The organism is Pseudomonas sp. TH08 (genome assembly GCF_016651275.1).
GTDB lineage: Bacteria > Pseudomonadota > Gammaproteobacteria > Pseudomonadales > Pseudomonadaceae > Aquipseudomonas.
The window spans coordinates 115,343-173,013 of sequence record NZ_JAEKEE010000004.1; the positions used below are offsets into that span (position 1 = coordinate 115,343).

Genomic DNA, 57,671 nt, shown 5'->3' on the forward strand with positions numbered 1-57,671 from the left:
CGGCCTGCAATTGCGGCACGCTGGCTTCGACCGAAGCCAGGCGTGCATCGGCACGTTCGACGTCGAGCTGATCACCGACGCCGGCGTCACGCAGGCTGATGGTGATCTTGCGTGACTCGACCTGATTGTTCAGGTTGGCCAAGGCGATCTTTTCGCGCAGTTGCGCACCACGCAGTTGACCGTAAGCGTCCACCAGTTCGGCAATCATGGTGACTTGCAGTTGGTACAGATCAGCTTCGACCGCTTGCTGCTCGGCGTCGGCCGACTCCAGATTGCGCTGGATACGCCCGAACAGGTCCAGCTCCCAGGCCATGTCCAAGCCCAGGTCATAGCGTTCGCTGTTGACCCGTTTGGTGGTCTGGCCAGGGATTTGCCCCTTGGCCAGATCACTGCTGGCGCGGCTGGTGATGGTCGGCATCGCGTCGTTGCTGACGTCGTCACGAATCGCCCGGGCGGCTTTCCAGCGAGCGAACGCTACGCGCAGTTCACGGTTGCCTTGCAGCGATTGCGTGACCAACTGGTTGAGGGTCGGATCATCGAACTGCTGCCACCAGATGCCTTCGAATTTCGAACGGTCGAAGTTCTTTTGCCCGGCGGCGCCGTCGGTGGCGGTGGTGATGGTGGCCGCCTCCGTGGCTGGGGTCTTGTAGTCGGGGCCGACGGCGCAGGCGCTGAGGGCCAGTACCAGCAGACTCGGCAGGAAGACTTTCAGACTCATTGTTGCGCCTCCAATTTCAGGGCCTTGGCCGCTTTGCGCTGCTCGCCGCGTTCAACAAAGTTACGGATCAGTACGTAGAACACTGGCGTCAGCAACAGACCGAAGAAGGTCACCCCGAGCATCCCGGAGAACACCGCCACACCCATGGCGTGACGCATCTCGGCACCGGCACCGCTGGAGAACACCAGTGGCACCACACCCATGATGAACGCGAAGGAGGTCATCAGGATCGGCCGCAGACGCAGACGGCAGGCTTCCAGTACCGCAGCGAGCGGGTTGAGACCTTCTTCCTGTTTGTCCTTGGCAAACTCGACGATCAGAATCGCGTTCTTGCAGGCAAGTCCCACCAGTACGATCAAACCAATCTGGGTGAAGATGTTGTTGTCACCGCCCGAGACGATCACACCGGTGATGGCCGACAGCAGGGTCATCGGTACGATCAGGATCACCGCCAGTGGCAGGCTCCAGCTTTCGTATTGAGCGGCGAGCACCAGGAACGCCAGCAGTACGCAGAGCGGGAACACGAACAGCGCGGTGTTGCCGGACAGAATCTGCTGGTAGGTCAGGTCGGTCCATTCGTAGGTCATGCCGTTCGGAAGTTCTTCCTTGAGCAGTTTCTCGATGGCTTTTTCCGCTTGGCCAGAGCTGTAGCCTGGAGCTGCGGCACCGTTGATTTCAGCAGTGATGAAGCCGTTGTAGTGCATCACGCGATCCGGGCCCGAGGTGTCGCTGACCTTGATGAAGGTCGCCAGCGGGATCATTTCGCCTTTGTTGTTACGCACTTTCAGCTGACCGATCTGATCGGATTCGAGGCGGAACTGTTGCTCGGCCTGAACGTTGACCTGATAGGTGCGGCCAAAGCGGTTGAAGTCGTTGGCATACAGCGAACCCAGGTAGATCTGCAGGGTGTCGAAGATGTCGCTGACGGCGACGCCGTGGGTCTTGGCTTTTTCACGGTCGATGGCGGCATCGACCTGCGGCACGTTCACTGTGTAGCTGGTGAACAGGCCGGCCAGTTCCGGCACGTTGTGGCTTTTGTTGATGATGTTCATGGTTTCTTTGTACAGCTCGTCGTAGCCCAGGTTGCCCCGGTCTTCGATTTGCAGACGGAAACCACCAATGGTGCCCAGACCTTGTACCGGCGGTGGCGGGAAGATCGCCATGTACGCTTCCTGAATATTCGCGAACTGGCCGTTCAAGGCACCGGCAATCGCACCGGCGGACATGCTCGGGTCTTTACGCTCGTCGAAGGGTTTCAGGGTCACGAACACGATGCCAGCGTTCGGGCTATTGGTGAAACCGTTGATCGACAGGCCCGGGAACGCTACGGCACTTTCCACGCCTGGCTGTTTAAGGGCCAGGTCGGACATGCGCTTGATCACGTCTTCGGTGCGATCCAGGCTGGACGCGTCCGGCAATTGGGCGAAAGCCACCAGGTACTGCTTGTCCTGGCCAGGCACGAAACCGGTCGGGGTGTTGGCGAAGCCGAAGAAAGTCAGCACCATCAGGCCTGCATACAGCAGCAGAGCGATGCCGCTGCTGCGGATAACCCGGCCAACCGTGCCGACGTAGCCATGACTGGCGCGGTCGAAGAAGCGGTTGAACGGACGGAACAACCAGCCACCGAAGATCTTGTCGAGTACTTTGGAGAAGCGGTCTTTCGGTGCATCGTGGCTTTTCAGCAACACAGCGGCCAGTGCTGGCGACAGGGTCAGCGAGTTGAACGCCGAGATCACGGTCGAGATCGCGATGGTCAGTGCGAACTGCTTGTAGAACTGACCCGTGAGGCCGGAGATGAAGGCCGCCGGGATAAACACCGCACACAGCACCAGTGCCGTGGCAATGATCGGGCCGGTCACTTCACGCATCGCCCGTTTGGTCGCTTCGACCGGTGTCAGTCCGAGCTCGATGTTCCTTTCGACGTTCTCCACCACCACGATCGCGTCGTCGACCACGATACCGATCGCCAGTACCAGACCGAACAGCGACAGTGCGTTGAGCGAGAAGCCGAACAGGTGCATCACCGCAAACGTACCGATCAACGATACCGGCACCGCCACCAATGGAATGATCGAGGCGCGCCAGGTTTGCAGGAACAGAATCACCACCAGCACCACGAGGATCAGTGCTTCGAAGAGGGTATGAACCACCGCTTCGATCGAGCCGCGCACGAAGATCGTCGGGTCATAGACGATGCTGTAGTCCATGCCTTGCGGGAAGCCTTTTCTCAGCTCGTCCATCTTCGCCCGAACTTCGTTCGAGATATCGATGGCGTTGGAACCTGGGCGCTGAAAGATCGGGATCGCCACGGCGGGCTGGTTGTTCAACAACGACCGCAGGGCGTATTGGCTGGAACCCAGTTCGACGCGAGCGATGTCTTTGAGCCGAGTGATTTCACCGTTGTCGCCTGCGCGAATGATGATGTTCTCGAACTCTTCTTCAGTCACCAGACGGCCCTGAGTGTTGACCGACAGCTGGAAGCTCTGGGCATTCGGGGCAGGGGGGGAGCCCAATTGACCGGCCGCCACCTGACGGTTCTGCTCACGAATCGCGGTGACCACATCGGTCGCGGTCAGATTGCGCGAAGCGGTCTTGTTCGGGTCGAGCCACACGCGCAGCGAGTAGTCACCCATACCGAATAACTGCACATCACCCACACCACCCAGACGAGCCAGCTCATCCTTGATGTTGAGGATCGCGTAGTTGGACAGGTAGAGCATGTCGTAGCGCTTGTCCGGGGAGGTCAAGTGCACAACCATGGTCAGGTCGGGCGAAGCCTTGTCGACAGTGATACCGATGCGCGTCACTTCCTCGGGAAGTTTCGGCTCGGTGCGCGTCACCCGGTTTTGCACCTGCACCTGCGCATTGTCCAGGTCAGTGCCCAGGGCGAAAGTGATGGTCAGGGTGATCTTGCCGTCAGCGGTCGACTGCGAGGACATGTACAGCATGTTCTCGACGCCGGTGATGGCTTGCTCCAGGGGAGCGGCCACGGTTTCACCGATGACTTTAGGGTTGGCGCCCGGGAAGTTGGCACGTACCACCACGGTTGGCGGCACGACTTCCGGGTATTCACTGATCGGTAACTGGAACAGCGAGATCGCACCGGCGATCAGGATCAACAGCGACAGCACCGCTGCGAAGATCGGCCGTGAAATGAAGAATTGGGAAAAATTCATCGGAGTTGTCGTCCCTTAACCGCGTGGGGTCGTAGCAGCCAGCTTCACAACCGCACCGGACGCACCTTTGGCAGGGGCGATTTTGGGCAGGTTGCTGGCTTCCAGCGCTTGACGTTGTTGAGCGAGTGCCGCGATGGTTTGCTCGCTGGCCATCGGGATCACTTCAGGAGTGACCGGTGAGCCAGGACGTACCCGTTGCAGGCCCTTGACGATGATCGTGTCGTCCTTGTTCAGGCCGGTACGGACGACGCGCAGGCCTTCGATTTTCGGACCGAGTTCGACGGCGCGGTAGGTGGTTTTATTATCGCCATCCATTACCAGCACAAATTTCTTGCCGAGGTCGGTGCCGACGGCTTCGTCGTTGATCAGCATGGCGTTGTAGGTGCCGCTGCCGACCAGTTTCAGCCGTGCGTACAGACCCGGGGTGTAGGTGCCGTCGCTGTTGTCGAACACCGCGCGACCACGAATGGTGCCGGTTTTCGGATTGACCTGGTTGTCGACGAAGTTCATTTGGCCGAGGTGCGGGTTGCCGTCTTCATTGGACAGGCCCATGTACACCGGCGTCGTTGCCCCGCGCTGACCGTTGCGGGCGAGTTGGGTGTATTTGAGGAACACACGCTCGTCGGCGTCGAAGTAGGCGTAAACCTTGTCGGTGGAAACCACGCTGGTCAGGGCCGTGGTGTCGGCGGTCACCAGGTTGCCGGCGGTGATCTCGGCACGGCTGACGCGACCGCTGATTGGCGAAGTGACGCGGGTGAAGCTCAGGTTAAGTTTGGCCAGATCCAGTTGCGCTTGCAGGGCACCGACGGCGGCGCGGGCTTCTTGAGCGGCGCTGGTGCGCGAGTCGGCGAGTTCGGCGGAGATGGCGTTGCTGGCACGCAGACGCTCACCTCGTCCTGCTTCGTTTTCACTGCGAGTGGCATTGGCGCGAGATTGCGCGACGAGGGCTTCGAGGCGGCGAACCTCGGCCTGGAACGGACGCGGGTCGATCTGGAACAGCAGGTCACCTTTCTTGACCAATGCGCCTTCAGTGAAGGCGACGTCGTCGATCTGGCCGGAGACCCGTGGACGGATTTCAACGGTTTCCGGCGCTTCGAGGCGGCCGGTGAATTCGTCCCATTCGTTGACCGGTTGTTCCAGCACCTTGGCCACGCTGACTTTGGCAGCTGGTTGGGTGGCGGCAGTCTCCGGAGTCTTGCCGCAAGCGCTCATCACCAGTACGGCCAACAAGGCCAACGGGAAGCGCAAATGTTTAAGTGACTGTTCCATGGATGCATCCGCCAATGTATTGAAGATGGGCGGATGATGCTCGGCGGGGTGTGATGGCACGAATCGAATGAAGCAAAGGTAACTATCATTCGGAATGATATAAGACCAAACCGAGCCCTCTAGCATGCACCTTTCGTTAGGGTGCTATCAATCTCTTTGAGGGCAATTCTGTGTTGCTCCGCGTGCAAAAGTCAGGAGCGAGGCTGAGCGGCGGGGATTATGTGACGATTAAAAAACTGTGGCGAGGGAGCAAGCTCCCTCGCCACAGAGGTCTTAGAGTTTCGGCAGTTGCCCGATGCGGCCCATCATTTCGGTGACGATTTGCAGATCGAGCAAGAACTGGTCAACAGTCTTGAACTCGCCGTCAGTGTGCCCGGTGTATTTCACCTCCGGACGCGCCAGGCCAAATTGCACGCCGTTCGGCAGTTCATGAACCGATGTCGCGCCGGCGGATGTGCCGAACTCGTGCTTCATACCGAGGTTTTCCGTAGACACCGCCAGCAATGCCTTGACCCATTCACCTTCCGGGTTGCGGTACATCGGTTCGGCCACCGAGTAGTCGAAGTCTACCGCTACGTGAGTTTTCTTCGTCCAGGCACTGAGTTTGTCAGCGATTTCAGCCTTGAGTTTTTCTGGCGACTTGCCCTTTGGCACGCGCAGGTTCACCGCCAGTTTGAAGGCTTTGTCATCCTCACCGACATACGTCAGCGAAGTGGTCAGCGGCCCCATGAATGAATCGGAAAAACCAACGCCGAGTTTTTTGCCCAGGTAATCCAGGCCCCAGTTGTCGGCGGCGTAACGGGCGGCATCGGTGAACTGGTTGTGCTTGAGCGCTACCTTGCCGTTCAGGCTATTGATCAACACCAGCATGCGCGCCACTGGGTTAACGCCTGATTCTGGCTCGGAGGAGTGCGCGGAAACGCCGGTCACCGTCAGCTTGACGTCTTTACCGTCAACCTTGGCAGCCACTTCGAAGTTGCCGCCATTGTGTTTGGCAAACTCGTTGCCAGCCTCTTGCAGACTGGCGGCCAGTTCGGCAGGTTTGTCGGTCACCAGTGTGACGACGGACGCCGATGGAATCTGGTTGGTTGCCAGGCCGCCAGTCATCGATGTGATTTCCGCGCCTTTACCTTCAGCTGTGCGTTTGGCAAATTTGGCCATCACGGTGCCGTAGCCTTTTTCGGCAATCACGACTGGATAACCACCATCCAGCGCCATGTTGTAGGCCGGCGTCGGGTTGTGTTCGAAGTAGTAAGGAATCGCGTCGCCACTGGTTTCTTCGGTGGTGTCGACCAGCAACTTGAAGTTACGTGCCAGCGGCAGCTTCTCTTCCTTGATGACTTTCATCGCGTACATCGCGACGACGATGCCGTTCTTGTCATCCTCGGTGCCGCGACCGTACATGCGATCACCAATCAGGGTGACCTTGAACGGATCAAGCTTGGTGCCATCCTTCAGCACCCAGTTTTCCGGGGTCACCGGTACCACGTCGGCGTGGGCGTGAATGCCGACAACTTCATCGCCTTTGCCTTCGAGGGAAATCTCGTAAACGCGGTTGTCGACGTTACGGAACTTCAGGTTGAAAGACTCCGCCAGGCTCTGGATCTTGCCGGCAATTTTGATGAACTCAGGATTGTCGTGTTGTGCCACACCTTCCTTCTGGAAAGTCGGGATCTCGACCAGTTCGCGCAGGGTTTCCAGCGCGGCTTTGCCGTATTTCACGCGGGTGTAGATACCGAGCAGGCGGTGAACTTCGTTCAGCTGTTCGGCGGTCAGGGTCTTGTTGTTGAGGAAGGCGCTGATGGCCGGACTGAGATTTTCGCTTTTGGCGATATCGCTCTTGGCCAGGCTTCCCAGAAACTCGCGAAAATCCGTCACGCTTTTGTCGTCGAAGGATTTCAGGATGACCGCGCTCTGCTGTGGGGTAATGTTTGCTTGAGCGGCGCTGGTGAATGACGCGAGGCTGGCCAGCATCAGGGTAGCGACGGCCAGTTGCTTGAGGGAGAAATCCATTACGGAGGCTTTCCTTTGCAGGACAGTGAGTAAAGCGTGTCTCAACGCTGAGACACATGCATTTACAAACTAACACCGTGCCAGAGCATTGCGGGAGCCCTGAAAGGGGAACTGTCGCACAGAAATGCAAAAGCGGCGCAGAAACGAAAAAGCCCGAAGCGTAGGCCCGGGCTCTTTATTGGCGAATCTTCCGTCGATCGACGGCGCAGAATTCAGTCAGAGACTGTCAGGGTTACCCAAAAACATTTTGACTAGGCTCTAGGACGGTAGTTTCACAACAAAAAGCGCATTTTGCCTCCAATCGCGGCGAGTGTGCAGAGCGACTGCTAATTACGATTATATGAAAGCTACTATACGGCGCTTGCTGGCCTTTAGTGTGTCCTCCCACTATGAGGGGGAGCGGCGGCTACGTTCTTGCGATGAGCTGGCACCCCTAATTCCCAAAGCTACAAAACGGCATGCTCACTATACCGGTGGGAAAGTGAGCGTAACCCAGATGTGATAACGTCTCGTGCCTCAGCAAGCCGCGAAGACAAAGGAGTTCGTGTGGATAGGGATTGGGTAAAAGATCTGATTGAGAATTTTTCTTCGGCCACGATCGGTGAAATGGACATCCCGAAGCTAATCAACGACAAGCACCTGAACACGCCCAATCGGCTGTTCAAAATCAGAGCCTGCGGCGAGTTCGCGCTGAAGAACCTGGCTGAGAAAACCCTCTATCTGAGCGTAGCCAATGAATTTAACGATCCCTACGACACGGCATTCTGGGTTGATTACCGGAAGCTCGCTGCTTGGGAAAAACTCGATGAACTTGGCTTTAGCGATGATCAAGTCGCCACTGCGCTTGAATCCGAGGATCCGATCTCAGCTGTAGTAGCACTGGCTTCGGCTCAAGAGCCCCCATCATGAACGTTGCTCACTGGCTCCATGAAGTCGGAGTCTTAGCGCCAAATCACCAGGCCGGGCAGCTCCCATGGCTAATTGAACAGCTCAAAAGCAGCTACAAAATCTGCAGCCTAAGCGAGCGTGTGGATTCGGTGTTGATGTGGAGCCACTATGGCTACAACCACACTGGCTTTGCCATGGAATACGACTTCGCAGGGCTTCATCGGAATAAGCTTCCTACCCTTACGCTATGGCCCATCGCATACACAAATCAACTGTTCGACGCCACTCACATTCTCAGAGCCCAACGCCGGGAGAATAACTACAACGAGCTTTATGGAATTGCCGCCTCGTTGTTCAAGGCTGTCGATTGGCAGTACGAACGAGAGTGGCGTTTAGTGGTTCCAGACAACGATAGTGAGATCAAAGGCTTCAATGTTGCTGCGCCCCTGAAGGCCGTCCATCTTGGGGCTAGGATCTCGGATCCTGACGCACTCCAGATTTTGAAGATCTGCAGTGAAATCGACATACCGGTTTACAAGGTCACGCTTGCGCCTAACGAGTACCGGATGATCTCCGAGCTTACTAACCTGGACGCTTGGTGTTCCTTTCGTAAAATCAGCGTATTTTCTTAAGCAGTCCTTCTCCCGTCGATACCCACTTCACAGCTTGAGATGAAGGCACGAAGCTTTTTGACAAACAGGCATTTTGAAGTTTGGATTAACGAAGATGCGCCTGCTGCGGATAGCATGCAGAACGGTTGGGATGCCTGTTGCAGGCGGTCAGGAATTGCGATGTGCTGCTTCTGCTTTCTAATGGCAATATCGGGTGGACTAGCCGCATTCAGTGCAGTGACGCCAATGCTGAGCATCGTGATCAACAATCTTTTTGCATTATCTTGCCAAATCTATCGATAAGCCCCATGAAAAACTGAACTAATCATGGAACAATAAAGACCTGGAGGTCATGTGGGTATCCTGGATTTTCGTGAAATTCCTTCCGCCAGCCCTAAGCTGCGAAAGGCTAGAAAAGAAGCGTTGATGAAGGAGGAGCTGGATGCGTTTGAAAAATTTGCGGAAGAATATTTTGAAAAGGTGTTGGGCGGCGTTGTACAGGCTGGCACCACAAGAGGCCCCGATAATGATATGGACCTTAAGGTCCAATTGAATGGTGAAACTCTGCTAGTCAGTTGCAAGCATTATGTCGATGGTGATAACGCCGTGGGTGCCGATCAAGAATACGATCCGGTGTCAGCCATCTATTCCAATGGCTGCACGAAATTCATCGGCTTCTACTCCACGGTTCCCAGTGCCCCTTTAATCACAAAGCTGGAAGGCTTGAAGAGCAACAAACGCATACCTTTTGACTACGAGATCCTTAAAAACTCGGATATCGAGTCACGCCTTCTAGATAAAGACAGCGTCGTAGGTTGGTTATTTGCCGCCCGATATTTTCCCGTCAGTTACGCCAACCTGTTCAGGCGATTTGTCGTTCCTCTTGAGCACTACAAAGAGAAAGATTTGAAAAAATCGCCCCAAGCAGCTGGAGTCTGGATGGCCCCTTTGGTGGGATCTTCTCCGGTGCAGGCGTTGATAAGGCTCAAATTATCCATGAGGCAAACGATGCATTAACCAATAATGTCCACTCCAGTTTTTTCACTGAAGCATTAAAAGACGCCATCGATTGTTTCCCAGAGTACTTCAGATACCGTGCGGATGCGGATCTGCAAGCGTTGGAAAATAGTGATATCTCACCTGATTGGGATAGGGCTCTGACATATGAGGGTGGGATGGATTGTAATTTACCTATTATGGTATGCGGCCTCTGGTCTTTTTGGTGCCCCAGACGAGCGCTTGAAAAATACCTGATTTTTACGCAAGCCTCAGAACTGTTGAATGATCCGCCTGACAGCAAAGCATTAATTATTGCCCGCGCGCAACAAAGCCTAGCTTATTCCTCATTTTTGTCCGTCGGCAGCATCGCGCTTAAGTCCTCAGGTAAATATCGAGATATATTTTCCAGGCTGACTGCTTTTTGTCAGCTTTCACTTCCAGAATACGGGGGCGCGAACAGTACAAGTTTTAGGCGGAAGACTGGCGAGCGGGTCCTCTGGAAGTTCAAGGCAGGCGAGGGGTTGAGCTTTCTATTTGACAGGATTTTGGACAACTCGAAACAAACATAACTTGGGCCAGCAAAAGGCACAGATCAGTGAGGGAGAGCTCGATCATGTAAGGTTGTCCGTCGGTGAATGTTTTTGACGGACGTAAGGCTTGCAGATATGGCTGCCGAACGCCGCTTCCTTGGCGGTCAAAGTGGAGCTGCCCCAGATGTCCACCGGCTCTAACATCTGTGGCACTCCTTGGCTTAGCTTGTCACCATTTGCTAGCCAGATACGGCCTGAGATCCTCCAGGTCGTGTGGGAGCTTCTGATGACAGACCATGCCGAGGTAAGTCGCCGCCCGGGTGGCGCCCACATATAGGAACCGCTCGAACAGCGTCGGTTTTGCTTCGACGAGCTCGTCCAGCCCGATGAAGAACACTGCTTCGAACTCGAGCCCCTTAATGTGTTGAACATCGAAAACCCGGATATCGGATTGGTTACCCAATGACTGGCCATCGACACAGGGGACTGCGAGCAGACTTCTGCTCGCTAGCTTCTCGGTAAGGGCTTCGGAGATGGGTTTCACGTGCGACTCGGAAGCGACCAGGATGGCAATCGTAGGCACCGGTTCATTTTTGGAGCGGATGTGATCCTCAATCTCGAAGATTCTCTCTGCTACCCAGGTGACGACGCTTTCGCCCTGGAGGTTTTCCCCGAGCACCGGCTGAACCCCTTCGTGAGAGGAATGCTCTGGCAGGCTGCCTACAGCTTTGGCGTCTCCATCCATATGCTGCAGTAGCTTGATGGCAAAGCTGTTCAGAAGACGACTCTGTCGATAAACCGTGTTGATCCGCTGAGACGTGAGGCGAGGGGAGATCCACTCGAGCTGATCCAAATGCTTGAGGCCATTCCCTGTGATCCGTTGGTTGAAGTCTCCGCAGGCGAAGAACGACTCAATGGTAGGGTCAGTCAGGCTCTCCATGCATGCAAGCTGGAGGAGCGAGAAGTCCGTGGCTTCGTCCACTAGGACTTGCTGCAGGAACTGGCTCGAAATCCTGGCCAACTCGGTGAAGCGAGGTTCGTTGATATGCCGCTTCACGAAATCTTGGCGGATGAGTTCGCGAGCGGATCGAAGCATGAGGAGGAGAATTGCGTCGAGTTCTGTCTCATCAATGTGGGAAGCGTGCTCTGGCCGCTGATAGCTATACCGATCAAGCGTCATGGTGTCGCGACGGAATGCTCTGTAGCTCGTAGGGACATCAAGTACGTAGCGTCTCCATGCATTCCTGAAGCGCCGTAGCGCGTTTTGGAAGCACATCTCTCGCCCAAGCGTTTTAAGCCATTCATCTGAGGGGACTCGATCCCCAAGCCAGTCTCGTATCTGAGCCGCACGGCTTGCCTTACCTAGATTGCCATTACGATAGCGAGTACGGGCATAGGTCTGGAGAAACTTTTGGTAAGCTGCGAATGCTTTGAGCTCTGCGGTGTGCGTGGGTGTGCCTGTTCCTTCCTCTCCGTTATCATCATCAAATTCGGCACCATCCTCGTCTTCATCATCGTTTTGGCCGAGGCCTTCGAGAAAGGTGGCCATCTCCCCGAAGACAGCATTGTTCCGGTTATGGAGAAGGTTACCTTGCTGTTGTATCAGCTTATCTGAGGTTGCACGACTAGCTTTGAGCATAGGGTCAATCCGCGCCTCGAGATTGTTCCACTCGGCATAGGCGCTCAGCAGCCCTTCTGGCTGAAGCCCATCGACCGTGGCAAACAGCTTGTGCACAACTGCGTCTACTAGGTTAGGAGCCGAATCTTTCAGCAGAATTGCTCCTTCCTTCAGGGAGGAGAGGAGGCGGCTTTGGTGTAGTGACTTGAAATCGGCGAACCACTGGCGCGGATCATCGTTGATGTCCATCGGGGCGAATTGGCGATCCTCTTTGAGGATGCATGTGCCACCGCTGCCCGTCTTGAGGATGCCAAATGTCGACCTTGCCAGCTCATGTCGGCGCTTGCTCCAGGTCTTGATGTTCTCGTCAGAAGCCGTGACATTCTCACGGCTGAAGGCCTCTTTGACGTAATGCTTTAAGAGGTCTGAAGGCGTGAACATCATCCAGCGCGAGCGCTTAGACTGAGGGCCCAGCAGAAGGCGTTCGTCTTGGCTAAGGGCTTCCCAGTCCAGCTTCTGGCCGAGACGTTTGATCAAGGTGGTTGTCTTGCCTGTCCCGGGAGGGCCCAGGATGATTAGCTGGTGGTCTACTGAGAGGCGAAAGATTTCGTCCTGGAATTTGTCGAGAATCGCTTGGTCTCGAAGGGCCATAGCCTTTCGGATTTCGTGACGCACACCTTCCCGGACCTTCTCGGTTTCGGACTTGCCGCCAAGCATGGCGAAGAAGGCATTGCTGTCGTCCGGTTGGATAACTTTACGAAGAGAAGGAATCGTCTGAGGTGCTAAACGTTCTTGCCTCCAAATGCTGTCGATTGAGTCCCAGAGCTCAGCGCTCTTCTGAGGCTTCAGATCGAGTTTGTCCAAGACCCGGTAGCTGACTTTTTTACCCGCGATTTCTAGATCAACGTCCTCACCAGCATCATGAGCAGCCAAGCGACCGAACGGTGAACGGTAGCCTGCTAGCTTGCCGTGATTAAGGACAAATCCTCCAGTCGTACGGCAGATGTAGTAGGTCTCAACTTGGCCTTTGTCGTTCTCAACTACTATCCGTGAGACAGCTGGCTCTCGAACGAGGCTCGCAAGCGATTTGGTCACGTCGTCAGAGATGGATGCAATCTGATCTACGGCCGCCGCGCCAGTGAAGGTATTGACGACTGCCAAGGCTTCAGAGGCCTCGCGACTTCCGGTGGCGAGCTGCTTGGAAGCAATTTGTTCGATTTGGTGGAACGAATCTAATGCGTCGTTGGCAATTTCCAAGGCATCACTGGAACTCATTGAAGCTCTCCCTGTTTCGAATGGGCGTGACCTGAGTGGTAAGGAGTGCGAGTGAGCAGCTTCTTGTGCTCAAGATTACGATGTCTGTCGGTTAACCCATATCCTAAATCCTCGCGGCATTGGTTGCTAGCAGATTGCCATGAATGGGTGCATCCATGTAGTGAGCGTCATCCAATGAAGTGGTGGCAACCTTCGCTGGGGTTGACTGCTTGGTATCATCGGTCGATGCGCTGTTGGAATGCGTGATGGTTGTGAAGCGGGCCCCAAGCTCCCGAGGAGCATCTTTTTTGACTTTGCAGTGTGCGGCGCTAGTAGCTCGGCCAGGTCTCTAAGTTGGTATTCGTTATGCTTCATCGTCATTGGCGAGCACGCCGGCAAGGGATCGGTTCATTTTCGATCAGGTTTTGGGGGCAGAACGCAGCATAATCACAACGGGGCTGTCGAGGCCCGAAGTGCCCCAGAAGGCTGGATAAACAGCTTCTTGGCGTCCGCTGTCACGGGACAGGCCCATGGTTACCCCTACTGTTTCTTTCCAACGACCACTGTGGTTGGCGTTTTCCTGGAAGGATTGTCAGGATTTCAGAGGCGCGTCTACAAACTGAGGTGATTGGATAGCGCTGGACGGCGGTTTGGGAGCAGCAGCGTATGACTTTTCGAGAAGGGGGCTGTTCGATCTCAGGCTTGGGGCATCCTTTTAAACCATCCCAAGTATGCCCTCAGAAGTGCCCCCAATATAGATAGCAATCCACTGGAAATGAATGGATCTCCCATGGTTTGTGAAAAGCAAAAAATGATCAGATGAACAGCCTTCCCGACGATCCCTAAAGACTATCCGGATCCCCAAAAAACATCTGAATCCGCGACCGTAACCAACGCTCCCCCGGATCATTATCCTGCGACCCACGCCAAGCCATGTGCAGCTCGAACGTGCGCGTCGGCAACGGCGGATCTTCCGCCCGCACACCGCCAGCGGCCGTCAGCGCATCCGCCGTGTAATCCGGCACGGTGGCAACAATGTCGGTTCCCGCCAGCAACGTACTCAAGCCATTGAACTGCGGCACCGCCAGCACCACGTGCCGCTTGCGCCCGAGTTTCTCCAATTCTTCATCGATAAAACCACTGAGGTCGCCAGCGAACGACACCAGTGCGTGGGGACGAGCGCAGTAGTCGTCCAGGCTCAGTGGCCCCGGCACGGTATCGGCTCGCAGCAGCTTCGGCTGGCTGCGGCGCAAGACTTTGCGTTTGGCGTTGGCTGGCAGGTCGGTGGTGTAGCTGACGCCGATCGAAATCTCGCCGGAAGCCAACAGGCCCGGCATCAAGATGTAGTTGACGCGGCGAATCACCAGGACGATGCCGGGCGCCTCGGCGCGCAGGCGTTTGAGCAGCATCGGCAGCAGGGCGAATTCGACGTCGTCGGACAAGCCGATACGAAACACCGAGGTACTGGTGGCCGGGTCGAATTCGGCCGCGCGGCTGACAGCGGTCGAAATCGAGTCGAGGGCCGGCGAGAGCAGGGCGAAGATTTCCACCGCGCGGGCAGACGGTTCCATGCTGCGCCCGGTGCGCACGAATAATGGGTCATCGAACAGGCTGCGCAAGCGCGAAAGCGCCGCACTGATCGCCGGTTGACCGAGAAACAGCTTTTCCGCCGCCCGGGTCACGCTGCGTTCGTGCATCAGTGTTTCGAATACGATCAACAGGTTCAGGTCGACACGACGCAGGTCATTACGATTCATCTGGGGTCCTGGCAGAGTCATCAAGCTTGACGAGAGCGGCCATATGAGAACAATGGCCGGCATGAATATTACGGGGAAAGGCTGGTACTCTGCACCGCTAAATTCAGCTTTACTGAGACGGTGACAGCAGTTTTTCATGGATTTTGCCAATGCCGCCCATACTGCGGAATCAATGACAGGCATGTCGACTATTAATAGCCACTGATAGTCTTGGGTCAAAAGCCCAGATAGAGTTCAGGGCATTAGAGGTTACTTTGACGAGGTTTGCGATGTCCCGCACGATCCGTTTTCACAAGTTTGGTCCGGCCGAGGTGCTCAAATGCGAAGAGCATGCGGCCGCTCAGCCAGGTCCTGGCGAAGTGCAGGTGCGTGTCGAAGCGATCGGCATCAGCTGGTATGACACGCTCTGGCGTCAGAACCTGGCCTCGTCTCAGGCACGTTTGCCTGCAGGCCTTGGTCACGAGATGGCCGGTGTGGTCACCGCCGTCGGCGACGGTGTAGATGATCTTTCGGTGGGCGACAAGGTTGCCAGTTTCCCGGCCGAGAGCGCGAACGATTACCCGGTTTACGGCGAGCAGATATTGCTGCCACGTACCGCGCTGACCCGCTATCCAGACGTACTCAGCCCAATCGAAGCCAGCGTGCACTACACGCCGCTGCTGATTGCCTACTTTGCCTACGCTGATCTGGCACGGGTAAAACCGGGGCAGTTCGCCTTGGTGACTGACGCCAGCCATTGCGCCGGGCCGTCCTTTGTACAACTGGGCAAAGCCTTGGGTGTGCGGGTGATTGCGGCGACCAAAACGGCGGAGGAGCGTGAGTACCTGCTGTCGCTGGGCGCCGAGAAAGTCATCGTCACCGAGGAAGAAGATCTGCTGATGCGGATCAACAAGATCACCGACAATCGTGGCGTCGACGTAGTATTCGATGGTCTCGGTGGCCCGCAGATGTCGTTGTTGGGTGACGTCCTTGCACCGCGTGGCAGCCTGGTTTTGTACGGTCTGCAAGGCGGCAACCAGACGCCTTTCCCGGCCTGCGCAGCGTTCCAGAAGAACATCCAGTTCTTTGTGCACTGCATCGGTAACTTCACCGGTAAGCCAGAGCTGGGCATCACTCAGGATCACGTCGCATTGCAACGGGCCTTGCGTGATATCAACCAGTTGACCGCCGATCGTGTACTGCTGCCGCTCAAGACTCGGGTTTTCCCGTTCAACGAGTTTGTCGAGGCACATCGCTATATGGACGAATGCCCATGTCGCGAACGAGTCGCCTTGCAGGTCGAGTCGGCTTAATAGCTCAGATCAGAGTCCGTGGCCCCACGGACTCTTTGTTTTTCACTCCCCCCAACGAGACACCCAGCGCGACAAGCGCGCAGGGCCGTTCAGCAACTGAACTGGTTTTTGCTCTCGATCTGTATCTTCTAATCGCCATATAAGCCCTGATAATTGAATGATTACTTTCATCTCAAGGAATGAGCCATGTCTGTGCATTCAATTCGTCCTGTGCGATATCAAACGGCTACTTCTGCCCGTTATGTCAATTTCTGTTTAATTGTTGTAGGGCGTTTCCGAAATCGCGTCTTTTTTTCTTGTACTCAATTGTCGTGGGACCTTGTCGGAAGTTTCCTAGGCTATTTTTCAGGAAATAAAAAACCTGCAATAACAAGGTGTTGGCAGGCCAACGCAAAGAATCGCAGACCTTTAACGACTCAAGTGTTGCAAATAACTACGATTGCGTAAGTGTTAGCATTCGAGCGTCTATTACTTATTGATGAATTGTCATGCGGCCGCGTTTTCGGTCTGCGTGGCATGAAACTATTGATACCGGGTAAATACCGATGAGCACGATCCATGATCAGGCAATGAACTACGTCTATCAGCAAGTCTTGCAACGTTTGCTGAGCTTCTTTTCGCGTGCAGAGCGCACAGCCCTGCAATTGCTGATCCAGCGATTGGCAGTCGCGGCGGGCGGCATGGATAACATCGGTAATTTCAAGGTGATGGTGGTTCAGTCCGGCTCACGCGACAGCTGTTACACGCTGGCGTTATTGCGCGCGGCACAACTCACTATCGCCGGGCGAACGCCGGGCACCTTTCAGTTGCGTGTCGCCACGTTACGCTGGAACGGCACGGGGCAAACGGCCCTGCAAAACATGCATCGCAGCTTCAGTGCGCTGTTTCTCTACGATGATCCAAGGGTGGAACTGCTGATGGTGGATCATCGAGAGGTGCTGCCTTTCGATCACCAAGCGCTTATTAGCGAGGAGGGCCGCGACGCTCACCGCATCAATTTGCTGATGATCGGCCATCGCCGCACCTGGAATCAATCTCTCGATCTGTGGGACGACGCCTACCTGGCGACTGCCGAGTTCTACGGGCAGGTCGCCCGCTGGAATAACGGCGTGGACGCGCTGATTGGCAGTGAATGCGCGAGCCGCCAGATTCATTTCCTTGATGGCTTGAGTCGCGCCGTACAAAAAGCGGCCATTGCCGATCCGTTAGTGACTGCCGCAGGCTACGAAGCGCTGTTTCCACTGCTTGACGGGCTTGGGGGGATTACTACCGCGAATTCTATACGGACGAAGAGCGGGTAGCGTGGCGTCCAGAGGGACAATTCGAGGCCTGTCGTCGCACCAGTTTCATCAAAATCAACGACATGATTGTCGGCAAGCTGGAGGAACGCTGGCCTTTGCTCAGCGAGTTTCTCGGCGTTCAGGCAGATGAACTCACGCTTTATCAAGGTGACGACGAGTTCGCAGATCCTTTGGTGGTCGCCCATTTACGAGGCTTGCAGGCGCGCTTCATCGAGGGTCGAACCTATGAGGCCGGAATCAGCGATTACCTGCAAAGCTGCTTGCTGACGATGCGCCGCAAGCAGGTGCCAGAGCCGGTTTGCGAACAATTGCTCGCCAGTTTCGGCAATCTGCAGGACCCCGATCAACTGCGCCAGCACGCGGAAGGCTGCCTGTTGGAAAACTTTGATCTCAACGAGATCCAGTTGGTGTGCCTGATGTTTGCACCGTTTATCGATGCCGGTGCCGGACTTGAAAGATTTCTGCGCAATTGCCATCCGGGCATGTTGGTGGCAATGCCGGACCTGCATCGGGCGATGCAGGGGCTGCATGCGTCGGATCAGGTACTGAAATGGATGACGGATGTCAGTGGCTTGCCGGTCAAATTGATTGTGCGTCTTTACGCCATGGGGCCGATCCGCATACCCGCCCCCGGCGAGCCAGTGTCGCAGGCAGCAAGTCCAGGCGAGGCGGGTACTGGCGCGCCAGTCGATCGATCGGCGGAAGGCTGAGCGTGAGCCATTTGCCAGAGCATGAATCCATGCCCACGGGTGCGGACTTGTGAAAGCGTCGCGGGAAAACGACTTCGTTTATCAGGCGGTGTATCGCTATCTGACACTGCTGATCGACGAATCGGGGGCCGGCCCGGCAGTGCGCTTACCTTCTTTACGGCAACTGGCGGATCGCTTGAATGTATCGATCTCGACCATCCAGTATGCGTACTCGTTGCTGGAAAAGGAGGGGCGTGTCTACTCGGTGGCCAAATCTGGATATTACGCGCAATCAGCGCCAACCCTGATGTCGCCTGGCAGCGCCAGTGATCTGCTTGAAGCCGTTTATGTCAACGCCAGACGCATCGGCATGTGTGTACTGAGCGCCGACGACCCGACTTCGCTGCAACCGCTGGACAGTCCATTGCTGATGCTCGAGCGCGAGCTATTGCGCCAATATCCGCGCCAACCGCCGCTTCAGGTACAACCCAGTGGTGAACTTGAGCTGCGTACCGCCCTTGCGGCGCGCTACACCACCTCGGCATTGAATAGCTGGCAGGCAGAGGACGTGTACATCGGGGCGGATCTGCGCGGCGTGCTGGAGATACTGATCTTCGGTACTTGAGCTGCGACGGGCCACCGTGGTGGTCGAATCTCCGTGTGACTGGGTGATCCTGCGTTTGCTGGACGCTGCCGAAGTGCGTGTTATCGAGCTGCCGCTGTTGGCGGGGGCGTGATTGATCCCCAGCAGTTGGAGTCATTGCTCAAGAGTGAGCCGGTGCGCTTGATCCTGTTGTCTTCGGCGCTGAGCATGCCTCAGGGCAGCCCGCTGTCCCGGACCAATCGACAGGCGATCGCGCATCTGCTCGGATGCCATGGCACCTGGGTGCTGGAGAACGACTGTTATAGCGAACTCGATGAAGGCAACGACTCCCATCGCTTGCGCGACTGGCTTGATCCTGATCGCTTGCTGGTGTTTTCCACCTTTGAGAAGTACGTCGGTACGGAAGCGCCTTTCGGTTTTGTGCTGTCGCACCATTGGCGGAGTGAGTTGCAACGCCATTTCCTGCTGCGCGCGTTCCGCTTGTCGCCGATTCGCCAGAAGGCGATTGCCAGGCTGCTGGGCGGCGGTCGGCTGGATCAGCACTTGTCCGTGCTGCGCCGAATGCTCAAGGAGCGGCGCACGCAATTGATCCAGTTATTGCGCGAGCGGCTGGGCGATGCGTTGGCGATTGAGGAGTCGCAGGGTGGGGCGACTGTCTGGGTGCGGTCGTTGCGACCGGTGAACATGGGCAGCGTGTTTCAGCGCCTGCTCCAGCAGCAGATCGTTATTGCGCCTGGGGAGTTGTTCAGTCTGCAGGGCCTGCATGAGCACCATCTGCGACTGAGCTCGCTGACCCATGGTGAGCACGATCTGGCCGATGTCGTCGGGTTGTTGGGCGATGCGTTGCGCCTTGCGCCCGACGGCTGATGTTAAAAAACTTCCGGGATGTCTCGGATACATCCCATCGCACTGCGGTCAAACTGCCAGTAAACTGCGCTGTATTTCCTGAACCACTCTATTTCAGAGGTTTTGCATGACACTCAGTCCTTTTGCGGGCAAACCGGCACCGGCAGAATTGTTGGTCGACATCCCGCGACTGGTAACGGCTTATTACACCGGCCAGCCTGATGCATCGGTTTCGACCCAGCGCGTAGCGTTTGGCACCTCCGGTCACCGGGGCAGTTCCTTCGACTTGAGTTTCAATGAGTGGCACGTTCTGGCCATCAGCCAGGCGATCTGCCTGTACCGCGAGGCTCAGGGCATTACCGGCCCGTTGTTTGTCGGTATCGATACCCATGCCTTGTCGACCCCGGCCGGGGCGAGCGCGCTGGAAGTGCTGGCGGCCAACGGCGTGACGGTAATGATCGCCGAGGGCGACGAGTACACCCCGACGCCGGCAATTTCCCACGCCATTCTTTGCTACAACCGTGGCCGCACCTCGGGCCTGGCCGACGGCATCGTCATCACGCCGTCGCATAATCCGCCACAAAGCGGGGGTTACAAATACAACCCAACCAACGGTGGCCCGGCCGACACACACATCACCAAGTGGATCGAAGCCAAGGCTAACGAACTGCTGGCCAACAAACTGGCCGGCGTCAAGCGCATCAGCTACGAGCAGGCACTCAAGGCCAGCACGACCCATCGTCACGACTACGTGAACAGCTACGTTGCCGACCTGATCAACGTGATCGACTTCGACGCGATCCGTGACGCCAAGCTGCGTCTCGGCGTTGATCCGCTGGGCGGAGCAGGGGTGCGCTACTGGTCGGCCATTGCCGAGCACTACCGCCTGGACCTGGATGTGGTGAACAAGCAAGTCGATGCGACTTTCCGCTTCATGACCGTTGACTGGGATGGCCAGATTCGCATGGACCCATCGTCCAGCCACGCGATGCAAGGCTTGATCGGTCTGAAAGAGCGCTTCGACGTCGCGTTTGCCTGCGATCCGGATCACGACCGTCACGGCATCGTCACGCCGTCCGGTGGTTTGCTGGCACCGAACAACTATCTGGCCGTGTCCATCGATTACCTGTTCCAGAACCGTCCGCAATGGCGCGCCGATGCGGCCGTGGGTAAAACCGTGGTGAGCAGCGGTCTTATCGATCGTGTTGCCAAGCGCCTGGGCCGTCGCCTGTACGAAGTGCCGGTCGGTTTCAAATGGTTCGCCGAAGGTTTGTTCGACGGCTCGTTGGGTTTTGGTGGCGAAGAGAGCGCAGGGGCTTCGTTCCTTCGCAAGGACGGCGGTGTATGGAGCACCGACAAGGACGGTTTGATCCCGGCCTTGCTCGCTGCCGAAATGACCGCCCGCACTGGCCGCGATCCAAGTCAGGCCTATCGCGCCCTGACCGATGAACTGGGCGAGCCGTTCTCGGTACGTGTCGACGCCAAGGCCAACCCGGAGCAGAAAGCGTTGCTCAGCAAACTGTCACCGGCACAAGTCACCTCGACCGAACTCGCAGGCGAGAAAATCCAGAGCATCCTCAGCCATGCACCGGGTAACGATCAGGCGATTGGCGGTCTTAAAGTGATGACCGAAAACGGCTGGTTCGCGGCACGCCCATCGGGTACCGAGGACATCTACAAGATCTACGCCGAAAGCTTCATCAGCGACCAACACCTGAAGCAACTGGTGGTCGAAGCGCAAACCTTGGTGGATGGCGCCATCGCCAGCAAGTGATGTTCAGCGAATGCGCGCCATAAAAAGGGGCAACCATTGTGGTTGCCCCTTTTTTTTGCCCGCCAGTCATGAAATCAGGCGAGATCAACCAGCACGATCTCACTGTCCTCGATTGCCGTAACCGTCAGCACCCGCTCATGCGCAACCGCTACACCGTCTCGAGCCTGCGCACGCAAGCCATTGACTTCAATCACGCCAGTCGCCGGCACCAGATAAGCACGACGCCCTTCATCCAGACGATACTCAGCGGTTTCCCCAGCCCTGATATTCGCCGCCACCAAACGCGCATCCGCACGAATGCGCAAGCTCTGGTCATCACCGTCCTTACCGCTGGCGAGCGTCACAAAACCTTCGCGCTGACCTTTTGGAAACGGTTTCGCCCCCCACGACGGTGGAGCCCCGGTTTCAGTTGGCAAAATCCAGATCTGGAAGATCTTGGTGTCTTTGGCTTCCAGGTTGTATTCGCTGTGCGCGATACCGGTGCCCGCGCTCATCACTTGCACGTCACCCGCTTCAGTGCGGCCCTTGTTGCCGAGGTTGTCCTGGTGGGTAATCGCACCTTCACGCACATAGGTGATGATTTCCATGTCGCGGTGAGGGTGCTGCGGGAACCCGGTGCCGGCGGCAATGATGTCGTCGTTCCACACCCGAAGGTTGCCCCAGTTCATGCGCTGCGGATCGTGATACTCGGCGAACGAAAAGTGGTGATGGGCATCCAACCAGCCGTGATGGGCGCCACCCAGCGAGCTGAAAGGTCTGAGTTCAAGCATGATCGTCTCCTGAAACCTGTGGTTTATGGCAGCGATCATCTATCAGTAAAACATCGATAAAAAGCGTAAAAAGTGCGGCATCAGGATCGAATTTATCGATGAGAATCAACTCGAAACGCTCTCATCTCACCTTCAGTTCATCGCCTAAGCCAATGACCCGCAAGCATTTCGCTAGAACTCAACGGCAAATGCAGACACCATAGCCATCAACAGCCTCACACACTGGAGCCCGTCAGCGTGGCGCAACACACCCCCGATCTTCCTCCCGAACTTCGCCCACTTGCCGAAATGCCGTGGCTGAAACGCCTGGCCGCACGGTTCTTTGGCCATGGTCTGACGCGTTTACGCGCGCAGCACCGCGCATCGTGGTTGCATGGCCAAGCCGATGGCTTTCGCAGCGGTCACACCGCTGGCGTCGAGTACGGCTTCAACGAGGGCAAACTCGAAGGCCTGGAAGAAGGGCGACAAGTCCTGCTGATCCGCGACAGTCGCAGCACCGAACACCGACCGCCAAGTGTTGATAACCATCTGTTCGACAACTGGCGCCTTCCACTGACAGCCGAACTGAAAAAGCGCATCAAGGCCGACGTCGCGCGTTTACTGCCCGAGCACGCGCAGCCGAGCGCAGCGCAATGGAAGATGATTCTCAGTGATACGCCTTCGACTTCCGTAGTGGCTGGCGCCGGTGCGGGCAAGTCGACCACGCTGGTTCTGCGGATTCTGTTGCTCAGCCACTACTTGGGCTTTGAACTCGATTCGATGACGGTGGTGACCTTCACCCGCGAGTCGCGCAAGGATTTCATCAACAAACTGCTCGAAATGTTTGCGCTGTGGGGACAGAAGCTGAGCCTTCAGCAAGCCCGGGAACTGGTGCGCACCTTTCACTCGCGCATTCTGCCGATGGTACGCAGCCTGCCGGGGTTTGAGCGTTTGCAGGCGTTCGAAAACCTCAGTCAGCGGACGCAGGGCGCTGATGACGACGTCGACAGCAATCCATTTGATTTGCGTATCAACGATGCCCAGCGTCAGCAACTCAATGCCTGCTACCACCGTTTGTTCAACGAGGACGAGCGCTTTCGCCAATTGATTCAGCCGTTGTCCCGAGCGGGGATGCAGCTCAAGGAATTGGAACGCGAGCACCCCGACGTGCAAAAACGCATGGCAGTGACTGAGCTGGCGGCCAAGCGCGATGAAGAATTGTGCGATGCCATTGAGGACCTGTGGTTTCGCGCCGGCGCCTGGCCAATCAAAGGCATCGAGCCTAAGCGTCAGACCTTCGACATCAACGGCTCGACGTTCCACTGCCATGGCTACATTCCCAGCCTCGATGCGTGGGTTGTGCTTGGTTTTGATCCGCGCGAGAACGCACAAATCTGCCGCCCGAACGCCAAGCTTTCGCTACGCGCAGAGTGGGCAGTCAAGCGCACCCTGTTTCAAGCTTTCTGTCGTAAGCCATTGATATGGCTCGATAGTTACGATTATTCCAAACGTGTTCTGGCAACGTTGGCGGGTGATGCGAGCGCTGGCCCAGGCTTTGATTACAAGGTCAAAGGCGAGCTCGCTTCCGCGCCGTTGCTCGACTGTTTTGTCGCCGCCGCAGGTTTTATTGAAAACCTGGGGCTCGACGTGCCGGATGCCGTTGGCCGCATGAGCTTCGCCAAGGATGACCCTGATCGCTTTTTCTTCGAGGCGTTGAGTCTGTTCTGGCGTGCGTTTGAGGATCACCTGCTCGATCAGAAACCGCCGGTGATGACCTACAACCGGATGTTTGCCCTGTTCAGCGAGCATTCGCCGGAGAATTTGAAACTGTTGAGTGATGAGCTGCTGCGACCCATGTCGCACTTGATGATCGACGAATTTCAGGATGTATCGCCGCAGATCGTCTCGTGGATCCGTGCCAGCCTTACAGAAATCCGCAGCCGTGGCCCGTCCATGCATGTCGGGCGGGGCGCGCAGCGCTCTTCCTTGTTGTGCGTCGGTGATGACTGGCAGTCGATTTACGGTTGGCGGGGCAGCTCGCCGAGCTATTTCATGGAGTTCAACAAGGAATTTCCTTCACCGAGCACCACACGGGTGATGCTCAGCGACAACTACCGCAGTCATCAGCACATCATCGATGCGGCCGAACACATCGTTCGCGCAGCGCCGGCAATTCCCGGCAAGAAAGCCAAGGCCAGCGGTGAGCCCAAGCCATTGCAGCCGGTCAATGTGATGGAGCGCGACGACCAAGACCTGGGCGAGCGGCTCGTCGAGCACTACCGTCAGGGCCATTCAATCTTGATGCTCTATCGAAAAAGCAGCGATAAGTTATTGATTGAGCAGCATATTCAGCCTGTAGTTAATGTTGATTCGAGCTTACCCCATGAAGCCCGGCGCTTGAAGCAACTGACTTACCACAGCGCCAAAGGACTGCAAGCCGATGCTGTTTTTCTGCTCGGCGATTGCCAGCATCTGACCAGTTCGCCCTACAAAAACCAGGTCTATCGCATGGCCGGATTGGGTAAAAGTGGCGACAGCGAGCCATACGACAGCTCGCAAAAGGACGAAATCCTGCGGTTGGCCTACGTGGGCATTACTCGCGCCGTAAGCCATTGTTACTGGTACGTCGAGCCGCAAGAGAACCAGGCGGTGAACATGCCACGCGCCTCTGATCGGGTCGCCAAGGGCAAAGCGTTTTTTGCCGATCACCGCACACAAAAGGCAAACGCATAAGCACAAAAAAGCCCGCAGCAATGCGGGCTTTTTCGTTTTAAATCAATTGATTATGCGTAACTCCTCAATAGCTCTGGAGGAACAAAAGCCTCCAGCTCATCCTCCACTGCCTCGATAATTCGCTCGACATCTGCTGCATTCATCACCGTGGCACAAGGAATGCCGGCAATGGCGATCATGGTTTCGCCACTGGCTCGATCAAACAGGCGAGCGATCATGCTACCCGGCGCATCCATTGTTGCCTCGAAACCCATAGGATGAAAATGCCAGCGCATCAACTGGCAGGCGTTGGGGAACGTGACTTTGCTTGACCCTTTATTCATGTGTTGCCCGCCTTCTTCATCGAGCGATTCCTTTTGCTCATGTTAGGTGGGAAGAGCCTTCATTGGCTCAACCGGTAACTGACATTAAAAGTAGCATCCGCGTGTGAATTTCCTGTGAGATTTTTCAGTTCATTTGGCGATTGCTTCGCATTTTTTTGATGTAAGTCACGGCCTACACAATCATCGCCAAAGTGCCACTACGGATTAGTGATTGAAGCCTGTGCCGAACTTGGGCAAGCTCGATTCTTTTTCGCTGAGCCCTTTATGCAAGCCGACAACGACGGCCCAGAACAGACCCAGGCCACAGCCGCCACGGTCATGCGCTACCACCTGAGCTGGAAACACCGCGACCTGGACGCCGTGATGGCGCTGTATCACCCGGACATTCAATACAACGATTTCTTCCAGAATCGCGTACTCGGACTCGACGAGTTGCGCGAGTACGTGCGCGTCAGCATGCCGCGAGAATCCGACGAGCTGCTTGAGCATTGCGACCGCATTCGCATCGATGGCGACACCGCGTTCATTCAATACGAAGTGACCTTGCGCGGCGGCGATGGCCTGGTGTCGTTCCGTTCCAGCGAGGCCATCACGGTCAGGGACGGGCTGATCTGGCGCGTCAACGAGTACGCTTCACTCGTGCGCGCCCAAACCCAAGGCGCCAGCGCATCGAGTCAGCGTCCGGCGGTCAGTCGCCTGGGTTTGTCGCCGCGTCAATTGAGCTTCATGGCCGACGATCTGCAGCAGTATTTCGACAAACAGCAGCCTTACCTCGATCCCGAACTCGACCTGCAACGCGTGGCGAAGGAGTGCGGGTACAGCCGCAATCAGATTTCCTACCTGCTGAACCAAGTGCTTGGGCAGAGCTTCTACCGCTACGTCAATCAGGCGCGGTTGCAGCATTTGCTGCGCGCACTGGACGACGCCAGACCTCCGGTACGTATCGATGAACTGGCCTTCGCCGCCGGATTCAATTCGCTGTCGGCGTTTTACAGTTGCTTCCGCCAGCACACCGGGCAGTCGCCGAAGGCTTACGCGAAACAAATTTCTTTGCGGACACGCGCGCAAGACTTGTCCTGAGCACTGCCACTAGGATCGACGCCATCGAAGGTTTTCAGTGGCGGAGTCTTGCATGCCGGCGTGGCGCACTATCAGTTTGTGGATGGACCAACTCGACGAGCCGCTGACCGCGCGGCCCGAGCTTGAGCGGGACCTGGACGTCGACGTGGCGATCATCGGCGCCGGCTACACCGGGCTGTGGACCGCGTACTACCTGAAGAAGCTCGCGCCGGGGCTGGAGATCGCCATCGTCGAGGCGCAAACCGCCGGGTTCGGTGCGTCCGGGCGCAATGGCGGGTGGTTGATGGGCAATCTGCTGGGCGAAGATCGTCTGCTCGCAGGCCTGTCGCCCGAGCAGCGCCGCGCGTCTTTTGATCTGCTGCACAGCATTCCCGATGAGGTGGAAGTTGTCCTCGAACGCGAAGGCATCGACTGCGATTACCGCAAGGGCGGCGTGCTTTACTGCGCTGCGCGTTATCCGGAGCAAGAAGCCACACTGCGGGAATACCTCCGCACGCTGCACGCCCAAGGCCTGACCGACGACGATTATCGTTGGCTCAGCCCTGAGCAACTGGCGCAGCAGATTCGCATCGCCAAACCTTACGGCGGCATTTACGCGCCGCATGTGGCAACCATTCATCCGGCAAAACTGGTGCGCGGTCTTGCGCGGACCGTGCAGGCCATGGGTGTGAAGATTTACGAAAACAGCCCGGTCACTCATTGGCAATCCGGCAGTCTGCGCACTGCCAAGGCCAGCGTGCGCAGCCGCTGGATCGTGCCAGCCGTGGAAGGTTATTCGGTGACCTTGCCACCACTGGGTCGTTATCAGTTACCGGTGCAAAGCCTGATCGTCGCCACCGAGCCGTTGTCCGCGGCGACCTGGGATGAAATTGGCCTCAACCGCGGCCAAGCGTTCAGCGAGTTCAGTCGTCAGGTCACTTATGGCCAGCGCAGCGCTGACAACCGTCTGATTTTCGGCGCCCGTGGCGGCTATCAGTTCGCGGGCAAGCTGCGCCATAACTTCGACCTGACGCGCGACGAGGTCGAGCTGCGCCGCTATCTGTTCGGTGAACTGTTCCCGCAACTGAAAAACGTACAGATCACTCACGCCTGGGGCGGCAACCTCGGCATGTCGCGGCACTTCAAACCGCACATGCTCTGCGATCGCGCCAACGGCATCGCGCTGTCCGGTGGTTATGGCGGGGAGGGCGTCGGCGCCAGCAATCTCGGTGGGCGTACGCTGGCGGATTTGATTCTGGAGCGCGACACCGAACTGGTTAAGCAGCCGTGGGTGCTGCCCGATGGCGCAATACACGCGTTGCGCGCCTGGGAGCCGGAGCCATGCCGATGGCTCGGTTACAACGCGATCATCAAAAGCTTCGTCCACGAAGACCAGACCCTGGCCAATCCGGCAACCGCGCCATGGCGGCGCAAACTCGCCAGCCAGGTCGCCGGTTTCATGGAAGGTTTCATGCACTAACGCCGTTCTCTTTAAAAGACAGGTCAGACCATGAGCATTACGCAGTTCAAGAACACCGCCACATTGCCGCTGGACGAATCCAACCCGGTCGCCGTGCCACTCGGCGAGCCGGTGGCGATTGCCTCGACCACCAGTGTCGAGCGCGATGACGGCGTCGAAACCGGCGTCTGGGAATGTACGCCGGGCCGCTGGCGTCGACAGATCACTGCTCAGGAATTCTGTCATTTCATCTCCGGGCGTTGCACGTTCACCCCCGACGGCGGTGGTGAAACCCTGCACATACAAGGTGGCGACGCACTGATGTTGCCGGCCAACACGCTCGGCATCTGGGATATCCAGGAGACCGTGCGCAAGACTTACGTGCTGATTTTCTGATTTTTCGATCTTTGATTGCCTGCCAACAAAAAAACCTACACAGGAATCGATCCATGATCCGCAAAACCCTCGCTCTGGCACCGCTGATGCTCGCCGTTTCCCTCGCCCAGGCAGCGGAAACGGTGAAGGTCTACAACTGGTCCGATTACATCGCTCCCGACACCACCAAAAAATTTCAGAAGGACACCGGCGTCGGCGTTACCTATGACGTTTACGACAGTAACGAAACCCTCGACGGCAAGCTGATGACCGGCAAATCCGGTTACGACGTGGTGTTTCCGTCCAACCACTTCATGGCCCGCCAGATTCAGGGCGGGGCGCTGAAGAAACTCGACAAGAGCCAGTTGCCGAACTGGAAGAACCTCAACCCGGTGCTGCTCAAGGCGTTGCAGGTCAATGATCCGAACAACGAACATGGTTTCCCGTACCTGTGGGGCAGCACTGGCATCGGCTACAACATTGCCAAGGTCAAAGCCGTACTGGGCGATGACGCGCCCGTGGATTCCTGGGACTTGATCTTCAAGCCCGAGTACATGGAAAAGCTGCAAAAGTGCGGCGTGGCGATCCTCGACAACGGCCCGGAATTGCTCCCGGCGGCGCTCAACTACCTCGGCTTGCCGCACCACAGCAAGAATCCCGAGGACTACAAGAAAGCCGAAGCATTGCTGATGAAAGTACGGCCCTACGTCAGCTACTTCCACTCCTCGAAGTACACCAGTGACCTCGCCAATGGCGACATCTGCGTCGCTGTCGGTTTTTCCGGCGACATCCTGCAAGCGGAAAACCGCGCCAAAGAAGCCAAGAACGGTGTCGACATCGGTTACAACATTCCCAAGGAAGGCGCCGCCATCTGGTTCGACATGGTCGCCATGCCCGCCGATGCGCCGGACGAGAAGGCCGGTTACGCGTTCATGAACTACCTGCTGCGCCCGGAAGTGATGGCCGGCATCAGCAACTATGTGCACTACGCCAACGGTAACGAACAGGCCGACAGCCTCATCGACCCGGCGATCAAGAACGACACCAAGGTGTACCCGAGTCCGGAAATGATGGGCAAGTTATTCGCACTGGAAGCCATGCCCCTGAACATCGACCGCATCCGCACCCGCGTCTGGAACAAAATCCGCACCGGCAGCTAAAGACATCTCCGTGTAGGAGTTGCCGAAGGCTGCGATCTTTTGATCTTTTCTTCCAAGAACTAAATCAAAAGATCGCAGCCTTCGGCAGCTCCTACAGGTCGTCGCAAACAAGGATTGATGTCAAAGCGCTGGCATTAGTGTTTGCACTAATAAAGTGCAGAAAAGTGAGACGCATCTAACAAAAAACAACTTACCGATATTTAATAATTAAATAGAAAATCGTCAGACAATTAGGCGAGAAATCGCCATCTAAAACATTCTTCCCAGCGCGCACGCTTTGTTTACGGCAGTTTTACCAAACAGTTCAATTTGATCTCAAAAAAACGCTAGACGTCAGATTTCAAATTGTGTCAGGTTTCTGATGCCTTCATTGGGCGAGTGATAGGACGATCTCGCCAGAGAGAGTCCTATCGGACAAAAACTGTTCCATTGCTAAACAAGGAAGTGTGTTTATGTCGAAAGTTAAAGCGAACGCTATTGATACCGCCGAACAGGCTTTCCAGCTGTCCGCGGCGCCGCAACCTCTGGCCGCAGCCAGCTCGGCGTACAACCAGATCGATAGCTTCAGCCATCAATACGATCGTGGTGGCAACCTCACGGTCAATGGCAAACCCTCCTTCTCCGTGGACCAGGCCGCAACGCAGTTGCTGCGTGATGGTGCCCACTGGAACGACCTGGATCACAGCGGCAAGATCGAACTGACCTACACCTTTCTGACTGCCAAAACCGCTAACTTCAGCGGCCTCGGTGTCACCGGGTTCAGTCAGTTCAGCGCACAACAGCAAGCCCAGGCCAAGCTCGCCATGCAATCCTGGGCGGACGTGGCCAACGTCACCTTCACCGAGAAAGCCTCGGGCGGCGACGGCCACATGACCTTCGGTAACTACAGCGGTGGCCAGGATGGCGCGGCAGCGTTCGCCTATCTGCCGGGCACCGGTAACGGTTACGACGGCACGTCGTGGTACTTGATCAACAGTGGCTACACGCAGAACAAGACCCCGGATCTGAACAACTACGGTCGTCAGACCCTGACTCACGAAATCGGCCACAGCCTCGGTCTGGCCCATCCTGGCGACTACAACGCCGGCAATGGCAACCCGACTTACAACGACGCGTCCTACGGGCAAGACACCCGCGGCTACAGCGTCATGAGTTACTGGAGCGAGAGCAATACCAACCAGAACTTCAGCAAGGGCGGCGTCGAAGCGTATTCGTCCGGCCCACTGATGGACGATATCGCCGCCATCCAGAAGCTCTACGGCGCCAACATGAACACCCGTACCGGTGACACCACCTACGGCTTCAACTCCAATGCTGGCCGCGACTTCCTCAGCGCCTCGTCGTCGAGCGACAAGCTGGTGTTCTCGGTGTGGGATGCGGGCGGCAAGGACACCTTCGACTTCTCGGGTTTCACCCAGAACCAGAAGATCAACCTCAATGAAGCCTCGTTCTCCGATGTTGGTGGCCTGGTGGGTAACGTCTCGATCGCCAAAGGCGTGACCATCGAGAATGCCATCGGCGGTTCGGGCAACGATCTGCTGATCGGCAACAGTGCATCCAACGAGCTCAAAGGTGGTGCCGGCAACGACATCATCTACGGTGCTGGTGGTGCCGACAAACTGTGGGGCGGCGCAGGTTCGGATACTTTTGTATTCGCAGCCAGCTCCGATTCCAAGCCGGGTGCCATCGATCAGATCCTCGATTTCGTCAGCGGTCTGGACAAAATCGACCTGACCGGCATCACCAAAGGTGCCGGCCTGCACTTCGTCAGCAGCTTCACCGGTGCAGCCGGCGATGCAATTCTGACCTCGTCGGGCGGTAACAGCCTGCTGTCGGTGGACTTCTCCGGGCACGGCGTGGCTGACTTTGCTGTCAGCACCGTGGGCCAGGCAGCAACCAGCGACATCGTGGCGTGATGTAAAAAGAAAGCGGCGTGCGAGCGCCGCTTTCTTCCCTTGCATCGCGTTACCCTGTAAGCAAGGCTACGCGCCGGAGCGAATAATCCTATGACGTACAGCGCTTTTGCCCGCAAGACTGTCGCGTGGCTGATGCCCGCACTGGTAATGATTTTTGGAGAAGCAACCATGGCAAGCAGCCTTAGACTCGAAGAACCCTCGGTATTTGCCGGCCACTGGCAGGCGACACTGAATGCTCGCAACGAAGTGGCGGACGCTCAGGCGCACCAGGACAAACCGTCCAACATCTGCATCATCGATCTGCAAGTGAACAAGACCCTGGGCGAGGGCGCCGACTGCTTGGGCGCCTGGCTGGAAGAGACGCCGGTCGGTTGGTTTCCCGACCCCGACGGAATTTCCATCACTGGCAAGGAAGGCTCAAGAATCCAGTTCTTCAGCCGACAACGTGACGGGCTTTACCTGACAACTTTGAAGTCGGGCCTGGAGATTACGCTTGAGCGCGCGGCGACATCATCGCAATGATCAAGTACGCGACAAGCTTTTGATATAAAGCGGTATCGCCTGGTTATAAGAAGACTGTTGGTGGCCACTGCACCGTAGTGAATAGCGAAAGTTGTTATGAAAGTGTAAGCGATCAACCACACAGCAAGTTCCGGCGTTAAGCCGATCATTAATTGAAGCCTCGCCAACAGTCGGCGGGATAACTTTCAGGAAGAATCAATGAAGATGGCGAAGGCCCCAGCCACCGCTCCCTTATTCAAGGCTTTGGGTGACTATAAAAGCATCCTGATCAGTGTCGGCTGTTTTACTGCACTGATTAACGTACTGATGCTGGTGCCCTCCATCTACATGCTCCAGGTCTATGACCGGGTGCTGTCGTCGCAAAATGAAACCACCTTGGCGATGCTGTCGCTGATGGTGGTCGGGTTCTTCGCCTTCATCGGGCTGCTTGAAGTGATCCGCAGCTTTATCGTGATCCGCATTGGCAGCCAGTTGGAGCGCCGTTTCAACCTGCGGGTCTATCAAGCGGCGTTCGAGCGCAACCTGTTCAAGGGCGAGGGCAACGCCGGGCAATCGTTGGGGGACCTGACGCACATTCGCCAATTCGTCACCGGGCCTGCGCTGTTCGCGTTTTTCGATGCGCCGTGGTTCCCGGTCTACCTGTTCGTCATTTATCTGTTCAACGTCTGGCTGGGCGTCCTCGCGACGGCAGGCGCATTGCTGCTGATCGCATTGGCGTGCCTCAACGAATACATGACCAAAAAGCCGTTGGGCGATGCTGCCGGTTTTTCGCAGAAGTCCAGCCAGTTGGCCACCAGTCATCTGCACAACGCCGAAACCATTCAGGCCATGGGCATGCTCGGTTCGCTGCGCAAGCGCTGGTTCCAGGTGCACTCGCGTTTTCTCGGCTTGCAGAATCAGGCCAGCGATACCGGCGCGGTGATCAGTTCGCTGAGTAAAACCCTGCGCCTGTGCCTGCAATCGTTGGTACTGGGCCTTGGCGCGCTGCTAGTGATCAAGGGCGACATGACCGCCGGCATGATGATCGCCGGTTCGATTTTGATGGGCCGTGTACTGAGCCCGATCGACCAGTTGATTGCCGTGTGGAAACAGTGGAGCGGGGCGAAGCTGGCTTACCGCCGTCTCGATGCGCTGTTGCAAGCTTTCCCGCCAAGCGACGAGGCCATGGCGCTGCCGGCGCCGAAAGGCCAGATCACGTTCGAACAAGTCAGCGCCGGCCCGCCGGGGCAACGCGCGGCGACGCTGCACATGGTCAATTTCAATCTGGGCGCGGGTGAAGTGCTGGGCGTGCTGGGGGCTTCGGGCTCCGGCAAGTCGACCCTGGCCCGTGTGCTGGTGGGCGTCTGGCCGACGCTGGGCGGCATCGTGCGTCTGGACGGCGCCGATATTCACCGTTGGAACCGCGACCAACTCGGTCCCTACATCGGCTATTTGCCACAAGACATCGAGCTGTTCAGTGGCAGCATCGCCGAGAACATCGCGCGTTTCAGCGAAGCCGATCCGCAAAAAGTCGTGGCCGCCGCGCAACAGGCCGGTGTGCACGAAATGATCCTGCGTTTGCCGCAAGGCTACGACACGCAACTGGGCGAGGACGGCAGCGGTTTGTCCGGTGGCCAGAAGCAGCGCGTCGCCCTGGCGCGCGCCATGTACGGCACGCCGAGCCTGGTGGTGCTGGATGAACCGAACTCCAACCTCGACACCGTTGGTGAAGCGGCATTGGCCAGCGCCATTGCCGCGCTCAAGGCCCAGGGCACCACCGTCGTGCTGGTCACGCACCGTTCTTCGGTGCTGGCCCAGGCCGACAAATTGCTGGTACTCAACGACGGTCGCTTGCAAGCCTTCGGCCCAAGCCAGGATGTGCTCAAGGCACTTTCCGGCCAGCAAGAACAACAGCGTGAAAAACCTGCACAAGCACCGGGCGGGCTCAGCATGAGCCGGCAGTATCAGCCGACGACAAGGAATTCGGGTGTATGAGCAGCGCCAGCATGAACACTGAAAACGAAGCGAACATGGAACACGCCTACATCACCGAGCGCCCGGAGCGCGATGCGAAGTTCTTCGCGCGCATGGGCTGGATTCTGGCCATCGTCGGCGCCGGCAGCTTCTTCACCTGGGCGGCATTGGCACCGCTCGATCAGGGCATTCCGGTGCAAGGCACTGTCGTCGTATCGGGCAAGCGCAAAGCTGTGCAGTCAATGAGCAGCGGCGTGGTCAGCCGGATTCTGGTGCGCGAAGGCGAGATCGTGAAGCAGGGGCAACCGCTGTTCCGTCTCGATCAGACGCAAGTCGCGGCCGACGTGCAATCGCTGCAAGCACAATACCGCATGGCCTGGGCCAGCCTCGCACGCTGGCAGGCCGAGCGCGACAACCTCAAACAAGTCACTTTCCCGGCCGAATTGAGCAACGATCCTGACCCGCGTCTGGCGATGGTGCTCGAAGGCCAGCGCCAATTGTTCAGCAGCCGTCGCGAAGCGTTCTACCGTGAACAGGCCGGATTGCGCGCCAGCATCGAAGGTGCCACCGCGCAACTGGCCGGCATGCGCCGTGCGCGCACCGACTTGAATGCGCAGGCCGATTCGCTGCAACAACAGTTGAGCAACCTGCAACCGTTGGCCGACAACGGTTACATCCCGCGCAACCGTTTGATGGAATACCAGCGCCAACTGTCGCAAGTGCAACAGCAACTGGCAGAAAACACCGGTGAAAGCGGGCGCGTGGAGCAGGGCATCCTCGAATCGCGCCTGAAGCTGCAACAGCACAGCGAGGAATACCAGAAGGAAGTGCGAACCCAACTGGCCGATGCCCAGCTGAAAAGCGTGACCCTTTCCGAGCAACTGACCTCCGCCGGTTTCGACCTGCAGCACAGCGAGATCATGGCCACCGCCGACGGTGTGGCGGTCAATCTCGGCGTGCACACTGAAGGCGCAGTGGTGCGTCAGGGCGAAACCCTGCTGGAAATTGTGCCGCAAGGCACCACGCTGGAAGTGGAAGGGCACTTGCCGATCAACCTGATCGACAAGGTTGGCACGCACCTGCCCGTGGACATTCTGTTTACCGCGTTCAACCAGAGCAAAACCCCGCGCGTACCGGGCGAGGTCAGCCTGATTTCCGCCGACCAGATGGTCGATGAGAAAACCGGCGTGCCGTACTACGTGTTGCGCAGCAGCGTCAGCGATCAGGCCATGGAGAAACTCAACGGTCTGGTGATCAAGCCTGGTATGCCGGCAGAAATGTTCGTGCGCACGGGTGAACGTTCACTCCTCAACTATCTGTTCAAACCGCTGCTCGACCGGGCCGGCTCCGCGTTGACCGAGGAATAAGGATGTTCGGCTGTATGAATAAGCTTTCGATGCTCGGTGCGGCAATGATGCTGCTCGCGAGTCACTCAGCAGTGGCGGCCCTGGGGCCGTTCGAGATTTACGAACAGGCGTTGCGCAATGACCCGGTGTTCCTGGGGGCAATCAAGGAACGCGATGCCGGTCTTGAGAATCGCGCCATTGGCCGCGCCGGGTTGCTGCCACGGCTGGGTTACACCTACAACAAGGGACGTAACTCGTCGAAAGCGACCTCTCTGGATGAGCGCGCGCGCAATCGTACCGATGACCGCAACTACAGCAGCTACGGCTCGGCGCTGACGCTGCAGCAACCTTTGCTCGACTACGAGGCCTACGCGGCGTATCGCAAGGGCGTGGCGCAATCACTGTTCGCCGATGAAAACTTTCGTGGCAAAAGCCAGGAGTTGTTGGTGCGCGTGCTCGACAACTACACCAAGGCGTTGTTTGCCCAGGATCAGATCGATATCGCGCAGGCGAAGAAAAAGGCTTACGAACAGCAGTTCCAGCAGAACGAGCACATGTTCAAACAGGGCGAAGGTACCCGCACCGACATTCTTGAAGCCGAGTCGCGCTACGAATTGGCGACAGCCGAGGAGATCGAGGCACGTAATGAACAAGACGCCGCGTTGCGCGAACTGGGTGCACTGGTCGGCGTTCCCGCCGTAGACATTACCGATCTGTTGCCGCTGGATCAGAACTTCCAGACGTTTACCTTACAACCCGCCAACTTCGACACGTGGCACGAGATGGCGATCAGCAATAACCCCAATCTCGCCTCGCAGCGCCAGGCCGTAGAAGTGGCGCGTTATGAAGTAGAACGCAATCGAGCCGGGCATCTGCCGAAAATCAACGCCTATGCGTCAATGCGGCAGAACGAATCGGAAAGCGGCAACACCTACAACCAGCGCTACGAAACCAACACGATCGGCCTCGAAGTCAGCGTGCCGCTGTACGCGGGCGGCGGCGTGTCCGCATCGACGCGTCAAGCCAGCCGTACCATGGAGCAGGCCGAGTACGAACTGGATGGCAAAACCCGTGAGACGCTGATCGAACTGCGCCGCCAGTTCAGCGCCTGTCTGTCGGGAGTGAATAAGTTGCGTGCTTATCAGAAAGCACTGACGTCCGCCGAAGCACTGGTGGTGTCGACCAAGCAAAGCATTCTCGGCGGTGAACGAACCAACCTCGATGCGTTGAACGCCGAACAGCAACTGTTCACCACCCGCCGCGATCTGGCGCAGGCGCGGTACGACTATCTGATGGCGTGGACCAAATTGCATTACTACGCCGGCACATTGAGCGAACAGGATCTGGCTCGGGTGGACGAGGCGTTCGGCCAAGGCCCGAAAACCCGCTGACCAGAGGTCAGGATCAAAAGATCGCAGCCTTCGGCAGCTCCTACATGAAGCGGGACAGTGACATTTCCGGCAGCAGATAACTCCTGTAGGAGCTGCCGAAGGCTGCGATCTCTTGATCTGTCTTTTCGGATCTCAGCTAACGGCAGCTCCTGCACTACAATAAGAAAAGTGAGTGGTGAACATGGACGTACGCATCAAGCCGATTTCGGTCGGTACCCTGCTGCTTGTGATTTCAACAACCCAGGCCCAGGCGCAATACCTGGAGTCCGGTAAACCCGGTGATCCCGCCAGTTGGCGCAGCGCCGAATACCTGCGCGACTGGGGCCTGAATCGCATGCAGGCCGATCAAGCCTATGCCGCCGGCATCACCGGCAAAGGAGTGAAAATCGGCGCGCTGGACTCCGGTTTCGACTCAGCCCATCCCGAGTTCGCCACCGAGCGTTATCACCCGGTGCTGGCCAACGGCAGTTACGTCGATGGCTCGCTGTTCAACGTCGATGGCACGCTCAACCCCAACAACGACTCCCACGGCACCCACGTGGTCGGCACCATGGGCGCCTCGCGCGATGGCAGCGGCATGCACGGCGTGGCGTACAACGCGCAGATCTACGTCGGCAACACCAACAACAACGACAGTTTTCTGTTCGGCCCCAATCCCGATCCGCGCTACTTCAAAGCGGTGTACGACGCGCTGGCCGATGCCGGCGTGCGCGCGATCAACAACAGTTGGGGCAGCCAGCCACCGGATGTCAGCTATCGAACACTCGCCGATCTCCACGCTGCCTACGCGCAGCATTTCAACAAGGGCACCTGGCTCGACGCCGCTGCCGATGTTTCGCGTCGCGGGGTGATCAACGTCTTCAGTGCCGGCAACAGCGGTTACCCGAACGCTAGCGTGCGCTCGGCGCTGCCGTACTTTCAGCCGGATCTCGAAGGCCACTGGCTGGCCGTGTCGGGGCTCGATCAAAGCAACCAGCAGAAGTACAACCAATGCGGCATCGCCAAGTATTGGTGCATCACCACACCTGGCGCGAAGATCGACAGCACCATTCCCGGCGGTGGTTACGCGATCAAATCGGGTACGTCGATGTCGGCACCGCACGCAACCGGCGCACTGGCGCTGGTGATGGAACGCTACCCGTACATGAACAATCAGCAGGCGCTGGAAACCCTGTTGACTACCGCCACACAACTCGACGGTTCGGTGACGGATGCGCCGACGGAGCGAGTCGGCTGGGGCGTGGCCAATCTGAGCCGGGCGATGCGCGGGCCGGGGCAATTGCTCGGCGCGTTTGACGCCAATCTGGGCACAGGGCAGGCCGATGTCTGGAGTAATGACATCTCCGACAAGGCGCTGATCCAGCGCCAGAACGAAGACCTCGCCGAACACAGCGCCTGGCAGCAAACCCTGCAGGACAAAGGCTGGCAGAACGGTGTTGCGGCTGGCGCCAGTCAACAAGATCAAACCGATTACGCAGTCGGGATGGCCCGAGATGCAGCAGCGGCAGGGCGGATGTATCAAGGCAGCCTGATCAAATCCGGTGCCGGGCACTTGATACTGACCGGAGAAAACACCTATCGCGGCCCGACCACCATCAACGGCGGCTTGCTCACGGTCAACGGTTCGCTGGCCTCACCAGTCACCGTCAACGATAGCGGTACCCTTGGCGGTTCCGGACACATTGCCGCGCTGACCGCCAACAGCGGCGGCCGCGTGGCACCGGGCAACTCCATCGGCACGTTGAATGTGGCCGGCGATGTCACTTTCGCGCCGGGCTCGACTTACGCCGTGGAATTGTCGCCCACCAGCAGCGACCGCATTGTCGCCGGCGGTAGCGCCACCATCAGCGGTGCAACCGTCAGTCTGTCGCTGGAAAACAGCCCGACCCTGCTCAGCGCGCCTCAAACGCAAAGTCTGCTCGGTCACCAATACGACATTCTGCAAGCGGCCGGAGGTATTCAAGGCCGGTTTGGCGCGGTGCTGCCGAGTTATCTGTTCATCGGCGGCAGCCTCGACTACGCCGCCAACGGCATTCAGCTCAACATCGAACGCAATGCGACAACGTTCGCCAGCGTCGGCCAAACGCCGAATCAACGCTCGGTGGCCGCAGCGGTTGAAGGCTTGGGCGCCGGCAATTCGGTTTACGAAAGTCTGTTGCTGTCGGCGAACGTGGCTTCTGCGCAACAAGCTTTTGAGCAACTGAGCGGTGAGATTTATCCGGCGCTGGGTTCGGTGCTGATCAACGACAGCCGCCAATTGCGCGATGCCGTGGGCGAGCGTTTGCACGATGCCTCCGCGGCGCAAAGCAACGGCTGGGTCAAAGCACTCGGCGCCTGGGGCACGACCGATTCGAGTCATGATACGGCCGGTTACAGCACCTCGATTGGTGGCCTGTTGGCCGGTGTTGACGGTGCGCTGGACGAGCAGACGCGCATCGGTCTGCTCACCGGTTACAGCGACAGTTCGCTGAGCATGGGCTCGGGCACGCATTCCTCGGCCAAGGTCGACAGCTATCACCTCGGCGCCTACGCCGGTCATGAAATCGGCGCTTGGCGCTTGAGCACCGGCGCGACTTACAGCTGGCACCGCGCCGATGTGAAACGCGATTTGCAGTACGGCGAGGTCAGTGCCAAGCAGAAAGCCAAGGTCGATGCGACCACAACTCAAGTGTTTGGTGAAGCGGCCTATCGACTGCATTTACAACCGCTCGCACTGGAACCGTTCGCCAATCTGGCCTACGTGCACCTCGACACTGAAGGTTTCACCGAGAAGGGCGATGCTGCCGCACTGAAAAGCTCAGGCGATCAGCGCGACGCCGTACTGAGCACTCTGGGTGTGCGGGCGATCAAGACTTTCAACTTGTCGACGCAACAATCACTGGATGTGAGCGGCCACCTCGGCTGGCAGCACAGCCTCAGCGACATTGACTCCGAACAGCACCTGCGTTTTGCCAGCGGCGGTACGCCATACAGCGTTGAGAGTTCGCCACTGGTGCGCGATGCCGCGTTGCTCGGTGTGCAGGCGAGCCTGGCGCTGAGCAAGGATGTACGGGTGAACCTCGATTACAACGGACAACTGGCCAATCGCGAGAAAAGCCATGGCGTCGGGCTGAGCCTGAACTGGCAGTTCTGAACCACGGATTCACGGCTGCTCACATACCCGTGGCGAGGGGATTTATCCCCGTCCGGCTGCGCAGCAGACGTAAATCCAGACGACTTGATTTGTCTGAAGATTACTGGGGCCGCTTCGCGACCCAACGGGGATAAATCCCCTCGCCACAGGTAAGCGTAACGGTTTGAGAGAGACGGATTTTTTCGCAACATCACTAAGGAAGGTCGCTGGATGAATAACAATAAAACCCCCGCGCAAACGGGTGGCCGTTTTGCCCTGAAAACCCTCACGCTCGCCGTGCTCTGTGCCATCGGCACAGTCCATGCCGCGCCCTACGTGGAGAACGGTCGCACGGGCGATCCGTCGAGTTGGCGCAGTGCCGAGTTTCAGGCTGACTGGGGCCTGGGCACCATCGGTGCCGATCACGCATACGCCGCCGGCTACACCGGTAAAGGCGTAAAACTCGGCATCTTCGACCAACCGGTCTACGCCGCGCATCCAGAGTTCTCGGGCAGCAATAAAGTCATCACCCTGGTCACCAGCGGCATTCGCGAATACACCGACCCGTATATCCCGGTGAAGGCCGGCGATGCGTTCCGTTATGACGGTTCGCCCTCGGTCGGCTCCGACGGCAAACTCGGCGCGCACGGCACCCACGTTGGCGGTATCGCAGCCGGCAGTCGTGACGGCGGGCCGATGCATGGCGTGGCTTTCGGCGCGCAGATCATCAGCGCCGACAACGGTGATCCGGGCCCGGAAGACGGTATCGTCCGCGGCAACGACGGCGCGGTGTACAAGGCCGGTTGGGATGCACTGATCGCCAGCGGCGCACGGATCATCAACAACAGCTGGGGCATCGGCATCACCGACCGTTTCGACCTCGGCGGCCGCAACCCGGCGTACCCGCACTTCACCGTCAACGACGCGCAATTGCAGTTCAACGAAATCCGCACACTGCTCGGCACCAAGCCAGGCGGCGCCTATGACGGCGCGATTGCCGCTGCGCGCAGTGGCATCGTGACGATTTTCGCTGCGGGCAACGACTACAACCTCAACAACCCGGACGCCATCGCCGGTCTCGGCTATTTCGTCCCGGACATCGCGCCGAACTGGATCACCGTTGCCGCACTGCAGCAGAACCCGGATCTGACCAGCGCCAATCCGTACATCATCAGCACTTTCTCGTCGCGTTGCGGCTACACCGCGAGTTTCTGCGTCTCGGCCCCCGGCACGAAAATCTACAGCTCGATCATCGAAGGCACCAACGCCGACAACCTGACCACGGGCTACAAAAATTACAACGGCACCTCAATGGCGGCGCCGCACGTGGCCGGCTCAATGGCCGTGCTGATGGAGCGCTTCCCATACATGACCGGCGATCAAGTCGCCACGGTCTTGCGTACGACCGCTACCGACCTCGGCGCGCCGGGCATCGACGCGTTGTACGGCTGGGGCATGATCAACCTGCGCAAAGGCATCGACGGGCCGGCGATGTTCGTCACCGAGAAGGACATACCTGAAGAGTTCCGCATCGACGGTGCCTACGGTTCCGGCCAGTTCGTCGCGGACTTGCCGGGCATCGGCGCGATCATCGATCAGGGCAAACCGACCGAACGCGTGTGCAACGACATCACCTGCGGCCTCGACACTTGGCGCAACGACATTTCCGGCCATGGCGGCTTGACCAAGCAGGGCATCGGTACCCTGGTGATGACCGGTAATAACTCCTACAGCGGTCCGACGCTGGTCAATCAGGGCCGTTTGGCCATCAACGGCTCGCTGGCGTCAGCGGTGACGGTCAATGACAGCGGCATCCTTGGCGGTAACGGCCGCATCGGCGCACTGTCGGTGAAAAACGGCGGTACCGTGGCGCCGGGCAATTCCATCGGCACCCTGAATGTCGCAGGCGACGTGACCTTCGAGCCGGGTTCGACCTACGCGGTCGAAGTCTCGCCGACGTCCAGCGACAAGATTGTCGCCGGTGGCAAGGCGGTGATCGACGGAGCCACGGTGAGCCTGTCGCTGGAAAACAGCCCGACGCTGTTGACCACCACCGAGGTAAAAAGCCTGCTTGGCACGCAGTTCAACATCCTCCAGGCGGCGGGCGGCATTCAAGGGCAATTCGGTCAGGTACTGCCCGACTATGCGTTCCTCGGCGGCACCCTGGCGTATTCAGCGAGTGGTGTGCAACTGGACGTCGGGCGTAATGGCGCCTCGTTTGCCAGCGTTGGCCTGACGCCGAATCAGCGTGCCGTCGGTGCAGCCGCAGAGCGTCTGGGCGCAGGCAATGCGCTGTTCGAGACGCTGCTGCTGTCACCCAACGCCGCCTCGGCGCAACAGGCGTTCCAGCAACTGTCCGGCGAGATTCACCCGGCCATTGGCACGCTGTTGATCAACGACAGCCGTTACCTGCGCGAGGCCGTCGGCGAGCGTCTGCGTGAGCGCGATCTGTTCAACGCCAATGCCCCGACTGACGATCGCAGCAACGCCTGGGTCAAGGTGCTTGGTTCGTGGGGCACCAGCGATGGCGGCAACAAAAATGCCGATTCCACCAGCTCCATCGGTGGATTGCTGGCCGGTGTCGATGGCTTGATTGCTGAAGATACGCGCCTCGGTTTCGTTACAGGTTATAGCGACAGTTCATTGAGCATGGGCAGTGGCACGCATTCGTCGGCGTCGGTCGACAGCTACCACTTGGGTGCGTACCTGGGTCATCAAATCGAAGCACTGCGTCTGACCGTGGGTGGCGCTTACAGCTGGCACCGTATCGATGCAAAACGTGACCTGCAATTCGGCGACGTCAGCGGCAAACAGAAAACCAAACGCGATGCGAGCACAGCGCAATTGTTCACCGAAGCGGCTTATGATCTGGGCTTGCAACCGATGAACCTGGAACCGTTCGCCAATCTGTCTTACGTTCACCTCAACACCGACAGTTTCACCGAGAAGGGTGATGCTGCTGCATTGAAGGGCGGTGAGGACAATCGTGACGTGGTGCTGTCGACGCTTGGTGTGCGTGCCAAGCGCACGTTTGCCCTGTCGGACAAGCATCAGCTGGAACTCGGCGCAAGCCTGGGCTGGCAGCACAACCTGAGCAGCGTCGATGCTGACAGTCATCTGGCCTTTGCCAATGGCAACAGCGCGTTCAATGTGCAGAGTGTGTCGATGGATCGCGATGCCGCCGTGGTCGGTGTGCGCGCAGGTCTGGCGCTCAACCGCGATGTGCGGGTGAACCTGGATTACAACGGCCTGATCGGCTCGAACGAGAAGGATCACGGTGTGGGTCTGACCCTCGACTGGCAGTTCTAAACAGCACTGGCAGTGCTAAAGCGTACCGGCAGTTCTGCAGAGAACTGCCGGTTTTGAAGGAAGAGAGAGCACAACATGGGACTGTTCGATTATAAAAATGCCGATGGCAAAGCGTTGTACAGCGACGCCATCGCACTGACGTTGTATGCCTACACGCCGACCGGCCAGGCATTGCCGGCCACCGGCTGGAAGCCCGTCACGGCGACAGCGCTGGGCTATCAGGGCAAGGTCGGCGTGCAGGGCACGTTCTTCGGCGAGAAAGAAGGCTTCACCAGCGCCGAAGCCGAAGTGCTCGGCAAATATGATGCTGCCGGCAAGTTGATCGGTATCGGGGTTGCCTTTCGCGGCACCGGCGGGTTGGGTTTCAGCGACACCTTCGGCGACTTGAAAAACAACCTGCTGGCCGCCATCGGGCCGTCGGATTACGCGAGCAACTACGCAAAAAACGCTTTCGACAACCTGCTCAAGTCTGTCGCGGCATTTGCCATCGCCAACGGTATCGCCGCCAAAGACGTGCTGATCAGCGGCCACAGCCTCGGCGGGCTAGGGGTCAACAGCGTCGCCGAGTTGAGTGGCAGCAACTGGGGCGGGTTCTTCAAGGACGCCAACTACATCGCCTTCGCATCGCCGACCCAGAGCAGCACCGGCAGCAACGTGTTGAACATCGGCTACGAGAACGATCCGGTTTTCCGTGTGCTTGACGGCACCACGTTCAGCACGGCATCGATGGGCAAACACGATAAGCCGCATGAGTCGACCACCGACAACATCGTCAACTTCAACGACCATTACGCGTCCACCGCGCAGAACCTGGTGCCGTTCAGCATCATCAATCCGCTGAGCTGGTCGGCGCATGGATCGCTCGGGTATGCCGATGGCTTGAATCGAGTCATCGACTCGAAGTTCTACAACCTCACCAGCAAGGACTCGACGATCATCGTCTCCAACCTGGAAGAGGCATCGCGGGGTAAAACCTGGGTCGAAGACCTCGGCCGCAGCGGCGAACCGCACACCGGCAGCACCTTCATTATCGGCACCGACAGCAACGACTGGCTCAAGGGCGGGGCGGGTAACGACTTCCTTGAAGGGCGCGGCGGCGATGACCGTTTCCGTGATGACGGCGGTTTCAACATCCTGCTCGGCGGCCAGGGCCACAACACGTTCGAACTGCAGAAACCGTTGCAAAACTTCAGCTTCGCCAACGACGGTGACGGTACCTTGTACGTGCGTGACGCCTATGGCGGCATCAGCATGACCCGCGACATTGGCGCGCTCGTGAGCAAGGAGTCAGGTTCGTGGTGGAGCAGCAAGGAGATCACCTGGAACGTCACCGCCAAAGGCCTGACCAATGGCGACGAACTGACCCAGTACAGCCACTCACTCAGTGGCGACGCCTACGGCAACGCGCTGCACGCGACGGCCGACGGTGACTGGCTGTTTGGTCTGGGGGGCGATGACCAACTGATCAGCGACAAGGGCCATGTGACCTTCGTCGGTGGCGCCGGCAACGACGTGATGACGGCAGTGGGTGGCAACAACACCTTCCTGTTCAGCGGCGCGTTCGGCTTCGATGCCATCAACGGCTATCAGGGCAGCGACAAACTGGTGTTCATGGGCGTCGAAGGCGCGGGGCAGGGCTACGACTACAAGCAACATGCGTCGCAGGCCGGCAACGACACCGTGCTGAAGATTGGCGAGTATGCCGTGACCCTGGTCGGGGTTGGCGTGACTAACCTGTCGGATTCAAGTTTCGTCTTCGCCTAGATCCAATGTGGGAGCGAGCCTGCTCGCGAAGAGGGCATGTCAGTCAGTATTTTAGTAGCTGACACACCGCTTTCGCGAGCAGGCTCGCTCCCACCGTTAAAAGCAGCAAGTAGTTTTGAAATGCTCCGGGGCGTCCCCGTGGGGCGCCCTGGCTGTGAGCTATCTCTGACAATTCCAACAAAAGAGAGGCAATAGCAATGGGTGTGTATGACTACAAAAACTTCACTACAGCTGATTCCAAGGCACTGTTCAGCGATGCCATGGCAATCACGCTGTACTCCTACCACAACCTCGATAACGGCTTTGCCGCCGGTTATCAGCACAATGGTTTCGGCATTGGCCTGCCCGCGACACTGGTCACGGCCTTGCTGGGGGGCACCGACTCCCAAGGCGTCATCCCCGGCATTCCGTGGAACCCCGATTCGGAAAAACTCGCGCTCGACGCTGTGAAAAAGGCCGGTTGGACACCCATCACCGCCTCGCAACTGGGCTATGACGGCAAGACTGACGCGCGCGGAACCTTCTTTGGCGAGAAGGCCGGTTACACCACGGCTCAGGTCGAGATTCTCGGCAAGTACGACGCCCAGGGCCACCTCACGGAGATCGGCATTGCCTTTCGCGGCACCAGCGGCCCGCGTGAGAACCTGATCCTCGATTCCATCGGCGACGTGATCAATGACTTGCTCGCCGCGTTCGGCCCCAAGGATTACGCGAAGAACTACGTCGGCGAAGCGTTCGGCAATCTGCTCAATGATGTGGTCGCGTTCGCCAAGGCCAACGGCCTGACCGGCAAGGATGTCCTCGTCAGCGGCCACAGCCTCGGCGGCCTTGCAGTCAATAGCATGGCGGATTTGAGCGGCGGCAAATGGGGCGGTTTCTTTGCCGATTCCAACTACATTGCCTACGCCTCACCGACCCAGAGCAGCACCGACAAAGTGCTTAACGTCGGCTATGAAAACGATCCGGTGTTCCGCGCCCTCGACGGCTCGACCTTCACTGGCGCGTCGGTTGGCGTGCACGACGCGCCGCATGCGTCGACCACCGACAACATCGTCAGTTTCAACGATCACTACGCATCGACCGCGTGGAATCTGCTGCCATATTCGATCCTCAATATCCCGACATGGATTTCGCATTTGCCGACCGCTTACGGTGACGGCATGAATCGGGTCATCGAATCGAAGTTCTACGACCTCACCAGTCGCGATTCGACAATCATCGTGGCCAACCTGTCCGACCCGGCGCGTGCCAACACCTGGGTGCAGGATCTCAACCGCAACGCGGAACCCCACAAGGGCAGCACGTTCATCATTGGCAGCGACGGCAACGATCTGATCCAGGGCGGCAGCGGCAACGACTATCTGGAAGGCCGCGCGGGTAACGACACCTTTCGCGACAGTGGCGGCTACAACGTCATTCTTGGCGGGCAGGGCAGCAACACCCTCGACTTGCAGCAGTCGGTGAACACGTTCGAATTCGCCAACGACGGTGCCGGCAATCTGTACGTCCGCGATGCCAAAGGCGGAATCAGCATCACCCGTGACATCGGCAGTATTGTCACCAAGGAGCCGGGCTTCCTCTGGGGCCTGTTCAAGGATGAAGTCACCCACAGCGTCACGGCCAGCGGCTTGAAGGTGGGCAACAACGTCACCGCCTATGAATCGAGCGTCAAAGGCAGCAGTGGCGCCGACACGCTCAAGGCCCACGCCAGCGGCGACTGGCTGTTCGGCCTCGATGGCAACGATCATTTGATTGGCGGCACGGGCAACGACGTGTTTGTCGGCGGTGCCGGCAATGACCTGCTGGAATCGGGTGGGGGAGCCGATACGTTCCTGTTCAACGGCGCGTTCGGGCAGGATCGGGTGGTCGGATTCACCTCCAACGACAAACTGGTGTTCCTTGGCGTGCAGGGTGTTTTGCCCAACGACGACTTCCGCTCCCATGCCTCAACGGTGGGGCAGGACACGGTGCTGACGTTTGGTCATGACTCGGTGACGTTGGTTGGCGTTTCGCTCGGTAGCCTGAACGCCGACGGCATCGTCATCGCCTGAAGCAACCGCTAACGTGTGGCGAGGGAGCTTGCTCCCGCTTGAGTGCGCAGCGCTCACAAATATTTGTGGCCGCTACGCATCCCAGCGGGAGCAAGCTCCCTCGCCACAAATCGGTATTCGAAGTGACTCGGTGGCCATCCTCTGACTCAAAGCCCTGCAAAAACAGGAAATGCGGCCTAAAGCGAGCACGTGCCCACACGTTCTACCGCTAGCCACCATTGATTACAGGAGATTCAAACGTGAAAGGTTTCAAGGGGTATGTCGGGTTTATGGGTTTGGTGCTGTGTTCGGCCAATGCCTGGGCCGACCTGCCTCAAAGCTCGATTCTGAGCCGTTACGGTATTAGCACCGATCAGTTGCCGGCGCCGGCAAAAACCGACGTGAGCGAACCTGCCGAAGAGAAAAGCCGCTTTCAGATCCAGCCCGAACAGCCGTTCGTGACCCTGCGCCTGGGTGACGGCAAGCAGCCACAAACCACCGGCAACCTGAGCATCGACCGCATGGCGCAACAGGAGCGGGAACGTTGCCAGCGCCTGCAGGGCGAACTGGCCCGGCGTGGCGGTCAATACCTGAGCTGCGACAACAGCATCCCGGGCATGACCCTGGACCAGTAACCCTCTCGAATCCACTCCAGCAACCGCCGAAGGCTGTGATCTTTTGATCTGCAACAGCCTTCAGCCCTGTAATATCCGCTCACCCTGACAATGGACTGGCGGTGCCCCTCCTTGAGAAAGACCACTCGACTGATCGTGCTTTGCTCCACGTTGCTGATAGCTGCGAATGCAGGCGCATTGGCCTGGCTTTACTACGTGGTCACTTACGCTTCAGTGACGCGTGGCATGCCAATGATCAGAACCACGGAGCCCATGCTCATCGGCGGGCGTAACGGTGATGAGCACAGCTACGTGCTGCCGTTGGGCACCACGCTCTACGAAGATCAGAGCTACCCGGAAGGCTTTACCCGTTATCTGGTGTACTTCAATCACAAGGGTCCGATCGAGCACGAGACCGTAACGATGGAGCCCAAATATCGCGGCACCCTGATTGATCCGCTGTGGCTGGAAACCATCGACGCCGACACGCTGAAAGATGTCTTCAAGCGCTTTCCCTTATCCCGAAGCGATATCGCGGCGGCGATCAAGGCCAACGAAATAACCAAAGACGATCTGACCGAGATCATCCAGTCGATGCCAAAGTAAAAGGCTGGCTGCAATCAGAACCCCAGCGGGTACTGAATCACCACATAGATCCGGTCGATGTCATCGCCCGCCTGAGCGCTGTTCGCCCGATGCGAAACATGCGACACCTGCACCGACAAATCCTTCGCTGCGCCCGACTGGACGACGTATTTCAAATCAAGGTCGCGCTCCCAGTGCTTGCCGCCATTGCCTTGCTGCGGCTGGAACTCACCGCTGTCGGCATCGAACGGGTTGTAGGCGCCGCCCTTGGGCGCGTGGGTGCCGTCGATGTGATCGCCGCTGACGTAGCGGGTCATGAAGTTCAGACCGGGAATACCCAACGCGCCGAGGTCGAGGTCGTAGCGCGCTTGCCACGAACGTTCGCCGGCGCCGTTGAAGTCGGCGTATTTGATCGAGTTGGCGAGGTAGATCGAGTCGCCGCCGACGAAATCGAAAGGCGTGTCGCCGTCGATCCGCTGCCAGCCGAGCATCACCGCGTGTGGTCCGAAGGCGTACTTGCCCGACAGACTGAACGCGGTGTTGTCGATAGCACCGGCCAGCGCCCGGCCGGTATCGCGGGTGTGATAGAGGTTGGCGTCGAGCAACACGCCTGACTGCTTGAAGTGCAGGTTGCCGTAGTACTGATGCCAGGTGTCCGTCAACTCGGAGGCATAGACGGCACCGCCCAACGGACTGTCGCCGAGCAGGTCGGCGCCGAGGAAACTGATGGCGCCCGCCTCGATGTTGGCGCCGTAACCGTAGAAATCACCCTTGCCGGAAGAACTGTTCTGGTTCTTGAACGCCGTGAAATGCCCGGCCTGAAGCGTGAGGTTGTCGATTTCCCGACTGGTCAGCAGAAAACCCGTGGCGTACTCCGGTTGCAGGCGTTTGTCGCTGGTGTCGAACACCGGGGTTTCCACGGTCATTTCGCCAAACGCCAACGTGCTGCGCGAGGCCTTCAGTTTCAAGGCACCGCCGGCACTGGAATAGTTGCTGGCGCTGCGGCCATCGCTGTCGACCGGCAACAGGCCTGTGCCGGAGTGACCTTTGCCACCATCGAGTTTCAAGCCGGCAAAGGCGTGGGCATCAATACCAAACCCGACAGTTCCCGGGGTGAATCCGGATGAGAAAGTGCCGATAAACCCTTGCGCCCATTCCTGTTTGTAGTTTTTTCCGGTGGGCGAGGGTGAGCGGTAATCGTTGCTGAGGTAGAAGTTGCGAGTGAGCACTTGGGTTTTGGCATCGTCGAAAAAGCCGTCGGCGACGGCCGTTTCGGTTAGCCCGCAGAGCAGCAATAACAGGGTGAAACGCGCAGTCGCGAATTCGGTCATCGTCGGTGGCCAACATAATGAGTTGACGCTGATGATCAGTGGATTCTGTGCGAAGGGATTGAGGTTATGTGCTGTGCCGAACACCAATCCGTGTAGGAGCTGCGGCACGCTGCGATCTTATGATTTTAAAGATCTGGATCAAAAGATCGCAGCGTGCCGCAGCTCCTACATTGATATCGCCGTTACGACAGTGGTGGGGTGCGGGGCGGGATTTGGCGTTTGTTGCCGGTTGACTCGAACGCCGCGGCCAGACGCAGCAGGCTCGAATCGTCGTAGGCGCGACCGGCGAAGGTCAGGCCGACCGGCATGCCGATGTCGGCCATCACGCCCATCGGCACGGTAACGGTCGGTACGCCGAGGTGACGGATCGCCAGGTTGCCGTTGGCCACCCATATACCGTTGCTCCAGGCGATGTCGGCCGACTCAGGGTTTACATCGGCGTCCGCCGGGCCGACGTCGGCGACGGTCGGGAACAGCACGGCGTCGAGGCCCAGCGAGTCCATCCAGTCTTCGAGGTCGATGCGCCGGGTCTGCTCCAAACCGCGCAGGCCGTCAGGCACGGTGGAGATTTCATTCCACGGCGTGATGCCGCGCTCGGCCATGCGCACGTATTCATCCATGCCCGCCACCAGATCACCCTCACGGTTAGGCAGCGTACCCGGTTCGTGGGGGAAGATTTTCGGCCCGTCGACGTCGACCAGACGATTGAGTTTCGGGTCGCCGTTGACTTGCAGGAAATCGTCGAACGCCCATGCGGTCAGGTCCCATAACTCATGGTGAAGGAACTCTTTCGAGACCAGACCACGGGTGAATACAGTCGGCGCGCCGGGACGATCGCCTTCGCAGTTGGAGACCAACGGGAAGTCGGTTTCGATGACTTCGGCACCGGCCGCTTCGAGGGCCTGACGCGCCTGCTTCCACAACTCAATCACCGACGCACGGGTATTGATGCGCTGGCCGGTCGGGCCACCGATGCCCGGGGCTTCGCTGGTGCCGGCTTCAGGGTCGGCATTGATGAACATGCGCGGGACGGCGAAACGCTTGCCGGCCAGCGCTTTGGCGTCAGCGGCCAGATCAGCGTAAGCGGCAGGGCGCACCTCGTTGACGCTCGGGATCGGCACCCACGGTTGCAGGCGCCAGAGGTCGCCACGGGTGTCCGGGTCTTCGGCAACGACGATGTCGAGGACTTCGAGCAGGTCGGCCATGGTGCGGGCGTATGGCACGACGACATCCATGGTCGGGGTCAACGGCCAGTTGCCACGTACCGAAATCACGCCGCGCGAAGGGGTGTAGGCGCACAAGCCATTGTTCGACGCCGGGCCACGCCCGCTCGACCAGGTTTCTTCGGCCAGACCGAACGCGGCAAAACTCGCGGCAGTGGCGGTGCCGGCACCGTTCGACGAGCCGGAAGCGAAAGGCGCAGTGAGGTAGTCGGCGTTGTACGGGCTCTCGGCGCGACCGTAGACACCGCGCTGCATACCGCCATTGGCCATCGGCGGCATGTTGGTCTTGCCCAGGCAAATCGCCCCGGCGCCGCGCAGGCGTTCGATGGTGAAGGCATCGCGATAGGCGACCAGATCAACGAAGGCCGGGCTGCCGGATGCAGCGGTCAAGCCCTTGACCAGATAACTGTCTTTGGCGGTGTAGGGAATGCCATCGAGCGCGCTCAGGGTTTCGCCTTTGGCGCGGCGAGCGTCGGCGGCCCGCGCTTCGTTCAGCGCTTCGGGGTTGCGCACGACCACGGCATTCAGCGCCGTTGGGGTGTCGGCGCCATCGTAGGCATCGATGCGGGCGAGATACGCCTGCACCAGTTCAACCGACGTGGTCTGACCAGACTCCAGCGCTGCGCGCAGGTCGGCAATGGAAACTTCGGTAACTTCGATCATGCGGTCACCGCCGTTGGACGTACGGTGTTTTTCCTGGAATGGGAGTTCATAGCGGTTCTCGTTGCACGGCTTCAAGCGACAAGGTTAAGACTGGCGCCTATTTAACACCAAGCCGGGCGCGGAGTAATCGACGGGATTGATCTTTGTCCGCCCTGACACCGCGTGCAGCCCTTTCGCGAGCAGGCTCGCTCCCACAGAGGAACGCATTTCAATTGTGGGAGCGAGCCTGCTCGCGAAGGCGGTAGTCCGGCCACCCTATTCCTTCAGCCAATCACAGCACGCCGTACTCACGGGCCGTGCGATCCACCGCAATGCGCGTCTTGTCGATCAGCTCATCAAGCTCCGCACGGCTGGCGATCAGGGCAGGGGCCATGATCATCCGGCCCAACGTCGAGCGAATGATCAAACCTTCTTCAAAGCCGATCGTGCGGCAGCGCCAGGCAATGTCGTTCTCGTTGGCAAAACGCTTGCGGGTCGCCTTGTCTTCAGCGAACTGCAGCGCCGCGACCAGCCCGACACCCTGAATTTCACCGACCAGCGGATGATTGCCGAATACCTCGCGCAGGCAGCTTTGCAGGTAAGGCCCGGTATCGGTTTTCACCTGAGTGACCACACCTTCATCACGCAAGGCTTTAAGGTTGGCGATCGCCACCGCGGCGGCCACCGGGTGTCCGGAATAGGTCAGACCGTGAGCGAACACGCCACCCTTTTCCACCAGCGCTTCAGCCATGCGCCGCGACAGGATCAAGCCGCCCATGGGGATGTAACCGGAAGTGAGGCCCTTGGCGATCGACAAAGTGTCGGGCTCAAAGCCGAACGCCTGATGCGCAAACCACTCACCGGTGCGGCCAAAGCCGCCAATGACTTCGTCAGCGCAAATCAAAACATCATATTTACGGCAAATGCGTTGAATCTCCGGCCAGTAAGTGGCCGGGGGAATGATCATGCCGCCCGCGCCCTGGAACGGTTCGGCGACAAAAGCGGCGACCTTGTCGGCGCCCAGTTCGAGAATCTTGTCTTCCAATTGCCGCGCCGCACGCAAGCCGAATTCTTCCGGGCTGAGGTCGCCTTCGTGGGCAAACCAGTAAGGCTCGTCAATGTGCGCCACATCGGGAATGGTGCCGCCCATCTCATGCATGAACTTCATGCCGCCCAGCGCCGTCGCCGCGAGTGTCGAGCCGTGGTAACCATTCCAGCGGCCGATCATGATTTTCTTCTGGGGCTTGCCCATTACCTGCCAGAACTTGCGCACGGTGCGGATCAGCACTTCGTTGGCCTCGGACCCCGAGTTGGTGTAGATCGCGTGGCTGTAGTGCTTCGGCAGCAGGCTGAACAGCAGCTCGGACAGCTCGATCACCTTCGGGTGGGTGGTGTGGAAGAACATGTTGTAGTAGGGCAATTGCTCCAGTTGCGCGGTCGCGGCGGCGGCCAGATCCTTGCGCCCGTAGCCGAGGTTGGTGCACCACAGGCCGGACATGCCGTCCAGATACCGATTGCCGTCGTTGTCCCACAACGCCAGGCGATCACCGCTGACCATCACCCGTGGACCTTCTTCGTTGAGGGCCTTCTGATCGACAAACGCGTGAATGTGGTGAGCGCCATCGGCGGCTTGAAAATCACGGGTGCTGCGGGTCGGATCGAGTTCGGCGGACATGACTGATCTCCAAAAGAATTGGGCAAGTGAGTGCGTTCATTCCAGCGGTGCACAGCTAATATTTGTCACCTAAAAATATTTTTGTAAAGAAAATATTTGTCGATGGAAAAAGATATCCGTAGGCTGACCGGCATTGGCAAGGCACAGCAGGCACGACATGAGCGGACTCAGAGAGCGGCAAAAGGAACAGCGCAGGGAAGTCATCGCGCAGGCAGCACTTGAGCTGTTTATCAGCAACGGGTTCGGCGCGACCACGCTTGAACAAATTGCCAATGCAGCGGCGGTTTCCGCGCCGACGGTGACCAACTACTTCGGCGGCAAGCAGGAGATTCTGCTGGCACTGCTCAAGCAACCGGACGAGCAGGCCATGCGCGAGGCGCGGGCCAATCTCGATGACGACAGCGATCCACTTGAGGCGTTGTGCGAGTTCGAAGGCCTGATGACCGATTACCAACTGCAAGCCATGCCGGCGTCACTGTGGCGCGAATTGGCGCCGTTTCTGCTTACCGGTGAGCTGGCCCAGGCGTTGAGCCCGTGGAATGCGGCGGTGATCGAAGAAACCAAAGCGTTGCTGGTGCATTTTCAGGCACTGGGCAAAGTCCGCGAGTCCGTCGATATCGATGTGGCTGCGACCTTGTTCAACCAGTACGCGAACATGGCCTTTATTCGACTGGCGACCGAAGCGGCGCCGGATCGAGAAGCGCATGCCGGGCATATGCGCAGTGTGCTGGGGCTGATCTGTCACGGCATTCTGAGCCTGGCGCCGGAGCCGAAGGACAGGTGATCAACCGTGGCGAGGGCGCTTGCTCCCTCGCCACGGGGGTCTTCAACATCGAGAGGTCAGGCTTTCGGCAACCACGGTTGCATCTGCTCCAGCAAACCCCGTCCGCCCCGGCGCAATCCTGCCGCCAGGCTCAGCCATGACAGGTCGGTCATGATCACCTCGCAGGCGCGCAGCAAGCGAACTTCCCCGGCCGTGCCGCCGGCAGTCCCGCCATCAGGCATGTACACCGTCATCCAGTCGCCGACGCTCTCCACCACCAGACACAGGCGCCAGCCTTGCTCTTCGGCGATCATGCCGACCTTCGTCCCCTCGGCGTGCTCCATGCCGGCAAACCGCGCCGTGGTGTCCTTGAGCAACTGATAACCCGGCAAATTGCTCAGCACTTTGTCTTCGGTGGCTTCAATCGCCCGGGCCGCCGCCGAGGTCTTGGCCAGAAGGCCGGCAAGAAAACACAGGACGATCAGGCCCACCAGCGTGGCTAGCGTCACCACTGTCACGCCCGCCACATCATGACCTTCGAACATCGGCAGCAACTTTTGCACCGGCCCGCGCAGCAGGTGAATGGCTTTCTCGATCAGGACGAAGATCAGCACCAACGGCAGAATAAACAGCAGTCCGCCGATCACGGTGGTTTTGATGAACTTGAACATGACAGCTCCTTGATGACGATCAGCAATCAAGGCTAGCTGATAAAAATCCCGGGGCAGGTGCGCGATGAAACTCATGGCACCATGGCGGCCGGATGCGCTTAACAAGGAGCAGAGCACATGAAAGTACCGGATCAGCAAGCATGGCAACCGTGGACGCCCGATGAATTGGCGCAACGCCTGAAACAAATTTCACGCCCCTGGAGCGTGGTGGGCGGATGGGCGCTGGATCTGTGGCTGGGCAGACAGACTCGCGATCACGGTGATCTGGAGTTCACCGTCCTGCGTGATGATTTCCTGCTGTTCAGACAAGCGCTGTCGCCCTTGCAGTTCTACACCGTCAGAGACGGCACGTTTGAGTTTCTGTCGGCAGAGCGGATGCCCGGCGAGGAGATATTTCAGGTCTGGGGTTTCGATGTCGTTGCCAATGTCTGGCGTGTGGACGTGATGCTGGAGTCCGGCACGTCGGACATCTGGGTTTACAAAAGAGACACGTCGCTGGTTTACCCGCGTGCGGAAATGGTCGTCCTGAGTGCCACAGGTATTCCGTATCTGAAACCTGCGGCCATTCTGCTGTTCAAGGCCAAACATACCCGGCCCAAGGATCAAGCGGATTTCAGTCTCGCCTTGCCGAATCTGCCTTGCGAAGATCGGCATTGGTTGGCTCGACATCTGGCGCAACTGCACCCGGACCATGAATGGACAAACAGGCTAGAAAACGCCGAATGACTGTGTGGCGAGGGAGCTTGCTCCCGCTGGACGCGTAGCGGCCCCTAAAAAGCAGGACTGCTGCGCACTCCAGCGGGAGCAAGCTCCCTCGCCACAAGGTGGTGGATTGATTACTCGTTGATTCGCGGGTGTTGTTGCACCAGATTTTTGCGCTTGGCTTCCAGCTCAGCAATTTCAGCGTCGATGTCTTCGATCTTCTGCTCGATGTTGTCGTGATGCTCTTGCAGCAGCTCTTTGGCTTCCTCGAGGTCAGAAGCCGCTGGCGCCGCGCCTCGCAGTGGTTTGTTCGCGGTTTCTTTCATGGTCACGCCAGTGACCAGCCCGACCACGGCAATCACCATCAGGTAATACGCCGGCATGTACAGGTCGTTGGTGCTTTCCACCAACCAGGCGACGACAGTCGGGGTCAAACCGGCAATCAGCACCGAAATGTTGAAGGCCGCGGCCAAGGCGCTGTAGCGGATGTGCGTGGGGAACATTGCCGGCAAGGTCGAGGCCATCACGCCGATGAAGAAGTTCAGCAACACGGCCAACATCAGCAAGCCTGCGAAGATCAGGCCGATCTTGCCGCTATTGATCAGCATGAACGCCGGAATGGCCAGGATGAACAGGCCAATACTGCCGACGACGATGAAGGGTTTGCGGCCAATCTTGTCGCTGATAAAGCCAATCGCAGGCTGCACGAACAGCATGCCGACCATGATCGCGATGATGATCAGCACGCCACGGTTTTCGCTGTAATGCAGGTTGTGCGACAGGTAGCTCGGCATGTAAGTGAGCAGCATGTAATAGGTGACGTTGGTCACCGCCACCACGCCGACGCAAGTCATCAGGCTGCGCCAGTGCTTGGTTGCGACTTCCTTGAACGACACTTTCGGGCCGCCAGCGAGGCCTTCGCGATCACCTTGTTCGAGTTTTTCGACGTGTTGCTGGAACGCCGGGGTTTCTTCCAGCGCGTGGCGCAGGTAGAGGCCGATCATGCCCAGCGGCAGGGCGAGGAAAAACGGCAGACGCCAGCCCCATTCTTCGAATTTCGCTTCACCCAGCGTCGTAGAAATCAACACCACCACGCCAGCACCGAGAACGAAACCGGCAATCGAACCGAAGTCCAGCCAACTGCCGAGGAACCCACGCTTGCGGTCCGGCGCGTATTCAGCGACGAAGATCGAAGCACCGGTGTACTCGCCGCCGACCGAGAAACCCTGGGCCATTTTCGCCAGTAACAGCAGGATCGGCGCCCAGATGCCGATCGAGGCGTAGGAGGGAATCAGGCCGATGGCAAAAGTGCTGAGCGACATGATCACGATGGTCGCGGCGAGGACTTTCTGCCGCCCGTACTTGTCACCCAGAGCGCCGAAGAACAGGCCGCCCAAAGGTCGAATCAGGAACGGCACCGAGAACGTCGCCAGTGCAGCGATCATTTGCGTGCCCGGATCGGCGCCCGGGAAAAACACCTTGCCGAGCACATAGGCCACAAAGCCATAGACCCCGAAGTCGAACCATTCCATGGCATTACCGAGCGCCGCCGCCGTAATGGCTTTGCGCATCTTGGCGTCGTCGACGATGGTGATGTCTTTCAGGCCGATCGGTTTGACGCTGTTTTTACGTGATTTCATCCGGGTTTTCTCTTTACTGATCCATCTTGCCGCGTTGATGCCATCTAATTGATGGCGCGTGCTCTTTGGGTCAGATACATGAGGACACGAAATAATTCACCGCTAACTGCTTTTTTTCCCTGTAGGCGCTGCCGAAGGCTGCGATCTTTTGATCTTGCCTCGCGAAAACGGCAAACCCCGCCATCCCGATCGAACAGGATGGCGGGGTTCTTCTGCCTGATGGAATTGCGTTGCTTACTCGGCAGTCTTCGCGAGCAGGCTCGCTCCCACAGTTGATCGCGTTCCAATGTGGGAGCGAGCCTGCTCGCGAAGGGGCCAGAGGATTACTGAATAACTCAGCAAGCGTTCACAGTCGCGGCCTCAACCCGGCACCTGCAGATTATCCAGCACCCGATTCACCGCCAGTTCCCCCAGCATGATCAGTTGCGCAATCCCCAGCAGCGTCCGGCGTTGTGAGGCGGGTATGAGATGAGCGAAATCATTGACGATGGTTCTGGCAGAAGCGAGGGTTTCGCAGGCATCGACCAGCAGCTCTTCGTTTTTGAAGTCTGCTGTTACGGCATACATCCTGCGGATTTTACGCGGAGGTGGCGTTGAGCCGGGTGGGCAGAGGTAGTGATCGAGGGCTCGGTCGGCGGCTTCGTTGAGCTTTTTCGATTCGAGGGATTCGTAGGGCGAAGTGGGGTCAGTTTCGGGCGGATTAGGTGTTGGTTTGATCATGGTGAAACTCCTTGAGAAAAACGGAGCCGTCAACGATCGCTGCTAAACGAAGAGGTGGCGGCTGTACGCGGGTTAGCAGACCAGGCTCAAGGATCCCGGCGCACCGAAGTGCCCCACGCAAAGCCGCCATAACGTAATGGCGGAACTCGCGTGCCTTGAGAATTGCCGGGCTGCGAAACCCGACCGCTGATTCGTCAGCGACCGCCCCACAATAGAACCCGCCCCCAAGGCGCACAAGCCGGCGGATTCTGGCGTAGCTGTAGGCAATTACGCAAGGATGCGTAGCCTTGGGCGCGTGTCTGAAAGTGTCTTTTAAACACGCCTGTTTAGATCAAAGGATCGCAGCCTTCGGCAGCTCCTACATAGCCCGGTGTAGGAGCTGCCGAAGGCTGCGATCTTTTGATCTTACCTCGCGAAAACGGCAAACCCCGCCATCCCGATTGAGCAGGATTGCGGGGTTTTTCTGCCTGATGAAATTGCGTTGCTTACTCGGCAGTCTTCGCGAGCAGGCTCGCTCCCACAGTTGATCGCGTTCCAATGTGGGAGCGAGCCTGCTCGCGAAGGG

Annotated in this window: 38 protein-coding genes and 2 pseudogenes (1 of these 40 cut by a window edge); 25 read left to right on the forward strand and 15 right to left on the reverse strand. The window is 58.3% G+C overall.

Going from position 1 to position 57,671, the window contains the following annotated elements; translation table 11 throughout:
• From JFT91_RS17795 to JFT91_RS17810, 4 genes are all read right to left on the reverse strand, one after another.
• Window positions 1-718, reverse strand: the 5' portion of a protein-coding gene (locus tag JFT91_RS17795; RefSeq protein ID WP_201233326.1) for an efflux transporter outer membrane subunit. Its footprint begins 704 nt before the window's first position; the window shows 718 of its 1,422 coding nt (coding positions 1-718); it begins with the start codon at window positions 716-718; its stop codon lies off the left edge, out of view.
• Entirely contained in the window at window positions 715-3,894 is a 3,180-nt protein-coding gene (locus JFT91_RS17800) for an efflux RND transporter permease subunit (RefSeq protein WP_201233327.1), read from the reverse strand. The genes JFT91_RS17795 and JFT91_RS17800 overlap by 4 nt, the downstream gene beginning before the upstream one ends.
• A gap of 15 nt (window positions 3,895-3,909) precedes the next feature.
• The gene (gene mexE, locus JFT91_RS17805) at window positions 3,910-5,163 is read right to left on the reverse strand and encodes a multidrug efflux RND transporter periplasmic adaptor subunit MexE (protein WP_201233328.1); all 1,254 of its coding nucleotides are present in this window, start codon (window positions 5,161-5,163) and stop codon (window positions 3,910-3,912) included.
• Between the two features lie 273 nt (window positions 5,164-5,436).
• Complete coding sequence (locus JFT91_RS17810; protein WP_201233329.1) at window positions 5,437-7,176, reverse strand: dipeptidase; 1,740 nt, start codon at window positions 7,174-7,176, stop codon at window positions 5,437-5,439.
• 546 nt (window positions 7,177-7,722) lie between these two features.
• Between JFT91_RS17810 and JFT91_RS29690 the strand changes: the two genes are divergently transcribed.
• The 3 genes from JFT91_RS29690 to JFT91_RS17820 all read left to right on the forward strand — a co-directional run bounded on the left by JFT91_RS29690 (window position 7,723) and on the right by JFT91_RS17820 (window position 9,692).
• The gene (locus JFT91_RS29690; protein WP_242489305.1) at window positions 7,723-8,085 is read left to right on the forward strand and encodes a hypothetical protein; all 363 of its coding nucleotides are present in this window, start codon (window positions 7,723-7,725) and stop codon (window positions 8,083-8,085) included.
• A complete protein-coding gene (locus tag JFT91_RS17815; protein WP_242489306.1) occupies window positions 8,082-8,696 on the forward strand; it encodes a DUF2971 domain-containing protein in 615 nt (204 codons plus the stop codon). The genes JFT91_RS29690 and JFT91_RS17815 overlap by 4 nt, the downstream gene beginning before the upstream one ends.
• 333 nt (window positions 8,697-9,029) lie before the next feature.
• The gene (locus tag JFT91_RS17820) at window positions 9,030-9,692 is read left to right on the forward strand and encodes a PDDEXK family nuclease (protein ID WP_201233330.1); all 663 of its coding nucleotides are present in this window, start codon (window positions 9,030-9,032) and stop codon (window positions 9,690-9,692) included.
• Between the two features lie 593 nt (window positions 9,693-10,285).
• Here the strand turns inward: JFT91_RS17820 and JFT91_RS29885 are convergent.
• The 3 genes from JFT91_RS29885 to JFT91_RS17830 form a co-directional block, all read right to left on the reverse strand.
• Window positions 10,286-10,408 (reverse strand): hypothetical protein, encoded by a 123-nt coding sequence (locus JFT91_RS29885; protein WP_277951927.1) that lies wholly within the window; start codon window positions 10,406-10,408, stop codon window positions 10,286-10,288.
• A gap of 25 nt (window positions 10,409-10,433) precedes the next feature.
• A complete protein-coding gene (locus JFT91_RS17825; protein WP_201233332.1) occupies window positions 10,434-13,097 on the reverse strand; it encodes an ATP-binding domain-containing protein in 2,664 nt (887 codons plus the stop codon).
• Window positions 13,098-13,918: 821 nt separating this feature from the next.
• Window positions 13,919-14,833, reverse strand: a complete 915-nt coding sequence (locus JFT91_RS17830) for a LysR family transcriptional regulator (protein WP_242485536.1) — start codon at window positions 14,831-14,833, stop codon at window positions 13,919-13,921.
• Window positions 14,834-15,102: 269 nt separating this feature from the next.
• Here JFT91_RS17830 and JFT91_RS17835 point away from each other — a divergent pair, with 269 nt between their 5' ends.
• The 4 genes and pseudogenes from JFT91_RS17835 to pgm all read left to right on the forward strand — a co-directional run bounded on the left by JFT91_RS17835 (window position 15,103) and on the right by pgm (window position 21,339).
• A complete protein-coding gene (locus tag JFT91_RS17835) occupies window positions 15,103-16,125 on the forward strand; it encodes a zinc-dependent alcohol dehydrogenase family protein (protein WP_201233333.1) in 1,023 nt (340 codons plus the stop codon).
• A gap of 545 nt (window positions 16,126-16,670) precedes the next feature.
• Window positions 16,671-18,136: pseudogene (locus tag JFT91_RS17840) on the forward strand (hypothetical protein).
• A gap of 49 nt (window positions 18,137-18,185) precedes the next feature.
• A pseudogene (locus tag JFT91_RS17845) lies at window positions 18,186-19,586 on the forward strand (aminotransferase-like domain-containing protein).
• Between the two features lie 106 nt (window positions 19,587-19,692).
• Entirely contained in the window at window positions 19,693-21,339 is a 1,647-nt protein-coding gene (pgm, locus tag JFT91_RS17850; protein ID WP_201233334.1) for a phosphoglucomutase (alpha-D-glucose-1,6-bisphosphate-dependent), read from the forward strand.
• A 74-nt stretch (window positions 21,340-21,413) separates the two neighbouring features.
• Here the strand turns inward: pgm and JFT91_RS17855 are convergent, their stop codons facing one another.
• Window positions 21,414-22,109: a pirin family protein gene (locus tag JFT91_RS17855; RefSeq protein ID WP_201233335.1), complete on the reverse strand. Its 696-nt coding sequence runs from the start codon at window positions 22,107-22,109 to the stop codon at window positions 21,414-21,416.
• Window positions 22,110-22,346: 237 nt separating this feature from the next.
• On the opposite strand from JFT91_RS17855, the gene JFT91_RS17860 reads away from it, so the two are divergent.
• The gene (locus JFT91_RS17860; RefSeq protein ID WP_201233336.1) at window positions 22,347-24,821 is read left to right on the forward strand and encodes a UvrD-helicase domain-containing protein; all 2,475 of its coding nucleotides are present in this window, start codon (window positions 22,347-22,349) and stop codon (window positions 24,819-24,821) included.
• Window positions 24,822-24,871: 50 nt separating this feature from the next.
• Here JFT91_RS17860 and JFT91_RS17865 read toward each other — a convergent pair whose 3' ends face one another.
• Entirely contained in the window at window positions 24,872-25,144 is a 273-nt protein-coding gene (locus JFT91_RS17865; protein WP_008086496.1) for a DUF1652 domain-containing protein, read from the reverse strand.
• A 264-nt stretch (window positions 25,145-25,408) separates the two neighbouring features.
• On the opposite strand from JFT91_RS17865, the gene JFT91_RS17870 reads away from it, so the two are divergent.
• The 15 genes from JFT91_RS17870 (at window position 25,409) to JFT91_RS17940 (ending at window position 47,760) form a co-directional block, all read left to right on the forward strand.
• Window positions 25,409-26,224, forward strand: coding sequence for a helix-turn-helix domain-containing protein (locus tag JFT91_RS17870; RefSeq protein ID WP_201233337.1), 816 nt, complete (start codon window positions 25,409-25,411; stop codon window positions 26,222-26,224).
• Window positions 26,225-26,276: 52 nt separating this feature from the next.
• Complete coding sequence (locus JFT91_RS17875) at window positions 26,277-27,683, forward strand: NAD(P)/FAD-dependent oxidoreductase (RefSeq protein WP_201225640.1); 1,407 nt, start codon at window positions 26,277-26,279, stop codon at window positions 27,681-27,683.
• A gap of 30 nt (window positions 27,684-27,713) precedes the next feature.
• On the forward strand, window positions 27,714-28,058 hold the full coding sequence (locus JFT91_RS17880) for a cupin domain-containing protein (protein WP_201225642.1): 345 nt from the start codon (window positions 27,714-27,716) through the stop codon (window positions 28,056-28,058).
• 53 nt (window positions 28,059-28,111) lie between these two features.
• Complete coding sequence (locus tag JFT91_RS17885) at window positions 28,112-29,197, forward strand: polyamine ABC transporter substrate-binding protein (protein ID WP_201233338.1); 1,086 nt, start codon at window positions 28,112-28,114, stop codon at window positions 29,195-29,197.
• 452 nt (window positions 29,198-29,649) lie between these two features.
• Window positions 29,650-31,113 carry a serralysin family metalloprotease gene (locus JFT91_RS17890; protein WP_201233339.1) on the forward strand — a complete coding sequence of 488 codons (1,464 nt, stop codon included), beginning with the start codon at window positions 29,650-29,652 and terminating at the stop codon, window positions 31,111-31,113.
• A gap of 90 nt (window positions 31,114-31,203) precedes the next feature.
• Window positions 31,204-31,635: an AprI/Inh family metalloprotease inhibitor gene (locus JFT91_RS17895; protein WP_201203525.1), complete on the forward strand. Its 432-nt coding sequence runs from the start codon at window positions 31,204-31,206 to the stop codon at window positions 31,633-31,635.
• Between the two features lie 198 nt (window positions 31,636-31,833).
• Complete coding sequence (locus JFT91_RS17900) at window positions 31,834-33,609, forward strand: type I secretion system permease/ATPase (RefSeq protein WP_201233341.1); 1,776 nt, start codon at window positions 31,834-31,836, stop codon at window positions 33,607-33,609.
• Window positions 33,606-34,955, forward strand: a complete 1,350-nt coding sequence (locus JFT91_RS17905) for an HlyD family type I secretion periplasmic adaptor subunit (RefSeq protein ID WP_201225652.1) — start codon at window positions 33,606-33,608, stop codon at window positions 34,953-34,955. Before JFT91_RS17900 ends, JFT91_RS17905 begins: the two co-directional genes overlap by 4 nt.
• 2 nt (window positions 34,956-34,957) lie before the next feature.
• Entirely contained in the window at window positions 34,958-36,325 is a 1,368-nt protein-coding gene (locus JFT91_RS17910) for a TolC family outer membrane protein (RefSeq protein WP_201233342.1), read from the forward strand.
• A 181-nt stretch (window positions 36,326-36,506) separates the two neighbouring features.
• The gene (gene eprS, locus JFT91_RS17915) at window positions 36,507-39,458 is read left to right on the forward strand and encodes an autotransporter serine peptidase EprS (RefSeq protein ID WP_201233344.1); all 2,952 of its coding nucleotides are present in this window, start codon (window positions 36,507-36,509) and stop codon (window positions 39,456-39,458) included.
• A gap of 210 nt (window positions 39,459-39,668) precedes the next feature.
• A complete protein-coding gene (locus tag JFT91_RS17920; RefSeq protein ID WP_201233346.1) occupies window positions 39,669-42,746 on the forward strand; it encodes an autotransporter serine protease in 3,078 nt (1,025 codons plus the stop codon).
• Window positions 42,747-42,821: 75 nt separating this feature from the next.
• Window positions 42,822-44,510, forward strand: coding sequence for a polyurethane esterase (locus JFT91_RS17925; RefSeq protein WP_201233348.1), 1,689 nt, complete (start codon window positions 42,822-42,824; stop codon window positions 44,508-44,510).
• Window positions 44,511-44,707: 197 nt separating this feature from the next.
• On the forward strand, window positions 44,708-46,561 hold the full coding sequence (locus tag JFT91_RS17930) for a polyurethane esterase (RefSeq protein ID WP_201233349.1): 1,854 nt from the start codon (window positions 44,708-44,710) through the stop codon (window positions 46,559-46,561).
• Window positions 46,562-46,800: 239 nt separating this feature from the next.
• Complete coding sequence (locus JFT91_RS17935) at window positions 46,801-47,175, forward strand: hypothetical protein (RefSeq protein WP_201233351.1); 375 nt, start codon at window positions 46,801-46,803, stop codon at window positions 47,173-47,175.
• 111 nt (window positions 47,176-47,286) lie between these two features.
• Window positions 47,287-47,760 carry a hypothetical protein gene (locus JFT91_RS17940; protein WP_201233352.1) on the forward strand — a complete coding sequence of 158 codons (474 nt, stop codon included), beginning with the start codon at window positions 47,287-47,289 and terminating at the stop codon, window positions 47,758-47,760.
• Between the two features lie 14 nt (window positions 47,761-47,774).
• On the opposite strand, the gene JFT91_RS17945 is transcribed toward JFT91_RS17940, so the two are convergent.
• The 3 genes from JFT91_RS17945 to JFT91_RS17955 all read right to left on the reverse strand — a co-directional run bounded on the left by JFT91_RS17945 (window position 47,775) and on the right by JFT91_RS17955 (window position 52,610).
• Window positions 47,775-49,070, reverse strand: a complete 1,296-nt coding sequence (locus JFT91_RS17945; protein WP_201234010.1) for an OprD family porin — start codon at window positions 49,068-49,070, stop codon at window positions 47,775-47,777.
• Between the two features lie 182 nt (window positions 49,071-49,252).
• Window positions 49,253-50,956, reverse strand: a complete 1,704-nt coding sequence (locus JFT91_RS17950) for an amidase (protein WP_201233353.1) — start codon at window positions 50,954-50,956, stop codon at window positions 49,253-49,255.
• 271 nt (window positions 50,957-51,227) lie between these two features.
• Window positions 51,228-52,610: an aspartate aminotransferase family protein gene (locus JFT91_RS17955; protein ID WP_201233355.1), complete on the reverse strand. Its 1,383-nt coding sequence runs from the start codon at window positions 52,608-52,610 to the stop codon at window positions 51,228-51,230.
• 157 nt (window positions 52,611-52,767) lie between these two features.
• On the opposite strand from JFT91_RS17955, the gene JFT91_RS17960 reads away from it, so the two are divergent.
• A complete protein-coding gene (locus JFT91_RS17960; RefSeq protein WP_201203579.1) occupies window positions 52,768-53,394 on the forward strand; it encodes a TetR/AcrR family transcriptional regulator in 627 nt (208 codons plus the stop codon).
• Between the two features lie 56 nt (window positions 53,395-53,450).
• On the opposite strand, the gene JFT91_RS17965 is transcribed toward JFT91_RS17960, so the two are convergent.
• Complete coding sequence (locus tag JFT91_RS17965; RefSeq protein WP_201203580.1) at window positions 53,451-54,044, reverse strand: DUF502 domain-containing protein; 594 nt, start codon at window positions 54,042-54,044, stop codon at window positions 53,451-53,453.
• 117 nt (window positions 54,045-54,161) lie between these two features.
• On the opposite strand from JFT91_RS17965, the gene JFT91_RS17970 reads away from it, so the two are divergent.
• The gene (locus tag JFT91_RS17970; RefSeq protein ID WP_201233356.1) at window positions 54,162-54,770 is read left to right on the forward strand and encodes a nucleotidyltransferase domain-containing protein; all 609 of its coding nucleotides are present in this window, start codon (window positions 54,162-54,164) and stop codon (window positions 54,768-54,770) included.
• A gap of 110 nt (window positions 54,771-54,880) precedes the next feature.
• Here the strand turns inward: JFT91_RS17970 and proP are convergent, their stop codons facing one another.
• Both proP and JFT91_RS17980 read right to left on the reverse strand, forming a co-directional pair.
• On the reverse strand, window positions 54,881-56,386 hold the full coding sequence (gene proP, locus JFT91_RS17975; protein ID WP_201225729.1) for a glycine betaine/L-proline transporter ProP: 1,506 nt from the start codon (window positions 56,384-56,386) through the stop codon (window positions 54,881-54,883).
• A 360-nt stretch (window positions 56,387-56,746) separates the two neighbouring features.
• The gene (locus tag JFT91_RS17980) at window positions 56,747-57,106 is read right to left on the reverse strand and encodes a DUF6124 family protein (protein ID WP_201233358.1); all 360 of its coding nucleotides are present in this window, start codon (window positions 57,104-57,106) and stop codon (window positions 56,747-56,749) included.
• Window positions 57,107-57,671: the final 565 nt, after the last annotated feature.

What these genes read in the sequence shown, in the direction of transcription:
- JFT91_RS17800 (WP_201233327.1), bottom strand. Translation starts at nt 3,894, where the DNA reads ATGAATTTTTCCCAATTCTTCATTTCACGGCCGATCTTCGCAGCGGTG.
- mexE (WP_201233328.1), bottom strand. Translation starts at nt 5,163, where the DNA reads ATGGAACAGTCACTTAAACATTTGCGCTTCCCGTTGGCCTTGTTGGCC.
- JFT91_RS17810 (WP_201233329.1), bottom strand. Translation starts at nt 7,176, where the DNA reads ATGGATTTCTCCCTCAAGCAACTGGCCGTCGCTACCCTGATGCTGGCC.
- JFT91_RS17815 (WP_242489306.1), top strand. Translation starts at nt 8,082, where the DNA reads ATGAACGTTGCTCACTGGCTCCATGAAGTCGGAGTCTTAGCGCCAAAT.
- JFT91_RS29885 (WP_277951927.1), bottom strand. Translation starts at nt 10,408, where the DNA reads ATGTTAGAGCCGGTGGACATCTGGGGCAGCTCCACTTTGACCGCCAAG.
- JFT91_RS17825 (WP_201233332.1), bottom strand. Translation starts at nt 13,097, where the DNA reads ATGAGTTCCAGTGATGCCTTGGAAATTGCCAACGACGCATTAGATTCG.
- JFT91_RS17830 (WP_242485536.1), bottom strand. Translation starts at nt 14,833, where the DNA reads ATGAATCGTAATGACCTGCGTCGTGTCGACCTGAACCTGTTGATCGTA.
- JFT91_RS17835 (WP_201233333.1), top strand. Translation starts at nt 15,103, where the DNA reads ATGTCCCGCACGATCCGTTTTCACAAGTTTGGTCCGGCCGAGGTGCTC.
- pgm (WP_201233334.1), top strand. Translation starts at nt 19,693, where the DNA reads ATGACACTCAGTCCTTTTGCGGGCAAACCGGCACCGGCAGAATTGTTG.
- JFT91_RS17855 (WP_201233335.1), bottom strand. Translation starts at nt 22,109, where the DNA reads ATGCTTGAACTCAGACCTTTCAGCTCGCTGGGTGGCGCCCATCACGGC.
- JFT91_RS17865 (WP_008086496.1), bottom strand. Translation starts at nt 25,144, where the DNA reads ATGAATAAAGGGTCAAGCAAAGTCACGTTCCCCAACGCCTGCCAGTTG.
- JFT91_RS17870 (WP_201233337.1), top strand. Translation starts at nt 25,409, where the DNA reads ATGCAAGCCGACAACGACGGCCCAGAACAGACCCAGGCCACAGCCGCC.
- JFT91_RS17875 (WP_201225640.1), top strand. Translation starts at nt 26,277, where the DNA reads ATGCCGGCGTGGCGCACTATCAGTTTGTGGATGGACCAACTCGACGAG.
- JFT91_RS17880 (WP_201225642.1), top strand. Translation starts at nt 27,714, where the DNA reads ATGAGCATTACGCAGTTCAAGAACACCGCCACATTGCCGCTGGACGAA.
- JFT91_RS17885 (WP_201233338.1), top strand. Translation starts at nt 28,112, where the DNA reads ATGATCCGCAAAACCCTCGCTCTGGCACCGCTGATGCTCGCCGTTTCC.
- JFT91_RS17890 (WP_201233339.1), top strand. Translation starts at nt 29,650, where the DNA reads ATGTCGAAAGTTAAAGCGAACGCTATTGATACCGCCGAACAGGCTTTC.
- JFT91_RS17895 (WP_201203525.1), top strand. Translation starts at nt 31,204, where the DNA reads ATGACGTACAGCGCTTTTGCCCGCAAGACTGTCGCGTGGCTGATGCCC.
- JFT91_RS17900 (WP_201233341.1), top strand. Translation starts at nt 31,834, where the DNA reads ATGAAGATGGCGAAGGCCCCAGCCACCGCTCCCTTATTCAAGGCTTTG.
- JFT91_RS17905 (WP_201225652.1), top strand. Translation starts at nt 33,606, where the DNA reads ATGAGCAGCGCCAGCATGAACACTGAAAACGAAGCGAACATGGAACAC.
- JFT91_RS17910 (WP_201233342.1), top strand. Translation starts at nt 34,958, where the DNA reads ATGTTCGGCTGTATGAATAAGCTTTCGATGCTCGGTGCGGCAATGATG.
- eprS (WP_201233344.1), top strand. Translation starts at nt 36,507, where the DNA reads ATGGACGTACGCATCAAGCCGATTTCGGTCGGTACCCTGCTGCTTGTG.
- JFT91_RS17920 (WP_201233346.1), top strand. Translation starts at nt 39,669, where the DNA reads ATGAATAACAATAAAACCCCCGCGCAAACGGGTGGCCGTTTTGCCCTG.
- JFT91_RS17925 (WP_201233348.1), top strand. Translation starts at nt 42,822, where the DNA reads ATGGGACTGTTCGATTATAAAAATGCCGATGGCAAAGCGTTGTACAGC.
- JFT91_RS17930 (WP_201233349.1), top strand. Translation starts at nt 44,708, where the DNA reads ATGGGTGTGTATGACTACAAAAACTTCACTACAGCTGATTCCAAGGCA.
- JFT91_RS17945 (WP_201234010.1), bottom strand. Translation starts at nt 49,070, where the DNA reads ATGACCGAATTCGCGACTGCGCGTTTCACCCTGTTATTGCTGCTCTGC.
- JFT91_RS17950 (WP_201233353.1), bottom strand. Translation starts at nt 50,956, where the DNA reads ATGATCGAAGTTACCGAAGTTTCCATTGCCGACCTGCGCGCAGCGCTG.
- JFT91_RS17955 (WP_201233355.1), bottom strand. Translation starts at nt 52,610, where the DNA reads ATGTCCGCCGAACTCGATCCGACCCGCAGCACCCGTGATTTTCAAGCC.
- JFT91_RS17960 (WP_201203579.1), top strand. Translation starts at nt 52,768, where the DNA reads ATGAGCGGACTCAGAGAGCGGCAAAAGGAACAGCGCAGGGAAGTCATC.
- JFT91_RS17965 (WP_201203580.1), bottom strand. Translation starts at nt 54,044, where the DNA reads ATGTTCAAGTTCATCAAAACCACCGTGATCGGCGGACTGCTGTTTATT.
- JFT91_RS17970 (WP_201233356.1), top strand. Translation starts at nt 54,162, where the DNA reads ATGAAAGTACCGGATCAGCAAGCATGGCAACCGTGGACGCCCGATGAA.
- proP (WP_201225729.1), bottom strand. Translation starts at nt 56,386, where the DNA reads ATGAAATCACGTAAAAACAGCGTCAAACCGATCGGCCTGAAAGACATC.
- JFT91_RS17980 (WP_201233358.1), bottom strand. Translation starts at nt 57,106, where the DNA reads ATGATCAAACCAACACCTAATCCGCCCGAAACTGACCCCACTTCGCCC.